The 45,448-nt window shown below is 47.4% G+C and carries 49 protein-coding genes, 1 pseudogene and 1 CRISPR repeat array; of the genes and pseudogenes, 33 read left to right on the top strand and 17 right to left on the bottom strand.

Features of this window, described 5'->3' with window-relative positions; translation table 11 throughout:
* Positions 1-155 precede the first annotated feature (155 nt).
* Positions 156-422: a hypothetical protein gene (locus MJ769_RS01555; RefSeq protein ID WP_239234087.1), complete on the bottom strand. Its 267-nt coding sequence runs from the start codon at positions 420-422 to the stop codon at positions 156-158.
* Positions 423-779: 357 nt separating this feature from the next.
* A pseudogene (locus tag MJ769_RS01550) lies at positions 780-1,114 on the bottom strand (transposase); the annotation flags it as partial.
* Positions 1,115-1,765: 651 nt separating this feature from the next.
* Between MJ769_RS01550 and rpsB the strand changes: the two are divergent.
* The 15 genes from rpsB (at position 1,766) to rnhB (ending at position 15,848) form a co-directional block, all read left to right on the top strand.
* On the top strand, positions 1,766-2,491 hold the full coding sequence (rpsB, locus tag MJ769_RS01540; protein ID WP_239234086.1) for a 30S ribosomal protein S2: 726 nt from the start codon (positions 1,766-1,768) through the stop codon (positions 2,489-2,491).
* A 68-nt stretch (positions 2,492-2,559) separates the two neighbouring features.
* Positions 2,560-3,438 (top strand): translation elongation factor Ts, encoded by an 879-nt coding sequence (gene tsf, locus MJ769_RS01535; protein WP_239234085.1) that lies wholly within the window; start codon positions 2,560-2,562, stop codon positions 3,436-3,438.
* A 3-nt stretch (positions 3,439-3,441) separates the two neighbouring features.
* Entirely contained in the window at positions 3,442-4,164 is a 723-nt protein-coding gene (gene pyrH / locus MJ769_RS01530; RefSeq protein ID WP_239234084.1) for a UMP kinase, read from the top strand.
* A 15-nt stretch (positions 4,165-4,179) separates the two neighbouring features.
* Entirely contained in the window at positions 4,180-4,737 is a 558-nt protein-coding gene (frr, locus tag MJ769_RS01525; protein WP_239234083.1) for a ribosome recycling factor, read from the top strand.
* A gap of 103 nt (positions 4,738-4,840) precedes the next feature.
* Positions 4,841-5,620: a polyprenyl diphosphate synthase gene (uppS, locus tag MJ769_RS01520; protein WP_239234091.1), complete on the top strand. Its 780-nt coding sequence runs from the start codon at positions 4,841-4,843 to the stop codon at positions 5,618-5,620.
* Positions 5,613-6,434 (top strand): phosphatidate cytidylyltransferase, encoded by an 822-nt coding sequence (locus tag MJ769_RS01515; RefSeq protein WP_239234082.1) that lies wholly within the window; start codon positions 5,613-5,615, stop codon positions 6,432-6,434. Before uppS ends, MJ769_RS01515 begins: the two co-directional genes overlap by 8 nt.
* Positions 6,431-7,633 carry a 1-deoxy-D-xylulose-5-phosphate reductoisomerase gene (gene ispC, locus MJ769_RS01510; protein WP_239234081.1) on the top strand — a complete coding sequence of 401 codons (1,203 nt, stop codon included), beginning with the start codon at positions 6,431-6,433 and terminating at the stop codon, positions 7,631-7,633. Before MJ769_RS01515 ends, ispC begins: the two co-directional genes overlap by 4 nt.
* Positions 7,634-7,635: 2 nt before the next feature.
* The gene (gene rseP / locus MJ769_RS01505; RefSeq protein ID WP_239234080.1) at positions 7,636-8,988 is read left to right on the top strand and encodes an RIP metalloprotease RseP; all 1,353 of its coding nucleotides are present in this window, start codon (positions 7,636-7,638) and stop codon (positions 8,986-8,988) included.
* A gap of 13 nt (positions 8,989-9,001) precedes the next feature.
* The gene (gene bamA, locus MJ769_RS01500; protein WP_239234079.1) at positions 9,002-11,278 is read left to right on the top strand and encodes an outer membrane protein assembly factor BamA; all 2,277 of its coding nucleotides are present in this window, start codon (positions 9,002-9,004) and stop codon (positions 11,276-11,278) included.
* Between the two features lie 19 nt (positions 11,279-11,297).
* Positions 11,298-11,801: an OmpH family outer membrane protein gene (locus MJ769_RS01495; protein ID WP_239234078.1), complete on the top strand. Its 504-nt coding sequence runs from the start codon at positions 11,298-11,300 to the stop codon at positions 11,799-11,801.
* Between the two features lie 24 nt (positions 11,802-11,825).
* Positions 11,826-12,866 carry a UDP-3-O-(3-hydroxymyristoyl)glucosamine N-acyltransferase gene (gene lpxD / locus MJ769_RS01490; RefSeq protein WP_239234077.1) on the top strand — a complete coding sequence of 347 codons (1,041 nt, stop codon included), beginning with the start codon at positions 11,826-11,828 and terminating at the stop codon, positions 12,864-12,866.
* Positions 12,866-13,318 carry a 3-hydroxyacyl-ACP dehydratase FabZ gene (gene fabZ / locus MJ769_RS01485; RefSeq protein WP_239234076.1) on the top strand — a complete coding sequence of 151 codons (453 nt, stop codon included), beginning with the start codon at positions 12,866-12,868 and terminating at the stop codon, positions 13,316-13,318. The genes lpxD and fabZ overlap by 1 nt, the downstream gene beginning before the upstream one ends.
* Positions 13,312-14,088: an acyl-ACP--UDP-N-acetylglucosamine O-acyltransferase gene (lpxA, locus tag MJ769_RS01480; RefSeq protein ID WP_239234090.1), complete on the top strand. Its 777-nt coding sequence runs from the start codon at positions 13,312-13,314 to the stop codon at positions 14,086-14,088. The genes fabZ and lpxA overlap by 7 nt, the downstream gene beginning before the upstream one ends.
* 9 nt (positions 14,089-14,097) lie before the next feature.
* Positions 14,098-15,267 (top strand): lipid-A-disaccharide synthase, encoded by a 1,170-nt coding sequence (gene lpxB, locus MJ769_RS01475; RefSeq protein WP_239234075.1) that lies wholly within the window; start codon positions 14,098-14,100, stop codon positions 15,265-15,267.
* On the top strand, positions 15,264-15,848 hold the full coding sequence (rnhB, locus tag MJ769_RS01470; RefSeq protein WP_239234074.1) for a ribonuclease HII: 585 nt from the start codon (positions 15,264-15,266) through the stop codon (positions 15,846-15,848). Before lpxB ends, rnhB begins: the two co-directional genes overlap by 4 nt.
* Positions 15,849-16,292: 444 nt before the next feature.
* Positions 16,293-17,023: direct repeats of the CRISPR family, unit length 36 nt; unit sequence GTCTTAATCCCGTTGTGAAATCCGGTCAGAAAATAC.
* Positions 17,024-17,236: 213 nt separating this feature from the next.
* On the opposite strand, the gene cas2 (MJ769_RS01465) is transcribed toward rnhB, so the two are convergent.
* The 9 genes from cas2 (MJ769_RS01465) to cas10 form a co-directional block, all read right to left on the bottom strand.
* Positions 17,237-17,512: a CRISPR-associated endonuclease Cas2 gene (cas2, locus tag MJ769_RS01465; protein ID WP_239234073.1), complete on the bottom strand. Its 276-nt coding sequence runs from the start codon at positions 17,510-17,512 to the stop codon at positions 17,237-17,239.
* Positions 17,513-17,526: 14 nt separating this feature from the next.
* Positions 17,527-17,808 carry a CRISPR-associated endonuclease Cas2 gene (cas2, locus tag MJ769_RS01460; protein ID WP_239234072.1) on the bottom strand — a complete coding sequence of 94 codons (282 nt, stop codon included), beginning with the start codon at positions 17,806-17,808 and terminating at the stop codon, positions 17,527-17,529.
* Between the two features lie 522 nt (positions 17,809-18,330).
* Positions 18,331-19,614 carry a TIR domain-containing protein gene (locus MJ769_RS01455; RefSeq protein WP_239234071.1) on the bottom strand — a complete coding sequence of 428 codons (1,284 nt, stop codon included), beginning with the start codon at positions 19,612-19,614 and terminating at the stop codon, positions 18,331-18,333.
* An 82-nt stretch (positions 19,615-19,696) separates the two neighbouring features.
* Positions 19,697-20,023 (bottom strand): hypothetical protein, encoded by a 327-nt coding sequence (locus MJ769_RS01450; protein WP_239234070.1) that lies wholly within the window; start codon positions 20,021-20,023, stop codon positions 19,697-19,699.
* Between the two features lie 147 nt (positions 20,024-20,170).
* Positions 20,171-21,895 carry an RAMP superfamily CRISPR-associated protein gene (locus MJ769_RS01445; protein ID WP_239234069.1) on the bottom strand — a complete coding sequence of 575 codons (1,725 nt, stop codon included), beginning with the start codon at positions 21,893-21,895 and terminating at the stop codon, positions 20,171-20,173.
* Positions 21,892-22,866 (bottom strand): type III-A CRISPR-associated RAMP protein Csm4, encoded by a 975-nt coding sequence (csm4, locus tag MJ769_RS01440; RefSeq protein WP_239234068.1) that lies wholly within the window; start codon positions 22,864-22,866, stop codon positions 21,892-21,894. The genes MJ769_RS01445 and csm4 overlap by 4 nt, the downstream gene beginning before the upstream one ends.
* Before the next feature lie 11 nt (positions 22,867-22,877).
* The gene (csm3, locus tag MJ769_RS01435) at positions 22,878-23,621 is read right to left on the bottom strand and encodes a type III-A CRISPR-associated RAMP protein Csm3 (protein WP_239234067.1); all 744 of its coding nucleotides are present in this window, start codon (positions 23,619-23,621) and stop codon (positions 22,878-22,880) included.
* Positions 23,622-23,640: 19 nt separating this feature from the next.
* A complete protein-coding gene (csm2, locus tag MJ769_RS01430) occupies positions 23,641-24,054 on the bottom strand; it encodes a type III-A CRISPR-associated protein Csm2 (RefSeq protein WP_239234066.1) in 414 nt (137 codons plus the stop codon).
* Between the two features lie 11 nt (positions 24,055-24,065).
* Entirely contained in the window at positions 24,066-26,786 is a 2,721-nt protein-coding gene (gene cas10 / locus MJ769_RS01425; RefSeq protein ID WP_239234065.1) for a type III-A CRISPR-associated protein Cas10/Csm1, read from the bottom strand.
* A gap of 198 nt (positions 26,787-26,984) precedes the next feature.
* Between cas10 and cas6 the strand changes: the two genes are divergently transcribed.
* Complete coding sequence (cas6, locus tag MJ769_RS01420) at positions 26,985-27,998, top strand: CRISPR system precrRNA processing endoribonuclease RAMP protein Cas6 (protein WP_239234064.1); 1,014 nt, start codon at positions 26,985-26,987, stop codon at positions 27,996-27,998.
* A 432-nt stretch (positions 27,999-28,430) separates the two neighbouring features.
* Here cas6 and MJ769_RS01415 read toward each other — a convergent pair whose 3' ends face one another.
* The 5 genes from MJ769_RS01415 to rpoE all read right to left on the bottom strand — a co-directional run bounded on the left by MJ769_RS01415 (position 28,431) and on the right by rpoE (position 32,486).
* The gene (locus tag MJ769_RS01415; RefSeq protein ID WP_239234063.1) at positions 28,431-29,201 is read right to left on the bottom strand and encodes a TatD family hydrolase; all 771 of its coding nucleotides are present in this window, start codon (positions 29,199-29,201) and stop codon (positions 28,431-28,433) included.
* A 52-nt stretch (positions 29,202-29,253) separates the two neighbouring features.
* On the bottom strand, positions 29,254-30,339 hold the full coding sequence (gene holB, locus MJ769_RS01410) for a DNA polymerase III subunit delta' (RefSeq protein ID WP_239234062.1): 1,086 nt from the start codon (positions 30,337-30,339) through the stop codon (positions 29,254-29,256).
* Between the two features lie 73 nt (positions 30,340-30,412).
* On the bottom strand, positions 30,413-31,390 hold the full coding sequence (locus MJ769_RS01405; RefSeq protein ID WP_239234061.1) for a MucB/RseB C-terminal domain-containing protein: 978 nt from the start codon (positions 31,388-31,390) through the stop codon (positions 30,413-30,415).
* Positions 31,391-31,392: 2 nt separating this feature from the next.
* A complete protein-coding gene (locus MJ769_RS01400) occupies positions 31,393-31,884 on the bottom strand; it encodes a sigma-E factor negative regulatory protein (RefSeq protein WP_239234060.1) in 492 nt (163 codons plus the stop codon).
* Between the two features lie 2 nt (positions 31,885-31,886).
* Complete coding sequence (rpoE, locus tag MJ769_RS01395) at positions 31,887-32,486, bottom strand: RNA polymerase sigma factor RpoE (protein ID WP_239234059.1); 600 nt, start codon at positions 32,484-32,486, stop codon at positions 31,887-31,889.
* Positions 32,487-32,803: 317 nt separating this feature from the next.
* Between rpoE and MJ769_RS01390 the strand changes: the two genes are divergently transcribed.
* Positions 32,804-33,532: a ribulose-phosphate 3-epimerase gene (locus MJ769_RS01390; RefSeq protein WP_239234058.1), complete on the top strand. Its 729-nt coding sequence runs from the start codon at positions 32,804-32,806 to the stop codon at positions 33,530-33,532.
* Positions 33,533-33,731: 199 nt separating this feature from the next.
* On the opposite strand, the gene smpB is transcribed toward MJ769_RS01390, so the two are convergent.
* Positions 33,732-34,181 (bottom strand): SsrA-binding protein SmpB, encoded by a 450-nt coding sequence (smpB, locus tag MJ769_RS01385; RefSeq protein ID WP_239234057.1) that lies wholly within the window; start codon positions 34,179-34,181, stop codon positions 33,732-33,734.
* A 42-nt stretch (positions 34,182-34,223) separates the two neighbouring features.
* On the opposite strand from smpB, the gene MJ769_RS01380 reads away from it, so the two are divergent.
* From MJ769_RS01380 to MJ769_RS01305, 16 genes are all read left to right on the top strand, one after another.
* On the top strand, positions 34,224-34,673 hold the full coding sequence (locus MJ769_RS01380) for a type II toxin-antitoxin system RatA family toxin (RefSeq protein ID WP_239234056.1): 450 nt from the start codon (positions 34,224-34,226) through the stop codon (positions 34,671-34,673).
* A 75-nt stretch (positions 34,674-34,748) separates the two neighbouring features.
* A complete protein-coding gene (locus MJ769_RS01375; RefSeq protein ID WP_239234055.1) occupies positions 34,749-35,663 on the top strand; it encodes a 3',5'-nucleoside bisphosphate phosphatase in 915 nt (304 codons plus the stop codon).
* Positions 35,664-35,665: 2 nt separating this feature from the next.
* Positions 35,666-36,295: an L-threonylcarbamoyladenylate synthase gene (locus tag MJ769_RS01370; RefSeq protein ID WP_239234054.1), complete on the top strand. Its 630-nt coding sequence runs from the start codon at positions 35,666-35,668 to the stop codon at positions 36,293-36,295.
* A gap of 7 nt (positions 36,296-36,302) precedes the next feature.
* Positions 36,303-36,950, top strand: coding sequence for a site-2 protease family protein (locus MJ769_RS01365; RefSeq protein ID WP_239234053.1), 648 nt, complete (start codon positions 36,303-36,305; stop codon positions 36,948-36,950).
* Between the two features lie 9 nt (positions 36,951-36,959).
* Positions 36,960-38,162 (top strand): tryptophan--tRNA ligase, encoded by a 1,203-nt coding sequence (locus tag MJ769_RS01360; protein ID WP_239234052.1) that lies wholly within the window; start codon positions 36,960-36,962, stop codon positions 38,160-38,162.
* A 107-nt stretch (positions 38,163-38,269) separates the two neighbouring features.
* On the top strand, positions 38,270-39,019 hold the full coding sequence (locus MJ769_RS01355; protein ID WP_239234089.1) for a segregation and condensation protein A: 750 nt from the start codon (positions 38,270-38,272) through the stop codon (positions 39,017-39,019).
* On the top strand, positions 38,985-39,575 hold the full coding sequence (gene scpB, locus MJ769_RS01350; RefSeq protein WP_239234051.1) for an SMC-Scp complex subunit ScpB: 591 nt from the start codon (positions 38,985-38,987) through the stop codon (positions 39,573-39,575). Before MJ769_RS01355 ends, scpB begins: the two co-directional genes overlap by 35 nt.
* Before the next feature lie 21 nt (positions 39,576-39,596).
* Positions 39,597-40,376 (top strand): TrmH family RNA methyltransferase, encoded by a 780-nt coding sequence (locus tag MJ769_RS01345; RefSeq protein ID WP_239234050.1) that lies wholly within the window; start codon positions 39,597-39,599, stop codon positions 40,374-40,376.
* A 188-nt stretch (positions 40,377-40,564) separates the two neighbouring features.
* Entirely contained in the window at positions 40,565-40,894 is a 330-nt protein-coding gene (locus MJ769_RS01340; protein ID WP_239234049.1) for a DUF883 family protein, read from the top strand.
* A gap of 8 nt (positions 40,895-40,902) precedes the next feature.
* Entirely contained in the window at positions 40,903-41,310 is a 408-nt protein-coding gene (locus MJ769_RS01335; protein WP_239234048.1) for a phage holin family protein, read from the top strand.
* Positions 41,307-41,597, top strand: coding sequence for a YqjK-like family protein (locus tag MJ769_RS01330; protein ID WP_239234047.1), 291 nt, complete (start codon positions 41,307-41,309; stop codon positions 41,595-41,597). The genes MJ769_RS01335 and MJ769_RS01330 overlap by 4 nt, the downstream gene beginning before the upstream one ends.
* Positions 41,598-42,284: 687 nt before the next feature.
* Positions 42,285-42,971, top strand: a complete 687-nt coding sequence (ispD, locus tag MJ769_RS01325; RefSeq protein ID WP_239234046.1) for a 2-C-methyl-D-erythritol 4-phosphate cytidylyltransferase — start codon at positions 42,285-42,287, stop codon at positions 42,969-42,971.
* Positions 42,968-43,438, top strand: a complete 471-nt coding sequence (ispF, locus tag MJ769_RS01320; protein ID WP_239234045.1) for a 2-C-methyl-D-erythritol 2,4-cyclodiphosphate synthase — start codon at positions 42,968-42,970, stop codon at positions 43,436-43,438. The genes ispD and ispF overlap by 4 nt, the downstream gene beginning before the upstream one ends.
* Before the next feature lie 64 nt (positions 43,439-43,502).
* Positions 43,503-44,174, top strand: a complete 672-nt coding sequence (tsaB, locus tag MJ769_RS01315; RefSeq protein ID WP_239234088.1) for a tRNA (adenosine(37)-N6)-threonylcarbamoyltransferase complex dimerization subunit type 1 TsaB — start codon at positions 43,503-43,505, stop codon at positions 44,172-44,174.
* Positions 44,171-44,635, top strand: a complete 465-nt coding sequence (gene rimI / locus MJ769_RS01310) for a ribosomal protein S18-alanine N-acetyltransferase (protein ID WP_239234044.1) — start codon at positions 44,171-44,173, stop codon at positions 44,633-44,635. Before tsaB ends, rimI begins: the two co-directional genes overlap by 4 nt.
* A complete protein-coding gene (locus MJ769_RS01305; RefSeq protein WP_239234043.1) occupies positions 44,632-45,381 on the top strand; it encodes a uracil-DNA glycosylase in 750 nt (249 codons plus the stop codon). The genes rimI and MJ769_RS01305 overlap by 4 nt, the downstream gene beginning before the upstream one ends.
* Positions 45,382-45,448: the final 67 nt, after the last annotated feature.

Below are 45,448 nucleotides of genomic sequence, written 5' to 3'. Positions count from 1 at the left end.
ATCTCGCCCCATCATTCTGTTAGAAAAAGTTGCACTTCGTTGTTGAATCCGCGGGTTAAATCTTTCCTCAGCAATGCAAAAAATAAACTGAACAAAATTTCCTTAAGAGATACGAAAATTCGGTTTTTGTATCTTTTTAATTTCCCCCTCTTATTTTATTGACTGATTCGTGCACCTTGTTTTGCTTTGGTTTGTTCGTCATTTAGGAGACTTAGATCGAGGATCTCTTTAGCTGCATCCGGCGGGAAGCCTTCCCGCGGCACAGCACGCGTGTGTAACATCAGATCAATGAAATATTGATCAATTGCCGGCAAACCCCATAACTCCATGATTTTGGTAAAAACATGTGGAAATTTCTGTTCCAGAGCATGCGGATATTTATCTTCAGCACCATCCAATAGCTGCAAAAGTTTTATATTCATATTGGGATTCCTAAATAACAATCAGCGGCGTATTTTGATCTAATTAACTAGAAAACACAATTCAGGGCACCTCTAAAAACCATAGTTTTCAAACTTTCCGGCCTGAACTTTATGACCGCGAGCAAACCCGGTTCAGATGCTTCGATGGATTGCATATTGTTGCGCAGTTCCACTCCATTTTGTATCTAGAATCGCTCATTTTTTAAGCAATTCGGACTGTTGTGAACGTCTATAGGCCTCAATTCCAGCCCGCTTAAGTTAAACCAGACGCTTAAAGTTGTAGCTGGCCGCTATCATGGTCATGACAAAATTCGCCTGTGCCGAAAGGGGAAGGTTGCGCGCACCCTTGAGCTGTTTCTTGTCGTCCCGGGTGAAGTGCTGCTTCGGAGCCGGAGCCAGAGTAGCGTCGATGATCTGACCACCGCGGGCGATGTAGCCTTGCTTGAGCAGTTGTTGCTCCATACCATCGATAAAGCCTGGGCACCCACTTCGCTAATTCGGTTTTCAAAAGTCCAGACGGTGGTTCGATCCGGAATGCTCGCTGAATCAGTCAGACCGCAGAAGCGCTGGTAGCTCAGCCGGTCAAGCAGTTGATACTCCATCTGTTCATCCGAGAGGTTGTTGCACCGCTTCAGAAACAGAATGCGCACCATCGTCTCGGTGGGGAACGGTGGACGATCACCTTGCTCGCTCTTCTCAATATTACAAAGCTATGTCTCGTTAGATGTTGATTTCCATCATTAGATAACCGATTTTTTGTGCTGACTGATACGAGCCGTACCAATGAAAATCAATGATTCTGACGGATAACGGGAATCACTTTACCAGCATGAATGAACGCCTACAGGCAGGCTTGTGTTGATGTCAGTTGTACCGAGATGGGCCTAGAGTATCGTCCGTCTGCCACCTCATCATCCTCAAGCCAATGGCATGGTGGAGCGCTTCAACGGGTGCATCAGCAGCGTGGTGATGCACCCCTGCTTTTGACTCATCTGACTCCCATTCAGTCATTGAAAAAATGGTACACAAACCCCTCAGATTTATTTGTTGAGTGCGTTAATAAACAGTTGAGCTTTAACAGCTAAAATCAGCCCCTTTCTTCAATTCGACTTCAATTTGTTCGCTTTAGGCTCATTCTTCGTTGAAATAATGCGTTCAACCAATCGCTACTACATTGGGCAAGACTCGCGTTTGAGTTGATTGGGCGCTTAGGTTACAATGTGCGCCCTGCTTATTCTGCATAGGCTTAAATATCAGGAAATTCACACACTCGTTCATGTTGGGGTGCCTGTAAAGGTCGATCTGGCGAGTGGAAGACTTAACCCTTAACACATGGAGTAATTATGGCTGTAATCATGCGTCAAATGCTGGAGGCGGGCGTCCATTTTGGACATCAAACTCGTTATTGGAATCCGAAAATGGCTCCTTTTATTTTCGGCCATCGTAACAAAATTCATATTATCAATCTGGAAAAAACCGTTGTTATGTATAACGACGCGTTGAAGTTTGTACGCAAAATTGCTGCTAATAAGGGCACGATATTGTTTGTTGCGACTAAACGTCAAGCGCGCGAAATCCTCAAAGAAGAGGCACTTCGTTGTGGCAGTCCTTTTGTTGATCACCGCTGGCTGGGCGGTATGCTCACTAATTTTAAGACTGTACAGCAATCCGTAAAGCGTCTGCATGAGCTGGAAGCTTTGATGCTGGATAGCGTAGCTATGGAAAAAATTTCCAAAAAGGAAGGTCTTATGATGCAACGCGAGCTGGAAAAATTGGATCGCAGCCTCGGTGGCATCAAGAACATGCAGAGTCTGCCTACCGCGATTTTTGTGATCGATGTTGGTTACCAAAAGGGTACCATCGTGGAAGCACAGAAATTGAATATTCCAGTGATAGGCGTAGTGGATACCAACCATTCTCCATTAGGTGTGGATTATGTCATTCCGGGTAACGATGATTCCAGTCAGGCTATACGCTTGTATGCGCGTGGAATGGCCGATGCAGTGCTGGAAGGTCGCGAACAGGCGCTTAACGAAGTCGTGGCGCAGGTCGAAGAGCAGGCGGTATAAGCTTCTTTTCGATTGGATAAAAGGGGCGAGAGCCCCTTTTTTTAGGTTGTTTTTTCAAGGAGTTTGGGATGGCGGAAATTACCGCAGGTATGGTTAAGGATCTGCGTGAGGCAACTGGTCTCGGCATGATGGATTGCAAAAAGGCGCTAGTTGAAACCAATGGCGATCTCAAGGCAGCTGAAGAGCTATTGCGCATTAAAAGTGGTGCCAAGGCAAGTAAGGCGGCTTCGCGTATAGCGGCTGAGGGCTTGGTGAGTGCTTTTATCAGTACTGATGGTAAGGTTGGTGCGCTGGTGGAAGTGAACTGTGAAACGGATTTCATGGCAAAGAATGATGATTTCATGGCATTTGCGAGTAATGTGGCGCAAGCCATTGCACAAAATAACCCAAGTGATATTGTGGCTCTGTCTTCCGCTGTATTGGGGGGTGGTGACAGTGTGGAAGATGCACGCAAGGCGCTGATCATGAAGGTGGGTGAGAATGTCAGTGTGCGTCGTTTCGTGCGTTATAGTACAGCGGGCAAGTTGGTGACTTATTTGCACGGCAGTAAGATAGGTGTGCTTTTAGATATCAGCGGTGGTGATGACGCATTGGGTAAAGATTTGGCGATGCACATCGCTGCGAGCAAGCCGATTTGTGTTTCTAAAGAGCAAGTGTCTCAGGAGTTGCTTGATACAGAACGGAAGGTTTATACCGCACAAGCTGCAGAAAGCGGAAAGCCGGCTAACATTGTGGAAAAAATGGTGGATGGACGTATTGCCAAGTACTTGGCTGAAGTTACTCTGTTGGGCCAACCATTTGTGAAAGATCCTGACATTTTGGTAGAAAAGTTATTGTCTACCCATGGCGTTAAGGTCAATGCGTTCCAGATGTTCGTGGTGGGTGAGGGTATAGAAAAGGCGGTAGTAGATTACGCTGCCGAAGTTGCTGCAGCCGCGAAGGTATAATAGATGTCAGTTGCTCCAGCATATAAGCGCATTCTGCTCAAGCTTTCCGGGGAAGCCTTGATGGGCGATGATAGCTACGGCATTAACCGTGCTGTGATTGAGCGTATCGTGAGTGAAATTGGCGAGGTAGTTAGGCTGGGAGTGCAAGTGGCGGTGGTGGTCGGCGGCGGAAATATTTTTCGCGGAGTTGCTCCGGCCGCTGCCGGAATGGATCGTGCCAACGCCGATTATATGGGAATGTTGGCCACCGTAATGAATGCAATGGCCTTGCAGGATGCTATGAAACGTTTCGGTTTGGATTGCCGGGTGCAGTCAGCTCTCAACCTGGAGCAAGTGGCTGAGCCATTTATACGAGGCAAGGCATTGCGCTACCTGGAAGATGGCAAAGTTGTGATCTTTGCTGCTGGTACGGGTAATCCATTTTTCACCACTGATACCGCCGCTGCCTTGCGTGGCGTTGAAATGGATGCAGATGTTGTCATTAAGGCAACCAAGGTGGAGGGGGTGTATACCGCCGACCCGAAACTGGATTCCGCCGCTACTCGTTATCAGAAATTGAGTTTTGATGAAGCGATTAACAAAAATCTTAAGGTGATGGATGCCACTGCATTGACCCTGTGCCGTGATCAGAGCTTGCCAATCATTGTATTCAGTATCTTCAAGCATGGCGCGCTTAAGCGCGTAGTGATGGGCCAGGATGAAGGGACGCTGGTGCACTGTAACTGATGGAGAGTAAATGTAATGATTTCTGATATCAAAAAAAATTCTGAACAGAAGATGAATAAGACGCTGGAAACGCTTAAAGTGGATTTCGGCAAAATTCGTACTGGTAGGGCACACACGGGTATTCTGGATCATGTGACTGTGGATTATTATGGTAGTCCCACGTTGATTAGCCAGATTGCTAATGTGACTTTGATTGATTCGCGCACCATTGGGGTACAGCCATGGGAAAAAAATATGATAGTGCCGGTGGAAAAGGCGATACGCGATGCTGATCTGGGGCTGAATCCAGCAACCAATGGGGATTTAATCCGGGTGCCCATGCCGATGCTGACCGAAGAACGTCGCCGTGACTTGATTAAGGTTGTGCGTAGTGAGTCGGAGAGCGCTAAGGTGGCTATACGCAACATACGTCGCGATGCCAATGAGCACCTTAAGAAATTGCTTAAGGATAAAGAAATTGGCGAGGATGATGAGCGCCGTGGGCAAGATGAGATACAGAAACTTACTGACCATTTCGTAGTAGACGTAGACAAGTTGCTGCAAAAAAAAGAAATTGACCTGATGGCGGTTTAACTGCACACCATATGGGGTGGTATATCATGAGAAAGCGAGTGCATTGCTCGCTTGAGCGACCCAAATGGTCGTTGTCCTCGCGAGATTGCTTCAGGGGTTCATGATGGCGTTATTTCAAAGTTCCACTCGCACCGATCCGGCAACACCTCAAGTGCCACGTCATATTGCCATCATTATGGATGGTAATGGTCGCTGGGCTAAGCAGCGCTTTCTGCCACGTGTTGCTGGACATCAACGCGGCGTGGCAACGGTACGCGAGATCGTGAAAGTCTGCCGCGAACTGGGGGTCGAATACCTGACCCTGTTTGCCTTTAGTAGCGAGAACTGGCGTCGCCCAGCAGACGAAGTTTCCTTTCTGATGCAGTTATTCTTGAAGATGCTTGACCGTGAAGTATCCAAGTTGCATGAAAATAATATTAGGCTAAAAATAATCGGTGATCGTAGCCGTTTCGATGCCAATCTTAATCAATGCATTTTGGACGCGGAACAATTGACTGCAGGCAATGCTAGCTTGACGCTTACCGTTGCCGCCGACTACGGTGGACGCTGGGATATTATGCAAGCCATGCAGTCGATGCTGCAAGCGCGACCTGATCTGGCTGGCGGTTTTAAAGATAAAGACCTGGAAGTGTATCTTTCCATGCATTATGCGCCTGAGCCGGATTTATTTATCCGTACTGGCGGCGAACAACGCATCAGCAATTTCCTGCTCTGGCAATTGGCTTATACCGAGTTATATTTCACCGATACGCTGTGGCCAGCCTTTGATGGCGAAGCATTGAAATTGGCTATTCAGTCTTACTACGCGCGAGAGCGTCGCTTCGGCCGAACCAGTGACCAAGTACAGAGCGAGCGAATGCAGGATGGAAAAACCAATGCTTAAGCAGCGAGTGATCACGGCCGTTATTCTGCTGTCACTGTTCCTGTTAGCACTTTTTTTATTGCCCACTTTGGGGTGGGCTGCGCTGGTAATGATCCTTGTGATGCAAGGATCATTGGAATGGGCGCACTTATCCAAACTGTCCAAAAAGTCGGTTCATGCTTATTTATGGCTGACTTTGGCTGTGATGTTGGGCATCGTTTTTCTTGATACGCAATACCCTGGACAGCTTGAGTCATTGCATATGCTGATATACGGTATGTCGGCGTTGTTATGGCTAATTTTGGTGCCACTTTGGCTGATCGCTCATTGGCAAGTGCGCCAACCGCTGTTAATGATGCCAATTGGTTGGATGCTATTGATTCCGACTGGCGTGGCGATGATGGACTTGCGTATGCAAAATCCTTGGTGGTTATTGGGAGTGATGGGGCTAGTATGGATGGCAGATATAGCGGCTTATTTCAGTGGACGTAAATTTGGCAAGCACAAGCTTGCGCCCAATATTAGTCCCGGTAAAACTTGGGAAGGCGTGTTCGGCGCGTTGCTCGGCGTTACTGTGTATGTGCTGCTGATTGTTTGTACAAATGACCTTTTCACTAACTATGCAGCACTGTCTGGCATGCTTTTAGCATCTTGGGGATGGGTGGGACTGGCGGTGATCGGAGATTTGTTTGAGTCGGCCATTAAGCGTCAAGCTGGGGTCAAAGACAGCGGCGCATTGCTTCCCGGTCATGGTGGCCTGCTGGATCGCATTGATGCTCTGACATCTACTTTGCCATTGGCTGCACTAGGGATTCTACTTCAAAGGGTGGCATGAAAAGTATAAGCCATCTCACCATACTTGGTTCTACGGGTAGCATAGGGACAAGCACATTGGATGTGGTGGCGCGCCACCCTGGGCGCTACCGTATCACTGCACTCACCGCGCAGTGTCAAGACAACACTCTATTTGAGCAATGTATTCGTTTTGCACCACGCTATGCTGTATTGATGGATGAAGGGGCAGCTATGCGTCTGGAGCAGCGCATCGCTGGAGCTGGCATGGATGTTGAGGTTTTATGTGGAGCATCAGCGCTGGAGCGGGTTGCGTCATTACCGGAAGTGGATACGGTAATGGCCGCTATTGTCGGTGCAGCAGGGTTACGGCCGACGTTAGCTGCTGCACGCGCTGGCAAGAAAATTTTGCTGGCGAACAAGGAAGCACTGGTAATGGCAGGGCGAGTGTTTATGGATGTGATACAAAAGCATGGCGCTACGTTGTTGCCCATTGACAGTGAACATAACGCCATCTTTCAGGCTTTGCCTCATGACTATTCTCGTCATCGCACGGATAGTTTAGCTGCCAGTGGGGTAAGTAAAATTTTGCTCACTGCATCTGGTGGACCTTTTCTTAATGCCACTTTATCTGAATTACAACATGTCACGCCAGAACAAGCGTGCGCGCACCCTAATTGGATAATGGGACGCAAGATTTCGGTAGATTCCGCCACCATGATAAACAAGGGGCTGGAAGTCATTGAGGCACACTGGTTGTTTAACGCGCCAGCCGATGCGATTCAGGTCGTGGTGCATCCGCAAAGCATTATTCATTCGCTTGTGCAGTATGTAGACGGCTCGGTGCTGGCACAGTTGGGTAACCCGGACATGCGCATCCCGATTGCTTATGCGTTGGCTTACCCGGAACGGATTGAAGCGGGTGCAGAGCCGCTGGATCTGCTTAAGGTAGCGACACTTGATTTTGTCGCGCCGGATTTTGCACGTTTCCCAGGTTTGGCACTGGCCTATCAAGCTTTACGAGCCGGCGGTACAGCACCTGCCATGCTAAATGCGGCCAATGAAGTAGCCGTGGCCGCATTCCTAAATAAACAACTTCCTTTTCTTGCCATTCCACGACTGATAGAAAATGTGCTAGCTGATGTGCGGATAACTACGGTTAACACGCTGGAGGATGTGTTAGAGGCGGATGAAGCTGCGCGTGTAGTGGCAAATGATTTAATTAAAAATACGATTTGCTAATCATGATTACTCTACTGGCTTTCATAGTTGCTATAGCAATATTAGTAGTGATCCACGAGCTGGGTCACTACTCGGTAGCACGATGGTGCGGTGTGAAAGTGTTGCGTTTTTCAGTCGGTTTCGGCAAGGAAATTTACAGTAAACGCTTCAAAAATAGCGAGACAGATTGGGTGATCTCCGCTATTCCCTTAGGCGGTTACGTGAAGATGCTGGATGAGCGTGAAGGTAAAGTGGCAGCGCATGAGCTACATTCTGCATTCAATCGTCAGCCCGTTTTACAGCGCATAGCAATCGTGGTGGCGGGGCCGGTGGCCAACCTACTGCTGGCTATTTTACTGTTCTGGGCGTTATTCATCTATGGTGTGCCGAGCCTTAAGCCTGTGCTGGGCGAAATATTACCAAATACCGCTGCAGAAGCCGCATCCATGCAAGCGCAGGAAACTATCGTCAGCATTAATGGGCAAGTCATTCCGAGCTGGGAGCAAATGAGCTGGGTATTATTGGATCTCGCTCTGCAAGGTGCTACCGAAGCACGGATAGAAGCGCTTACTACGCAAGGAGATATAGTCCAGCATGTGCTCAGTCTGAAAGCGCTCACATCTGATGATATGGATGAAAATTTTTTGCGCGTTCTCGGTTTGCAACCTTATCAGCCGCTGGTGCGTCCTATCATCGGAAAGTTGGAAGAGGGCGGGATTGCTCAGCGTGCTGGGCTACTCCAGGACGATAAAATCCTGAGTGTGGATGGGCAGAGTATCAAATCCTGGAAAGGCTTGGTGGAGGTAGTGCGCAGTCATCCGGGACAGTTAATGCGGCTGGAGATTGAACGAAGTGGCATGCTACGAATCCTTGATCTAACACCTGAGGCAACCAACGAAGGGAATATTACGGTAGGCAAAATTGGAGCTGCACCGCACATAGATCAGCGTGAGTTCGACGCTTTGTTGACTAATGTGCAATATGCGCCGTTTGCAGCATTCGGCAATGCCTTACGCAAAACTTGGGAAATTAGCAAGGTGAGTTTGAAGGCGCTGGGCAAAATGGTGACAGGCGATATGTCGTTGAAAAACTTGAGCGGGCCAATTACCATTGCCGATTATGCTGGACAGTCTGCACAGATGGGTATGATCTCGTACCTAAATTTTCTGGCGCTTATCAGTATTAGTCTCGGAGTATTGAATTTACTGCCCATACCCTTATTAGATGGGGGTCATTTGCTGTATTATATAGTCGAGTTAATCAAAGGTAGTCCGATGCCCGAGAAGATTTGGGAGGTCGGGCAAAAAATTGGTATTGCGCTACTCGTTACGTTGATGGCACTTGCGTTGTTTAACGATTTTAGCCGTCTGTTTTAGGTTGAAACAATACATGAAATTAAAAATTCTAGCGGGGCTTATCCCGCTGTTGTATGCCGCGTCCGCCATAGCTATCGAACCCTTCGTGGTAAAGGATATTCGTGTAGAAGGCATACAGCGTACTGAGGCAGGGACTGTATTCAGCTATTTGCCGGTTAAGGTTGGTGACAAGCTGGATGATGAGCATGCTGCTGCGGCAATCCGTGCACTGTTTGCCACTGGCTTTTTTAAAGACGTGCGCCTTGAAATGCAACAGGGAGTCTTAATTGTAATGGTGCGCGAACGTCCGTCTATCGCCAGCATTGAAATTAATGGTGTAAAGGACATTCCGAAAGACACGCTTCGCGACAATCTTAAATTGGTGGGGCTGGCAGATGGTCGTATTTTCGACAAATCTGCAATGGACAAAGCGGAGCAAGAGCTCAAGCGTCAGTATGTTGCGCGCGGCAAATACGGAGTGAACGTCAACACCACTGTCACCGAGTTAGAACGCAACCGAGTCGCTATCGTCTTTAATGTGGTAGAGGGTGAGACTTCTAAAATAAAGCAAATTAGCATTATCGGTAACCAAGCTTTCAGCGAAAAGGAATTGAAGGGTTTGATGCAGCTTGATACTCCAAATTGGCTAAGCTGGTTTACCAAAAATGATCAATATTCTAAGCAAAAACTGTCTGCCGATTTGGAAATTTTGCGTTCACGTTACCTTGACGCAGGCTATCTGGAGTTTTCCATAGATTCTACCCAAGTTTCTATCACACCGGACAAGGAACACATTTACATTACCATTAATATTAGTGAAGGAGCCAAGTACACAGTTTCCGATATTAAGGTATCTGGGCCTGAGAATATCTTGTCTCATGCAGAGACACGAAAATTGATTAAAGCACAAACGGGTGATGTGTTTTCTCGCAAGGTACTGACCGAGTCCACCACGAAAATAGGCGACCGCCTTGGTGAGGATGGTTATGCCTTTGCCAATGTCAATGCGGTACCGGATGTAGATAAAGAAAAGCATCAAGTGGGATTTACCTTTGTGGTTGACCCTGGTTCGCGAGCCTATGTACGACACATCGACATTACAGGTAACACTAAAACCCGAGACGAAGTGATCCGACGCGAATTTCGTCAGATGGAGGGTGCGTGGTATTCCGCATCTAAAATTAAGACCTCCAAACAAAAAGTTGATCGCTTGGATTTCTTTAGTGAAGTAAATATTGAGACTATTCCAGTGCAAGGTAAAAATGACCAGATAGATGTGAGTTTGGCTGTTAAGGAAAAATCCACTGGGAATTTCTCGATCGGTGCCGGAATATCCAGTAACGTTGGGCTAGTGTTTACTGCTTCTGTCACACAGCGAAATTTGTTCGGTACCGGCAACAACCTGTCTACACAGATCAATACCGGTAAGGTTAATAAAGTGTATTCAGTGTCTTATACCAATCCCTATTACACTGATAATGGGGTAAGCCGAGGTTTTGATGTATATAAACGCAACGTGAATACCGCCTCCACGGCGATCAGCTCATTCAGCTCTTCAACCATTGGTGGAGGAGTGCGTTTTGGTATACCAATAAGCGACTTCGAGAGTACAAATTATGGCTTGTCGGCGGAACAGACTACTCTGACACTGACCGACACCAGCTCGTTACAACTAAAAGAGTTCGTCAATATATTTGGAGCCACCACGAGTAACGTGTTGGGCTCTGTAGGCTGGAACCGAGATAATCGCGACAGCGCTATTTACACTACGGAGGGGACGGTGCAGCGTGCGTTCTTGGAAGTCGCTATGCCGATCAACAGCCAGCAGTTTTACAAGCTTACATATCAGCATCAGTGGTTCTATCCGATCAGTAAAAATCTCACCTTCTTTCTGAATGGTGAAATGGGCGGTGCGCAGGGCTATGGTGGTAAGCCAGTGCCATTCTTCAAGAACTTCTATGCCGGCGGGCCAGGCTCGGTGCGTGGTTATAGTCCGTTTTCAATCGGGCCACGGGACGTTAACAATCAAGCCCTGGGGAGTACCAGACGTATAATCGGAAATGCTGAAGTGTTATTCCCTATGCCTGGAATGAGCAAGGACAGATCAGTGCGCTTGAGTGCTTTTGTGGACGCGGGCTCAGTGTTTGGTCAAGGTTTGTCAGCATCTGACAGCTTACGTTATTCTACTGGTGTCGCTGTTACTTGGGTCTCACCAGTTGGTCCACTTAAAGTTAGTATGGGTGTGCCGCTAAACAAGCAGTCTGGTGACAGGGTGCAACAATTTCAGTTTACCTTGGGTTCGTTATTTTAAATTAGGTCGGGAGGAAAAAATGAAAATTTTGATTATGAAGTTTATGCAGCTATTGCTAATGGTCAGTTGTACTCAAGCATTGGCGGCGGATTTTCGGGTTGGCATAGTAAATACCGAACGCATTTTGCGTGAATCGTCTTCTGCTGTGCAGGCCGAGAAAAAAATTGAGAAGGAGTTTTCTGGACGCAACCAGGAAATGAAGAAGATCGTCAAGCAGGTAAAAGATATCCAAATCCTCATGGAAAAGGAAGGTCTGACTCTGTCAGATGCTAAAAAACGCGACAAGGAACGTGAACTGGCCAATCTGAACATGAACCTGCAACGCATGCAGCGTGGTTTCAGCGAAGATTTGAATCTGCGCAAAAATGAGGAAATGTCAATTGTTCTAGAACAAGCTAATAAGGCCATTCAAGCGCTTGCAGAAAAAGAAAAGTATGACTTGATATTACAGGAGGCAGTGTATCGCAACCCAAAAATTGATATTACCGAAAAAGTATTGAAATATATGGACAATGATAAATAAAGCGCCAGGTTCAGTTCAAATTGTATGAAGCGGACAGACTATAGTCTTAAAGAAATCACAGCACGTTTCGGTGGTCAGTTGCTGGGTAATGCCGAGATAACTGTCAATCAAATAGCTACACTGGAAAATGCGCAAGTCGGGCATCTTACTTTTTTGGCGAGCGTAAAATATCGCTCGTTGCTTGCCGTTACGCGTGCCAGTGCAATAATTGTAAGCACGGCAGACGCTGAGACAACACCACTCCCCCGCATCGTATGCGACAACCCTTATGTTTATTTTGCCAAGGTTTCTGCATTTCTGAATCCTCCAACTTTCGTTGTTCCCGGAATACACCCCAGTGCCGTGATTGAGGAAGGTGCTCAAATTGATCCAGCCGCATATATTGGTCCACATGTAGTGATTGGTGCAGATACCAGGATAGGAGCTGGCTGTGTGATTATGGCAGGTTGCTGTATTGGTGCCGGGGTAACTATAGGCATAGACGCACGCTTATACCCACATGTCGTGGTCTATCACAATTGCATTTTGGGAGACAGACTGATAGTGCATACCGGCGCAGTGATCGGCGCGGATGGTTTCGGCATAGCGATGGATGAAGGCCGCTGGCTGAAAATTCCGCAGATCGGCCGTGTGGTCATTGGCAATGATGTGGAAATCGGCGCGAATACCACTATAGATCGTGGTGCGCTGGATGACACCGTGATTGAGGAAGGCGTCAAGTTAGATAATCTGATTCAGATTGCGCATAATGTACGCATTGGTGCACATACTGCTATTGCTGGATGTGTGGGCATTGCAGGTAGCGCGATTATTGGGCGCCATTGTCGAATCGGTGGCGGAACCGGTATTTTAGGACATACACAAATATCGGATCATGTGGAGATATCTTCTTATACGATGATCGGAAAGTCTATTCGGGAGCCCGGAACCTATACTGGTATTTTTCCATTCAGTACGCACGAAGTGTGGCGAAAAAATGCTGCCCAGCTGCGTCATCTGGATGAATTGGCAAATAAAATAAAAATGCTGCAACAAGAGATTGAGACTATAAGGAAAGAAGGTTGATGAGCACTGATACCCAAATGGACATCTATGAGGTTCTGGAATATTTGCCGCACCGTTATCCATTTCTACTAATCGACCGTGTGCTGTCATACGATCCCGGCAAGAATATAGTGGCACTGAAAAATGTCAGTATCAATGAACCTTTCTTTGGCGGTCATTTTCCGCATCATCCGGTCATGCCCGGTGTACTGATCATTGAAGCCATGGCGCAGGCTGCGGCCATCCTGACATTTAAAACTTTGGGTACCAAGCCAGACGATAAATCAGTATATTATTTTGTTGGCATTGATGGCGCGCGTTTCAAGAAACCGGTGAGCGCGGGTGACCAACTCACCTTAAAGGTAGCTATTCTTCGTAATTCGCGCGGCCTATGGAAATTTTCTGCAACTGCTGAAGTAGACGGACAAGTTGTGACAGAAGCTGAATTGATGTGTACCGTTAGGGCATTATAGTGCGTCACCCGACGGCTATCATCCACCCCAATGCTAAATTGGCAGCTAACGTTGAGGTGGGTGCATATTCAATCATCGGTGAGCACGTTGAGATCGGCGAAAACACACATATCGGCCCACATGTAGTGATCAGCGGGCACACCAGTATCGGCCAGCATAACCGCATATTCCAGTTTTGTTCACTGGGTGAAATCCCGCAAGACAAGAAATATGCAGGTGAGCCGACGCGACTGGAAATTGGTGATAACAACACTATTCGTGAATTTTGCACCTTCAATTTAGGCACCTCACAAGATACTGGCGTGACGCGTGTTGGAAACCACAACTGGATTATGGCCTATGTACATTTGGCACACGACTGCCAAGTAGGTAGTCACACTGTTTTTGCCAACAACGCGCAACTGGCCGGGCATGTAAAGGTTGCTGATTATGCCATTCTCGGAGGATTTACCGTGGTGCACCAGTTCTGTCAAATTGGCACGCATGCGATAACTGGAATGGGGACTATATTGCTGCAAGATATTCCGCCTTATGTAACTGCTGCGGGCAATCCTGCCGCACCCTACGGTATCAATTCTGAAGGATTGAGACGGCATGGTTTTTCAAATAATGCGGTGCTGGCGATTAAGCGTGCCTACAAGACCTTGTACAAAGCCGGGCTGACGCTAGAGCAGGCTAAATTCGCCATAGATGAACAGGCTGTAACCTACCCAGAATTAAATGCACTGGTTGATTTTATCGGTGGTTCGCAACGCGGCGTTATTCGCTAATTTGCGGTCATGATAAAACCAGTAAAAGTGATCGGCATAATCGCCGGTGAAGCTTCTGGTGATCTACTGGGCAGCCATCTGATGGAAGCGCTCAAACGGGCAATGCCTGACGTGCGATTTATCGGAATCGGTGGTCATAAGATGCAGGCAGTGGGTATGCAAGTATTATTCCCGATGGAAAAACTCGCAGTGCGCGGTTATGTCGAAGTATTAAGACATTATTGTGAAATTGTCGGCATACGCCGCAAGCTGCAGGCGCATTTCTGTACTAATCCACCAGATTTATTCATTGGTGTTGATGCGCCAGATTTCAATCTTGATCTAGAACTTAAGCTCAAGGAACGCGGTATTCCCGTCATACATTACGTTAGCCCATCTATTTGGGCGTGGCGCGGCGAACGTATCCACAAAATTAAACGTGCGGTATCGCATATCCTGGCCCTATTCCCATTCGAAGCGCCACTGTATAAAAAAGCCGGCATCCCTGTAACCTATGTAGGACATCCGCTGGCTGACATGCTGCCAGCAGTGCCCAATCGAGCCGCCATGCGCGTACAAATGCGTTTGTCCATGCAAAACAAAGTGTTCGCCTTCCTGCCTGGTAGCCGACAAAGTGAAGTACGTTTTCTGGCTGCAACCTTTATCGAAACCGCAAGACTTATTTTACAGAAGCTACCTGAGGCAATATTTCTGGTACCGCTGGCCAGCAGTGAAACGCGCCGTATCTTTAAGGAGGCTTTGTGGCAATGCGATGGACATGATTTGCCTATTACGATCTTATTTGGCCATGCGCACGATGCGATTATAGCGGCAGATATTGTACTCGTTGCATCGGGTACCGCTACGTTGGAAACTGCGCTGTTAAAGCGCCCCATGGTGATTACTTACAAGATGCCAGCCTTATCATGGTGGCTAATGCAGCGTAAAAAATACCAACCCTATGTCGGTCTGCCCAACATACTTGCCGGGAAATTCGTAGTGCCGGAATTGTTGCAGAAAGATGCGACGCCAGAAAACCTTAGACAAGCATTGCTGAACTTGCTGTTCGACGATCAGGCAGTGGCTGAACTGGAAGCAATCTTCACCGATATGCATTCCACGCTTAGGCAAGGCAATGCTCACAAGGCGGCGCAGGCTATCCTGCCGTATTTAAGCGGTCAAAATTGTGCCATCAAGTGAACAATACCCTGCTTATTTGTTGTGTGGATGAGGCCGGGCGAGGCCCGTTAGCCGGGCCAGTTTATGCCGCTGCAGTAATATTGGACAACTGCCGACCAATCGAAGGGCTGAACGATTCCAAGAAGCTCAGTGAAAAGCGGCGCAATTATCTGGCATTGGAAATAAAGCAACATGCTTTGGCGTGGGCGATTGCAGAAGCTTCAGTCCAAGAGATCGATTCCATCAACATTTTGCGTGCCAGTCTATTGGCTATGCGCCGTGCAATTGAAATGCTGCAGATCCGACCGCATGAGGTGTTGGTCGACGGCCTGTATTGCCCGGATACGGGACTGCCGAGCCGTGCCATTGTGCGAGGAGATAGCACGGTTGCATCCATTTCGGCAGCCTCGATATTGGCTAAAACCGCGCGTGACTCAGCCATGCTGCTGTTGCATGATACCTATCCACAATATGGTTTTGCGGCGCACAAGGGCTACCCGACTAAGGCACATCTGCTGGCATTGAGCAAGCATGGCGTTACCCCCGAACACAGAAAAACCTTCCGCCCTGTACGAGATGCATTGCAACAGCAGAAGGGATGAAGCGAATCTGTTCAAGCTGATGCTGCACGCCCGTAGCAGTGATTTTGTCACCTTGATGTTGCGCCCTAAGCAAGGCAAGGCAAAAGTAAAAAATTTGAACGCGGCATAGAGTTGATATGTCAGCGATAATTTTTTCGAGTAACGCCGTACTGTGACGAAACGGGGTAAGCAGGCAAGCCGCAAAGCGGCGGCTTTCCAAATTGGATTTTTAGAGATGCCCTATTGGTAATACAAGCGATTATTAACTTGGATTTCCCGCATTGATTCACTGCCTCGTAATTTAGCCTCCCGCTCTGCTTCTAATTTCTGCAGCATCTCCTTGATCGACCTGACTTAATCCATCGCTTCCAGCGATGTTTCTATCTGGCCACGTTTTAAGAGATGTCAGGCCAAAAATATCCGGTCAGAAAATCCTCACAGGGTTGCTGAATTGAGAGTCCCGACATCTTAATCCCGTTGTGAAATCCGGTCAGAAAATACATTTTAACCTTGTGCGCCATTCCGGCTTTTGCAGTCTTAATCCCGTTGTGAAATCCGGTCAGAAGATACCGTGCGTAGCTGGTCTGTTGTGGAATACACAAACGTCTTAATCCCGTTGTGAAATCCGGTCAGAAAATTCTCAAATGAGACGCGTAACATTTACAGACGGTCGGTCTTAATCCCGTTGTGAAATCCGGTCAGAAAATACTAAAAATGCATGACGTAGAAATGGTAATTATTGAGTCTTAATCCCGTTGTGAAATCCGGTCAGAAAATACCTTTTGAAAATGGTTTTATTGGGCTGATTATGACTGTCTTAATCCCGTTGTGAAATCCGGTCAGAAAATACCGATAAAGAACTTTCACCATGGACCAAAAAGTAAGGTCTTAATCCCGTTGTGAAATCCGGTCAGAAAATACTTTAATCTGGATGGATGTGTAGTATTGACAAGTCTTAATCCCGTTGTGAAATCCGGTCAGAAAATACGGTTTTCACCACAGCCAGCGTACTGTACTCAAACGTCTTAATCCCGTTGTGAAATCCGGTCAGAAAATACAACGGATGGGATTGCAAAATACAATCTTGTCTAGTCTTAATCCCGTTGTGAAATCCGGTCAGAAAATACCATTTTTCACGGTGGATCACAATTGTTGAACGAGTCTTAATCCCGTTGTGAAATCCGGTCAGAAAATACACTCTGTCACTTCTATGCCCCGTCCCGCCTTGTGTTGCAGTCCATTTAGCGGCGCACACTACAGCAAGCGCACCTCTGAACTTCAGCAACATGGATATTATAGCGAATTCTTCAAATAAATCATCATGCTGCGCAAATTTTATTACCATAAACGCAACCCTTTGTTTTGCTTGCTTTCCGTATGTTAAAGAACAATAAGCCACTTCATCGCCGCTAACATAGCCAATAGGCAATATCCTGAGTTTCGCTTCCGTTCCCCAGCACTTGCAATTTGCCGCGATCCTTGCCGCAAAGCGCATAGTAGCGCACCTTATCTTGTTCGGCATCAATCAGAGACGCTATATCGCGGATGATCTGGCGTTGCTGACGCGCCGTTATATAGCATTCGAATAGACTTTCCTGCACGCGTTTCCCCCAGCCTTGCAACAGCCGCGCCACTTTGTTACGGCGGCGATCATCAGCGATGTCATAGCAAATCATGATTAGCATGGTATAGGGGCATTTTAAAATAGGTAGTAATCAACATCTTCTGCACGGCGACCTTTTCCCTGGCTTTTGATAGCACCTTCGCACCAGTGACACAATGTATACAGACGGATATGGTCATGAACCGTATCCATTTCAGCGTGCAACTCACGTTTGAGCTGGCGCAGCCTGGAATGGCTGATCCAGCCTTCAAAGACGCTTTCTTGCACGCGCACTGCATAATTCTTCAACACACGGTCTATGCGCGCCCGGCGGCGGTTGTCGGCGATGTCGTAGGCGATGATCCAGAATGCCTGCATGGTTGTTTAGCGCATTACGCACGGCCGATAGGTTTCGTAGGGTGGGCACGCTTCTGTGCCCACGCGGTAAGAGGTATTTCTCTTGGGTACACACCGACACCCATGGGGAAGCAAGAACCTCTACGAGGCAGAGTGGTACTCACCCTGTTGTTTCAGTTACGGCCTTAGCTGGAATAGCGACATCGGAAAATGAAATGAATTGCGGAAAAATATTTGATGGACAGCTGACATTAATAGTACGCAGTTCCCTTCGGTCGATCGTGCGAAAAATAAACAGAATCTATCTGGGATCGAAATAATCTGTCCAGGTTTGGAAAGCGCACCTTTCCGGTTGTATTTCAGACTTGGATTCCAATGATCGTTTCAGGCGGACGATAGTAAACCTCGACATGCTTATTCATATCGACGGCAGCTATCGTTAATGGCGGTAAAACAGCTTGCCTTCAGGCAAGCGCTGAATACCATCTGGTCAACCGACAGGCCGAAAATTCTTCCGTCAGGTCTAAGGTCAGAGGCATGGGATTATTTTTCATCAGTAAGCGGAACATACATCTCCCCGACACCAGAGTCTTTACTCTGCAAATCGCGTCGATATTCCATGAAAACGATATTCTCCATCACATGAAGTAGATTCGCTCCCAGCAAAGGCAATACATGAAATGGGAGAGTGGTGAATAGGTAAACGGTACGCACACCATGTTCTCTTTTTATTCGCAACAACAATGCAACGATGTCTGCAACATAATTCATGACCTGTTCATTGGTGGAGAATAGATCATGTTGCACCCAATAGCTATTCGACGGATATGTGGAGGCGTTAGCCTGCAAATAATCAACGATTGGTTGCACATAATTTGCGCTCACTAACAGGAGAGATATAGCTTCCAGCTTATGCCCAGAGGGGGCGGAAATAACCTCAGGGTGATTGGCCTCACAACTGGCATTGCCCCCCTCTAGTGGTGCGTGCCGATCCTGATCCTTATTGTTGAAAATATCGCCCCGGTGGTTATAACAGTAAAGATGGGCAGCAGTGCTCCTGTTGAAATATCGGCCCAGGAAGAACGCAAATCCCAATTGGGCATTGCCAAGAATCCTGATTTTTTTGGGATCGTGCCACCTCATGCTCCCGATTGAGCGACCAAGGGCGCACTCCATGTCACGCCACATCTTCTTCCACGCATCGCCATATAGCACTTCATCCTGTCGACGTTCTTCAATGTCAGGACGAAAAACCAGAGCGGGAGCATCCAACTTTGTCACGTTTGCAGGAATGTCTAGAAGTTCACCACAGCGCCTGCCGTTGCCGCGTTGGTCCACGTAAAGAATGATGTCGTTCTGGGTCGCAATCGTCAACTCAGCATAAATACCCCTCGCAATCTCATCCGCAATTTCACAGACTTGGGTTGCGGTATCCGTTTCTGGTTTTAGGCGAATTCCAAGCTGTGTGACCCTGTCTCCATCCGCGTGCAGCCAGCGGCTTTTCAATAGAGGATGGGATTTGACCAGCTTAAGCGGTTCGCTAAGGTAGACGGGAATAATCCTGTCAGATTTTTCCACGTTAGCGAGAGCGATGGCAAGTTCATCTTTAATCCATTCCGATTTTACGGCCTGTTCAGATAAAAAGATGCAAATCGTGGCCTGCCGTTGAATCGCCTCTTTGAGCGCGTTACAAAGATCGAGGCCGGGGGTCAGATCATTTTCATCCAGCCAGGCAATAATTCCACGACGCCCCAATTCATTTGCTACAGCTTTAACGAGGGATTTATCGGAAAAGCTATGAGACAGAAAGGTGGAGGCGTATATCATGATTATTCTCGATCGCTAAAAAGTTTTATGTTACGGTTATTCTTGTATTGATCTGGTGAAGCTTTTCTCAAGTGAGCCGGATTTATTTTGAAAAATTAATTTTTGCAGCCTTCGCACTATTTCCGACTGGGTTATTCCAATCAATCCCAAGCTCTTTCCATTTTTCTTGGACTAGCGGTAATGATTCTTTTTTTATCTCAGCGCTGGCCAACAAATATTTTTCAGAAAGTGCTTTTTTCCATAATGTCTCTTCCGGTTGTCCTTTAAAATCTTTGTCATTTCTAAGCTCGTCCATGATCTTGTCAAGCCATTTTTGAGCCGTGTTTGTCGGGTTGACCATACGCCCGTAGCCCACAGCCGTCTTGGCACCCGCACCCAGCCATTCGAGCGCGCTTGCCAGTGCTGCCATTACGTTGGTTAATTCCCCATTCGTTTTCCCGTCGCGCGGCGCAACGGCGAACATTAACTTTGGCTTGTCGGCCACCAGAAAAGGGACGGGAACAGGATTATGCCAATCGGCGGGTGTGCCCTCCGAGTTAATGACATATTGCGTTGTTTACGCATTGTCGTAAAGCACATTCAGATTGAGTTTCTTAAGTTGATCCTTGTCAATCCCAGTGACAACCCTAGGTAACCAACCGGAGATGGCACTTGCTACAGCGTATTTTTCCTCCACATTCCAATCCCCGCTTCCCAGTGCATCTTTGGCGAGTGACCGTGCGGCTGTATGAAATGCAGCGTTAAGATTTTCTTTTTTTCCAAGCAGTTGCTCAGTTCGTTGTTTTGCGAGGTTGATAAATTGCTCCACACGCTGCATATTTTTTGACAGAGTAGCAAGTCGTGCCTTGTACTCTTCTTCTTCCTGTATTTTGCGTGCAGCTTCAGCAGCAACCAGCCTGGTTTTGTCTTCTTCTTCGCGATGCCTGGCTTCCTCTAACATGCGTGCATGTTTCAGTACAGCCTGCTGTTTAGAAATTTTTTCGGCAAACTCGCGAATGGTGGAAAGATGGGGTTCGCAAGTTGTTTTGAGCTGCATCCATTCTTCCGCTGGTGCAGCCAGCGGAAGAATTTCCACCAGTAACCAACCGAAGGGCAAAAGGTTTTGCAATTGATCTTTTTCGTCAGCGGCAAGCCAAAAGGTTTTGGCTGTTGCTTCACGTTCAGCTGGCTGTCCTTTCCCCTTCATGATATTAATGCTTCGTACACCGCGTAAGGTTACAGATTCTGCGCCAGAGTGCCGCCCCACTCTCAGCAAGAATACTTCGCCATTTTGCATTTTTGATTTTGCCGCCGTCAGGAATTGCTGTATGGAATTTCTCCATGTTTCATTCAAATAACCACGCACTTGCATAAGCTGGTTTTCAGCCTCCATGATGGGGATGTAGAAGTCGTTGCACGCCTTGGCAACACAAGTCATATCAAGGCGTAATTCTTTGACTGGCAATTTTAGGTTAGCACCGTGAAGGTTGCTGAAACTGTCAACCAACTGAAAATTCAATTGTGCAGAAAATGCCCGATAACGCCAGCCCGCTACACATTCGAGAATTTGATAAAGTCCTTCGGATTCAGCCTGCGATTTGCGCTCCTTGCCCTGTTCATTCAGTACCACCGATTTTTTGCGGTTGACTGCCAAATGAACTTGGGTGGCTGGCAAACCATCGTCACCTTGCCAAGCAGCATCAGAGAGTTGTACAAGGCGCATTGGATCTAGTTCAAATTTCCCCGCCCGATATTGAAATAGTCGTTGTTGCAGCTCTTCGTTATTTTCCTTACGCTTCTTGGCTGTCAAATCGAGAAGTGGTTTAGCGTCATTGATACTATCCAGCAGCGCGGTGCGTATTGCTCCCTTCATGGACGAACCAAACAGTACTGGCTGTCGAGTAATGGAATTAAAACTGGTGCGATCGATTTCCAATCGGTTAACCACGTTCCTACCGTCAGCTTCTTGGTTGGCCGTCTGTCCAACACGCTTGTCATAGAGGTTAGCAACACCGCGCAGCACAGGGGTGCATTGAATAGCATGCTCCATAAAAAGTGTGCGCCGTTCATAGAAAAATCGCTGCACAGCCTTAATCATTTCGGCATTGGGTTTACCGTTGGAAATGTCAAACAATTTTGCCCTGTCGACCTCTGATAACACTTTCATCACTGTACTGGTATCGAACTCATGCAACAAGTCATCCTGAATGACGTAATTGGTTGGCTCGTAACTTTCACCAGTGCCAATGTGGGTAGGTGACAGTGGTGTGATAAGCAAGCGGTAGCTGTCTAAGATTTTCATGCACAAACCTTTCTGTCCGGCAAATAAATCCCCACTACAGGTGCATATCCCTGATGTACGGTGGCTTCAATAGTTCTAGATAGCTTGCCGCTGCCGCCTAATCCCTGCCCGATATAGCCAAGCTTTGATACATCCAGCTGCGGTGTGAGTACCGCACCGCTGACAGTCAACAGTAAAGGTGTTTTGAATGGATTTTTACCATGCACTGCGACATCGCCATGTCTACCAAATCGAGTAAAGGTTTGGTAGAAGCAGCGTGCACTGTTCCAGCATAAATCTTGTGGTGCGGAGGGGGCAAGGGTCATCCATGAGTTGGTGTTTATTTGACTGGGCAGTTCAAATATCGTCCAATCTTGCACTGCATATTTACCCAGCCCGATGCTGGCATCGCGACCAAAACCGATGTTGCCTATGTCTTCGAACAGTTGGCGCAACTCGTCGGCAGTGATGCGCGTCTCATCAAAAATAAGATAAATATCCAGTACAATCAAATCGTTGTAATCTTTCTCGCCGAACCACGACTGGCTCATGACATAAGGCACAAACTGTCCCGTACCTGTAGTACCAGTGATACGATCGAGAGTATTGTGTGGTTGTGGATGTTCATCGGGTGTACTGCCAAATAATTCTGCTGCAGGTTGACAGAAGTTGAGCCATTGCGCCACGGGCTGATGAAATTTACTGATCGGTAGCCAGGTTAACCTTTTGACCGCTTTGCGATCTTCACCTTGAATTTCGTCAAACCAACTACTAGGCAATGCCGGGCGTGGCAAGAATCCAGATGGGAATGCATCGGAAACCACCACAAATGGATTGCTGATTGTGTTCGTATAACCGTCAAGCAATTCGTCCAGCCTTTGCTCGCCATAACGGTTACGAATCGCCCAACACAATTGGCCAAACAGCGTGTCACCCAACAATAGTGTTCCAAATGCTGACAAGGGTGTAATACTGGCGCGATAAGTGCGCATGGTCACTCCTATTAAGCTACAGTTTTACTGTCGGCGTGAGGGTTATTCACCTTATGCAACTCCGGCAATTTGTCCACACCATTCATTTTTAAACTAGTGAATTTAACCTTCCCATAACCGCGTGAGCCGGAGCCACCCAACCCGGTAAGCTCCAACAGTGTCAACCCACGCCACACTACGTCCATTAATTCCTCAGCATCGTGCTGGCGAATCGTTAGATTAAAATCAAAACGCGCACCCGCCGGCACTCTCTCAGTATTGCGCGGATGCTTCGCTACGCCCTCAATTCGATCTATCACGTTTTCCATCTTGGTCTCGGTGAGCAGCAGGTTGCGGCTGTTCATTTCTTCAACCCAAGCCTTCTCAAGCGAGCAATCCCAGAATGCCAGTCGTGTGGGCCCGACTTCTTTGATTAGGGCTTCGTCAGTTTTAATATCCGGCGCACCACCGAACAGGCGTAGCAAATCAATTGCCTGTGTGCGGATAGTTGCCCGTTTAGATTCTATAGATTTGATATGATTTAAACCCAATGGACTTCCCTCTGTAATATCCACTACACCCATCTCCCATTCCAGAAGGCTGCGAACTTTGCCTTTGATGCTTGATCCCGGAATGTAAGGCTCCAAAGTGCGCGGGTGTTTAATGACCGGATTGTCAGTCCCGCCAATATGCATGTCGGTGTTGCCGCTGCCGATATGCAAGCCTGTGACCAATTCTAATATGCCTGTAAGTTTCTGAATAGAAGTCAATTTCATACTGATTACCCCTTTTTAATTAGTCTTGGCGTAGTTGTTTGTAAAAACCTACGAAGGCTTCCCAAAACAATTTGCAGGCAGTGAGCGTTTCTGGATTCTTCACTTCAGCAAGTGTTTGCTGCAACAGGTTGACGAAGGTTCTATCTACCAACTTACGACCTTCGGCATATGCAGCCTTGGCATTTATCATACGAATAAAGGGCAAATACTCGTCGAACTTAGCAGGCTGTTGATTGGCTCGTGTTTCCCATAACACTAATTCATCATAAAAGCGGCGCAACTGGGTAGATTTATTTCTATTTTTATCGCTATTTGAAACTGCCTCGGCTGCTTTTCTTGCTGTGCCATTGAATAACTCAGGATCAAGCGGCTTGGCCAACTTAATTGTGAATCTAGGTGGTGCCGGTCGGTGTTGCCGATGATCTTGTGCCATAGATTTACTCCTCAATCACGTTGTTGATACAAATAGGTAAACAGGGCAATTTTGTATGCTGCCTGATGTTTCTCAATACCCAACTCTACAATTTCTTTACCAAGGTCATATTGCAATTTATAGCGTTTTTCTTCGGTTTGTTTTCCGCTGATTTTAATACAGGCTTCTGCCAATCGTCGTGTGCGATAAGCGAAGTGGGAATACCACAGCGCGTTTTCAGGCTTATCTTTAATATTCCCAGCCATATCTGCATAACGTAACAAGCCATAAAGGTAACCAGAGGTAAGCGCGTAATCGTCAGCCACCCGCGCTAATCCAGCTTCCCTCTCCATAAGAGTGTCATAATCTGTCCATGACACGGTATGCCCGAAGCAAGTGACAGCATTCTTTGGTGCGGGGTGTATGTTCTCAGGATTGTGTACCTTGGCGGCATCCAGCGCAGCATCAGCAAGCCCAGCCAGCTGCATGATCGGCAACCCTGGCTTTGTCATAGATAGACCCGCCGAAAAGTGAATATCTGGGTTGTGCGCAACATAACGCTCAAATTCGGTTTTCATCTGGCTAGCCAATTTTTGCGTGGAGTGCCACGGTCCGATGAGAAAAAAATCATCACCGCCTGCGAACACCGTATAGATGTTTTGGAATTTGCTTTCGCTTTGGCACAGCCAAGGCAGATAGACGGCAAAAAAGGCGTTTACCTGCCGGGATAAAGCGGTCATCTTGGCGAAGGTTGGTTGCTCCAAACCCTTTTGGAAAATACTGCCCAAATTATCCACATCGCCCTTAAGTATCATCAAGGCTTCAACACCGACTAAGCGCTCCTCGCCGCTATCATCCTTACGAATTTTCCTGTCATCTCGTGCCAAGTGATTTAGGGTCTTTATTTCATTAGGATGAGGATCGAAACTCCCCTCATTTTCGATGCCCTGATAGCGATCAGCTTCCCATGCATTCACCTCGCCAAATCGCGGCACATAGGCGTTGATATGGCGGCGGGCGTAACCATTCCAGAGCGGCAAAGAAAATTCATTTGGTAGCGAAAAATCCCACGCGCGGAGGATCTGCCCGGTGCGCGCTTCGTTACCAAATTTCTCAGTATCTCCAATGCCTTCAGTAAAGTTTACCCAAAAGCCGAAGATGGGTAGTCGCAAGGTGCGATAATTTAGATCGTCTTGCGTAATCAGTATGTGCTTCATGCTGGCTAGCCACTTGCCTGTATTGATTTGGTCGGCAGCCAGTTCGCTCATCCAGATATTATCGACTTTGACGCTTGCAGGTGACTGACCATCAATTTTGCATTCGCCATGTTTAAAGCTATCGAGGAAACCATCAAACATAGCAGGTGCGGGTGCTACGCCGCATAACCCAAATCGAGAAAGTTTGCATTCTTCCAGTTTCTCGAGTAGATGTTTTGTCAATTCACGAAACGGGCTGACATCTCCTTGCCCGTGAACTAAATCACTGCTGGCAGCAGGTAGCCACGCTAGTCCAATGCCAGATTGACAATAGGTGTGTCTGATAAACCAACTGTCCAGTTCGGCCTGAACAGCACGCAGTTTTCTCACTGTTTCAGCGGTATTGGGTGCAACGATGAGAAATTTTCCCGCTGCATTTACCACTTGGCTTGAAGCGGGAAGAGCTAGAATTTCCAGCACCTTTAGCGCGGCTAATTCTGACAATAGCGAAACATAGAACGAGCGTCCGCGCAACAGCTTGGCTGCACGCTTTTGTGTTTCACCACCTGATGCAAAGATGAAATTTTGGATGCCAAAAAAGTCACCCTGAATAAGCAGGAATTTTTTAGCCTCCCAAGCTTGCTTTGCTTCTGGTGTGTTGGCACGCTTTTTGTCCCATAACAGACAAAGTTGTTGGCGCGCGTTTTCAGTATTAGACCCCTGTGCTAAATGGTACTGCCACAGGGCAACCGCCAGCGCTGCCGTGGTTTTGGAGTGATCAAAGAGTGAAACATCAAGCTGAGTGTTGCCAGCTGTTGCGGAAGGAATAGCGTGAGTATATGCCAGCCAAAGACTATCGAAGTGATCGAGCCACAGCGACAGACTCTCGCGATGACTGGATGGAATGCCTTGCAGTCCAGCGATAAACGCATTCCATAGTTGAAGATATTTCTCCTTTGCGGCGGAATCAGTGTCCTTTTCACATTCCGTTGCCAGTACGGGAAAAATAGAGTCCGGCGAGAGCGGTTTGAGGGGATATCTCCATGCTTGAGTCTCGGCACGGTCGTTGAGCCTGATATTTTCTAACAGGGTATGATGCCGTGCCGTGTAGTGATTAAGCTTGTTTCCTTGAACACCATCGTAGGCTGCGATGTGGCTCTCATATGTTTCTCGATCAAACCCGGATGCCAGTCGATCCGCACTAGCTATAATCCATTGCAAAAAAGTGTCGGGTTTATGATATCTTGCAGACGCGTTGACAATGGAATCTTCTGCTTGTTTATCATGCCAAGGCGCGAATGGCGTCATGTCATTACCTACTAATTCCGGTAGCTGCTTGGCCAATAAATCCATCGCAAATTCCGTATAAGCGGTATGCGTGTGCGTAAGGCGATCAATGATCTGAGGGTGACACAGCTCTTCGTTGTCCGATTCTAGAGTATTGCCGTTTGTATCTTTTTCTATTGCATCGGCAAACCCAGCAAATTTACCTAGACCATGCAGCATTGCTGCAATCGCTATGCGACAGGATGCATTAATTTCAAATTTGCTACCCATATATTTCCTCCTGTGGTGCCCTCAGTTGGCAAATAGTACATCAAACTTGCTGTTCAATCTGGTTTTGCGAATGCGATAATCCATCACATTTAAATTGCCAGCCACATCGTAAGACCATGCCGTCAGGCTTGGTTTTTAGTGTAGGTAGTTCGACCGGCTCACTATGATCGGCTTAATGAACAATCGAGAAAAATAGCTATGACACCGACAATAAATACTGTTGCTTTGCGCCTTGTGCGCTTGCGTTTTTCGGCTCGTTTGTTGGGCGAGGCGGTTATGCCTACCCATAAGGGTTCGCTTTTTCATGGCGTTTTTGGCCGCGTGTTGCATCGGGATTTTCCGTATCTTTACTCAGAACTTTTTGGCAGTGAACAGGCTGATGGTGATGCTGCGCCTACCATTCATCCTTACATTTTGCTTGCGCCGCTGGATGAGTTGCGTACTTGGGAGGCCGGGCATGAGTTTGATTTTGAGTTGACGTTGTTTGGCAAGGCGGTGCGCCATGCGCAGGCGTGTAGCGATGCATTGCGTTTGGTGGGGCGTGATGGTCTGGGTGAGCAGCGTGCGAAGTTCCTCGTTTATCAAGTGGATCATTTTATTAACGTGTATGACAAAGATGCCGCCCCCGATGATAAAGCTCGCCATACCGGCTTCCCTCACCCCAACCCTCTCGCGGTGGGAGAGGGAGCAAATGAATCGCTGCGCGAGCTTCGCGTTAATGACGGCTGGTTAAATGTCTGGCGCGATGGAATGGATACTGCATGGATTACGCCTGTCGATTTATGCCTTGATGAAGCGGGCGCTTTTTGCGCCAAGCTGACACTGGATTTACAAACTCCGCTGCGTTTGAAGCATGAGAACCGTCTGGTGCGCAGGCCGCCCGATTTTTCTTTGCTTTTTTCCAAGCTGCTGGCACGTTTGAATATGCTGTCGCAAGCGCAGGGTAATCAGCCTTTGGTTGAGGGTGAGGTCAAAACAAGGCTGTTGCAACTTGCAAGAGGTATTGAGCTTAACCAGAGTGACGTGCGCTGGGTAGACTGGAATCGCTATTCGTCAAGTCAGAAAGCCAGTATGCAGTTTGGTGGATTGATGGGAACATTGGAGTACAGCGGAGACCTTGCGCCGTTTTTGCCTTTCTTGCGGATGGCGGAGTTAACGCACTTGGGCGGGAAGTCTACGTTTGGTCTGGGAAAGGTGATCTGTCAAATCTAGCTAGCTTGCTTGAGTTATCACTGCTGTCCGGTTAAACGAGAGGGCGAACCGCTGAAAGCTATGACTGACGCAGGATTTAAAGCAATGAGTATTGAAAGTTGAGAATGAGCAATTCAGACGTGAGTTAATCCGCAAAGAGCATGCGTTGGTGGAGGCAGCATCATTGCATGCGGCCAGGCGACATGCGCCATGCTCAAGGCCATCATCGCCAGTCGCACCCAATCCGTATTTCACTCGCAAGAAAACCGTGGGCTTTCACATTAAATATTCTACGCGGTTGAGCTGGATAAATTAAAGCCCAACCTCGCAGGAGACAGTTGAAAAGATGCGTTACCGACGTGCCAATACAGAGAGAGGCATATACTTTGTCACTGTGATTTTTGCTGAACGGGACGGCGCTTGCTACCGGGTAATACTGACTATCTCTTTGCTCTATACTCTGGAATTCAAAAATAATCGACGGAAATTTTCCGTAGTTGCATGCCCCACCTCAGAAAGAGAAATGCCGCGCAATTTAGCTATTTCTTCTGCTACATGCTTAACATAGGCGGGCTGGTTGAGTTTACCGCGATATGGTACCGGGGCAAGATAAGGTGAGTCAGTTTCAATCAATATGCGTTCAAGTGGAATATTCTGCGCTACTTCTTTCAGCATAATGGCATTCTTGAAAGTGACGATGCCGGAAAAAGAAATGTAGAAGTTCATCTCAATAGCTGCTTGGGCGACTTCCAGGCTTTCGGTAAAACAGTGCATTACGCCGCCAATCTCGGCGGCACCTTCTTCAGCCATAATACGCAGGGTGTCTTGTGCCGCCTCACGGGTGTGGATAATGAGCGGTTTTCGGCACTCGCGTGCAGCACGAATATGTGTGCGGAAGCGCGTGCGCTGCCATTCCAGCTCTCCTTTTAAACGATAATAATCGAGACCGGTTTCCCCGATAGCAATGACTTTAGGGTGTTGTGCCAGCTTTACTAGCAGCGCTTGGGTTGGCTCGGTATCTGATTCGTGGTCTGGGTGAACGCCGACAGAGGCATAGATGTGGTCATATTGCTCCGCGAGAAGTTGAATTTGAGGAAAGTCTTCTAAATTGACCGAAACGCACAGCGCGTGAGAAATTTCGTTGTGGCGCATGTTTGCCAGAACTTCATCAAAGATTTTGCTTAGTTCCGGGAAATTGATGTGGCAATGCGAGTCTATAAACATACAGTGCTATTGAGTAATAAATGATTATGGCGTTCTTGGTGATCATCCAGCGTCATATGTTGGCGTCCAACATCATGTGCCGATAAGATAACAGAATGGATTCAAATAATAACTTGGGATTCAACGGATGCAACGCTTCGCGTTTCGCGATTGTTAACTCACTCTGGTAGCGTAGCAGATTGAATATTGCAATATTATTTGATAAATTTTTTATTAAATCAGTAAGATCGGGGTGGTATCTAACCTTTCCTGTGAGCTTTGCACTGCCTAGATCGTAGCACCATTGCTGCAGCCAATGGATGACATGAAACGGTTCTGTGCGTTGCAACTGTTCGGCCAATGCGAACACATCGAACTTGGCGGGCTGTCTAATTTCCTGCAAGAAAAGATTGTATTCCGCTTCCCCTATAGCTTCCTCAGCCAAGCGCGCCGCTAGTAACGGAGCAAAGCTGGCTCTTGCTAACATCGCTACTGGATTGGCATGTTTCTGCTGTTGTAGCCAAGTCGAACTGGCCTCTACTGATGGCATTGGAGCCGCTAGCGCCAAGCAACGGCTTACGATGGTAGATAGCAATTGTTGGGGTTTATGGCTAACCAAAATTAACAGCATCCGCTCGGGTGGCTCTTCCAGCGTTTTGAGCAACGCGTTCGCTGCATTGGTATTCATGGATTCTGCGGGATGAATCAGCACAACACGATGACCACCCTGATGAGTGGATAGACTGGTGAAATTGGTAAGTGAGCGTACTTGATGAACAGAAATTTCTTTGCTCGGTTTTTTCCCTTTTTTCTGTTGTTCGTCAAGTACTTCTTCAGCGATTCTCTTTGTCCAGTTTTTCAATGTCAAAGACGTTTGAGTTGTACTGGATTCTTGCATTTCTATTGATTGTGCGCCCGATAGCAGCAAACGAAAATCAGGGTGAGTACCTTGATCAAACCAGTGACAGGAAGTACAGCCCAGGCAAGCCAACTCGCTACCCTGTGATTGTTTGCATAGCAAAGAGCGAGCGAGATTCATGGCAAAATCTAATTTGCCTATTCCTTGCGGCCCTTTCAATAAGATTGCATGTGGCAAACGTGTACGCAATCCGATCCAACGCTGCCAAAGTTCATCTTGCCATGCGTACAGTTCATTCATTGATGAATTATTTATTCCAGAATAAATTAAATTAGAGCAACTTAGTTACTGCATACATTCTGTTCCAGCATGTTTACTGCCCATTATGGCGGACTGAATCGGCGATTTGTATCACTGAAAGTGGAGGAATTTCGCCAACTACCGTTACCAAGTAATCGTCCTTTATTTTACTGTAAACATGGATTGCACCTCGGCTGGAGAGGCCTAGTCTTTTTTCAAAATTAGTCCCTGATGTTTCGATAAAGACTGAGATACCAGCCAATCCGTCGGAGTATACAAAATGGATTACGTCTCTATTTTTACCGTGAAGTGAGCGACGTTTTTCCATGATTTTCTTAAAACCGGTGGGCACAGCAGCCACCTTCCATTCACTCGTTGCAGCTTGTTCGCTGATTTCTGCCGGCAAGTCAAAATTAGATTGTTGTTCTGAGGAAGTAGTGGATTGACCTGGCATCATATGCGTACGCTCAATTTCGCCGCCTATATTCAACTGGATAAATGTATATTGCTCCACTATCTCTTTACGTTCGTTCAGTACAGCAGCTTTCAACAGCAAGCCGGAATCCATGTGTGCCCACATTTTATGTGTATAGCGTAGAGTATCTTTAGGTTGGAATACGATGGCTTGAGTGTCAAAACCAGAGATGCGTGCCTGCTCGGCGGTATAAATCAGGTAATTTTCGTTAAGCGCGGACAGCAGTTCTGGCTGCAGAGCAGGGAAGCGCTTACTGTTGTACCGCCTTTCCACCTGTACAGCTTTCCTGTCACCCGAATACCACCATACTTTATCGTTATTGCGGATGAAGGCACGACGTGGGCCATCCATACTTTCAAGCTTTTCATGCTCACCGCTCTGATCGGAAATGTGAGTAATGCGCGCGCTCTCCATGTGACCGTTATACTGATATACAAAAGTACCGCTGTAATTGGTTTTGTGTGTTGCAAAAGCAATAATTTGTGGCCAATCCAAGCCAACCTGCCTGCCAATATCGGCGAAAGCTGGAACGGCAGTAAAATACAAAACTAGGGTCAGCACAAATCTGGCCTTCATACTTACTTATCCTCCTGCTGACTTGCCACTGTATGAACATAGGCAGTCATACCATGTACGTCTAAGCCGGGTGAGAACTCTTGATGTGCCATCAGATAATCGTCCAATCCGCGCGCGGGTAGGTTAGCTGGTTGCGCATTTTGTGACTGCCTCATGGCGAGTTGCGGAACGGTTTCCGACCCAACTTGCACCGATAGCCATGCAACTAGTGTTAATGCCATGACCGATGCAGCAGCAGAAAGCGCGAGCCATCTGGCATTATGGCTGTCACGTTGGTGAGGTGAAAGAACGGTGGGTTCGGCCTGTAAACGCTTATGTATGGCAATACTGATATTGGCATGAACGTTATCAGACTGGCGCAGTACGTCGCCAATCAGATGGTAGCTTCGCCACTCTTCCTGCATGTCAGGATTTTGCTTCAGTTTGTCGAGAATTGTTTCCGCATCGTCATCGAACAATTCACCATCCATCAATGCTGAAATTTTCTGCTTCATGCTCACCACCTCTTATTTTTACTCGTTCCCAATAATGGGCGTAAATTCGTTGCAATCGCTTCACGCGCTCGAAAAATACGAGAACGCACGGTGCCGACCGGGCAATTCATCGCAGCTGCGATTTCCTCATAACTCAACTCTTCGATTTCACGCAAAGTGAGTGCGGTACGTAGATCATCAGGCAGCTCTTGCAAAGATGAGTTCACTACATCGACAACTTGTTTACTCATTAATTCATTTTCAGGTGTACTAACTTCATGTAACAAGCTCGCGTCTTCGAAGCCTTCCGACTCTTCAGCATCGAATAGGGTAGTGGTCGGAGCCCGTCTCTTGAGCGCCTGCAGATGGTTTTTGGCGGTATTAATGCCAATGCGATATAGCCAAGTGTAGAACGCACTTTCTCCGCGAAACGTAGGCAATGCGCGATAAGCTTTTATAAACGCTTCTTGAGTTACGTCCTCGACAGCAACTGAATCGCGAACGAAACGCGAAATTAATCGTGCCAGACGACGCTGGTACTTGGTGACCAGCAATTCGAAGGCGTGCTTATCCCCGTGCTGCGCGCGATCAACCAATAGTTGATCGACCTCCCTTTCACCCATTCTGTTACCCTAAATTTTATTGGCCGCCCCAGCGGCGGTTCGTCAGTATAACCGGACAGGCGAAAGGAGTCAGGCCTACCGTACTAAGGTAAGCGGAAACAGCCAATTTCTCATTTGGATGCGCTGAAGAGTGCATTGCATCGCGTCGTTGATTTTCGCTAGTTGTGCCACACTTCACTCAAAACGCTTGGCAGTCTGTCGGTCATAAAGGGAATAAGGAATCGGTTGCAATCCTCATGACATCTGTTGTTAAAATTATTTAACATGAGTTTCGGGTAGAATGAACGTTTTTTAAAATTTATTTAAAGGCATTTTCAATGTACAAAATTGCATCCAGTATTATTTCCGCCAATTTCGCCAAGCTTGGAGAAGAGATTGTCACTGTCATTGCTTCGGGCGCAGACATTGTTCACATAGAGGTGATGAATAAGCATTTTGTGCCAACATACAGAAATGGTTCGAAGGCATGTGCGGCTATCCGACCTATTACTCAAGCGCCGATCGAGATACATCTTACGGGCGGGTACAATGCAGATCTCTCATTGAATGACCTTGTGCCGGAGTACGCGAAGGCTGGTGCGAGCATTATAACTTTTCATCCGCAAGCAGCTGATCGAGATGCGTACAATCTGCCATCGTTCGAAAATATCGAGCGTACCATTGATTTAATTCACGAACTTGGCTGCAAAGCTGGGTTAGCATTCAATGCTGGCACGCCTTTTAGCTATCTTGACCATGTTATAAGTAAGATCGACGTTGTCTTGATCATGTCTAAACAGACTGGCTTAATTGTTGGCCAGAAATTTATTCCCGAGTCGCTCAATAAGATTCGCACGGCACGCAAAAAAATCAATGATAGTGGGCGCAATATTGCCCTGGAAGTACACGGTGATCTGAATTTAAGCAACATCGCACAAATTGCTATGGCCGGTGCCGACACTTTTGTGATCGGCTCAGCTTTATTCGAAGCAGGCAATGAAAATGACCCAAATCACTATGATTCCGTTATCGCTGCTCTGCGTGCGGAGATTGAAAAGGCTGGATAACAAACGCTGTAAGTGCATCTACGCCGCTGTCCATGACAGCGTAACTGTTAGGCTCTGTCGTTTGTTGCGCGACATGTGACGGCTTGCTGTGTTAAAAGCTTGTTGTAGGGTTACATCGATTTGGTATTGGTTGCTGTGTAATCCGAGGTGGGCGGTGATCCTCACGTTGAAGCAGTTATACGACACAGAGTGGTTGCAGTTAACAGCGCGCTTTTTTCATTGCTTGCTGAACTTCGCGAGTGGCATCGCGTTCACGCTCGGAGTCACGTTTGTCGTGCTGCTTTTTCCCCTTCGCAAGGCCAATATCCAGTTTGACAAGGCTGCCTTTGAAGTGCATGTTTAATGGCATAAGTGTGTACCCGGCACGTTGTACTTTACTGATCAACTTATTGATTTCATTTGCATGTAGCAGTAGTTTGCGAGTGCGAACAGGGTCAGGATATATATGCGTGGAAGCGGTAGTCAATGGGCTGATATGGGAGCCGAATAGATACAGGGCGCCATCTTTCACCGTAATATAGGCTTCCTTGAGATTTGCTCGTCCGGCGCGGATCGCTTTGACTTCCCAGCCTTCTAGCATGATGCCCGCCTCATAGCGATCCTCAATGAAGTAGTCGTGGTATGCTTTTTTATTTTGGACTATGCTCATAATTTGTATATTCTACCAGCTTTGCATGAGCGTACTGCTAGAATGGCTTTAGTCGAGAAATCAGTTCTGGTTCCCTACAGCGCGAAACAGATGTTCGTTCTGGTGGATAATGTGGCGGATTATCCACAGTTTTTGCCGTGGTGTGACGGAGCCAGCGTAGTCTCGATGGACGGTGATACCGTGCATGCGACAGTACACATTAATTATCACCATGTTAAACAGAGTTTTACCACTGAGAATGTGCGTCAGTTCCCTCATCACATTGATATCAGGCTGAAAGATGGTCCGTTCAAGCATCTTGACGGGGATTGGCATTTTATACCTCTTTCGGAATCTGCCTGTAAAATAGAATTTAAATTGCATTATGAATTTTCCAATAAGTTTTTGGAAAAAGTGTTCGGCCCCATTTTTCATTTCATTACCAACAGTTTTGTGGATGCCTTTGTTCATCGTGCAGATAAGATTTATATAGAAAATGAGAGGCCAGATTAGTATTGCAATTTGTCTGTTAGCTTGTTAAACAGATATTCATTTGTGCGGCAACACGAAATTATTTAGGGTTACCAAATGTTAGATTACGACCTGCATTGTCATTCAACTGTTTCAGACGGATTGTTATCGCCCACAGATCTGGTTGCTCGTGCCGCTGAGCGAGGGGTGAAAGTTCTTGCGTTGACTGACCATGACGATATTTCTGGCTTGGCTGAGGCATCAGCTGCCGCTACTCAGCACGGTATGCAATTTATCAATGGAGTGGAAATTTCTGCAACTTGGCGCAACTACACTCTGCATATTATTGGATTACATATTGATCCGGCATACAAACCACTGGCGGAAGGTCTACACAATATTCGTAGTGGGCGTGGAGCACGTGCGCAACTGATGGCAGATTCACTAGCCAAGAGCGGTATTAGTGGGGCACTGGAAGGTGCTTATCAGTATGCAGATAACCAAGGCATTATTGGACGCACACACTTCGCACGATTTTTGGTTGAAAAAGGCTACTGTAAAGATGTGCGTAGCGTTTTCAAGAATTATTTGGTTAAGGATAAACCTGGATATGTGGCACACCAATGGGCCTCGTTACCGGACGCGGTCAGTTGGATATGCGGCAGCGGTGGTGTCGCCGTGCTGGCGCATCCGGGTCGTTATACCTTAGCGCGCAAAGGTATGGGGCAAAAGACCTTGCGTGAATTACTGCGTGAATTTATCGATATTGGCGGGCAGGGGATCGAAGTGGTATGTGGTAGCCACACGCCAGAGCAATATGCCGAGTTTGCCCGCTACGCTAATGAGTTTAATTTATTGGCTTCGTGTGGTTCGGATTTTCATGGGCCGGGTGAGAGCTATAGGGATTTGGGGCGTTTGCCTGACTTCCCATTGGATTGCCGTCCCGTGTGGCTGGCGTGGGAAGCTGACCCATCTATGTCTTCAGAAACTAAGCCCATTAAACAAAGAGAAGCTGAGAGAGTTAACCGCTGATCATGTCACAATTTTTCACTATTCATCCAACGAATCCACAGTCGCGCCTGATTAAACAGGCCGCCGATTTAGTGCGCAATGGCGCGGTAATTGCTTATCCTACAGATTCCTGCTACGCCTTGGGTTGTCATCTGGGTGATAAAGATGCCGTGGCACGCATCCGCCAAATACGCGGCGTGGATGACAAGCACCATATGACTATGGTTTGCCGTGACTTGTCCGAGCTAGCCCGCTATGCGCGGGTGGATAATGTGCAATTCCGACTGCTTAAAAACAATACACCGGGTAGTTATACGTTTATTCTTGAGGCCACCAAGGAAGTCCCCAAGCGTCTGCAACACCCCAAACGCAGCACGATTGGGGTGCGTATACCCGATCATCCGGTAGCGTTGGCATTGCTGGAAGAGCTGGGTGAGCCGTTGATAAGTTCAACTTTGATTTTGCCAAATGAGGAATTTGCATTGAATGATGCCGAACAGATTCGCGATCTGTTACAGCATCAAATTGATCTGGTGGTGGATGGTGGCGCGGTGGGATTGGATTCGACGACGGTAATTGATTTAACCAAGGATACGCCTGTAGTGGTACGGCTTGGCAAAGGTGATGTTTCACCTTTTTTAATTGAGAAATAGATAATAAATGCAGATTGAGCAATTAATACAAACCATTGCCATTGCAGCCATTCCGATTTTATTTGCAATTACCTTGCATGAGGCGGCGCATGGCTATGTGGCACGACATTTCGGGGATATGACTGCTTATCAGCAGGGGCGTATCAGTTTGAATCCCATTCGCCACATTGATCCTGTCGGTACTATATTGTTACCGATACTGACGCTAACGATGGGCGGAATCTTATTTGGTTGGGCCAAGCCCGTGCCTGTGAACTTTGCCGCTCTACGCCGTCCCAAGCAAGATATGCTTTGGGTGGCGCTAGCTGGTCCGCTTGCCAACTTGTTCATGGCCCTACTATGGGCGATGATGGCCAAACTCGCATTGATGTTACCAACAAATTATTTTGCCTCGCCATTGCTGGAAATGGCACAGATCGGCATTAAAATAAATATTATTTTAATGGTGCTGAATTTGCTGCCATTACCACCTTTGGATGGTGGGCGTGTGGCCGTTAGCCTGCTGCCACATCGGCAGGCCACCATTCTGGAGAGAGTTGAGCCCTATGGTATATTCATACTGATCGCTCTTGCGATTTCGCCTGTTCTCGGCTGGATATTGGGGCCGCCTGTAGTCGGGCTTATCCTGTTAATTAATTCTATTATTGGACTGTAATATAAAGCTATGCTGGTTGATCGAGTGTTATCTGGAATGAGGCCCACGGGTAGTTTGCACCTTGGGCATTACCATGGCGTGTTGAAAAATTGGGTGGAGATGCAGCAAAAATATGAATGCTTTTTTTTTGTTGCCGACTGGCATGCGCTGACCACGCATTACGATACCCCTCAGATTATTGAGCAAAGTGTATGGGATATGGTTATTGACTGGCTGGCTGTAGGAGTTGACCCAGCTCGAGCCACGTTGTTCATCCAATCCAAGGTGCCAGAGCACGCTGAGTTACATTTGTTGCTGTCTATGATCACGCCGCGGGGTTGGCTGGAACGTGTGCCGACGTATAAAGATCAGCAGGAAAAACTGTCAGAGAAAGATTTAGGTACATACGGTTTTCTCGGCTATCCGCTATTACAAAGTGCAGATATTCTTATTTACCGTGCCACCCAAGTGCCAGTAGGTGAAGATCAGGTGCCACACATTGAGTTCACGCGCGAAATTGCGCGTCGTTTCAACCATATTTATGGGCGCGAATCGGGTTTCGAAGATAAAGCCAAAGCTGCCGTCAAAAAGCTGGGAAGCAAGAAAGCAAAGTCGTATAACGAGTTGCGTACTCGCTATCAGGAGCAAGGTGACGATGAGGCGCTGCAATCTGCCAAATCATTACTCGACGAACCGCAAAGTCTAAGCATAGACGAGCGCGAACGCCTGTTAGGCTATCTTGAAGGCGGTGGAAAAATAATTTTGTTGGAGCCGCAGGCCATGCTAACTGCGGCTTCTAAAATGCCCGGGCTAGACGGACAGAAAATGTCAAAATCCTACAACAACACAATCAGTCTGCGCGAGGACGAAGCGAGTGTAACCAAGAAAATTCGCACCATGCCGACCGATCCGGCGCGGATACGTCGTACCGATGTGGGAAATCCAGATAAGTGCCCAGTGTGGCAGTTACATCAGGTGTATTCCAATAAAGATACCAAGCACTGGGTGCAACAAGGCTGTACGAGCGCGCACATAGGTTGTATCGAATGCAAACAACCAGTGATAGATGCAGTGCTGGCTGAACAAACCCCCATGCGCGAGCGGGTTCAGCTCTATCTGGACGATCCTGTACTGGTGCGCGACATTATCTCTGATGGTTGTGAGAAAGCGCGCAAGCTGGCGACCGAGACAATGCGTGATGTGCGTGAGGCGATGGGTCTGGGTTACAGCTAAACAAGACGAAAGATAGACCTGACTGATCGATACTGGCATAACAGGTAAATATTTTGGAGCAGTCTCTGGTTAACTCGCACGATGTTCATATCCATGGCCAACCGCTGATGGAGATGCCACATGACCTGTACATTCCGCCTGATGCATTGGAAATTGTTCTTGAGACTTTTCAGGGGCCGCTGGACTTGTTGCTGTACCTGATTCGCAAGCACAATTTGAATGTGCTCGATATACCGATGGCACAGTTGACGCAACAATACATGGTCTATATTGAGATCATGCAGCGCAACCGCTTAGAATTGGCCGCCGAGTATTTGCTAATGGCAGCGGTACTGATTGAGATTAAATCACGCATGTTGCTGCCGCAGTCGACCAAGCCTCTGGATGCGGGAGAGGAAGATCCGCGAGTCGAGCTGATGCGCCGCTTGCTGGAATACGAGCAGATGAAGCTTGCCGCGCAGAAACTGAACGAATTGCCGCAAGCTGGGCGTGATTTTGAGTTGGTTCAAGTCCTGATCGAACGTGTTGAAGAGCAGCGATTGCCAAATATTACTGTGGAAGATTTGCGCCAAGCCTGGCTGCTGCTGCTGGCGCGTGCAAAAGTGAATACTCACCACAGGGTGCGGCGTGAGGAGCTTTCGGTACGCGAACAAATGACGCGTGTATTGCGCCAGTTGCGGCACGGCGAGTTTGAAGTATTTGAGAATCTGTTTGAAGCGAGCGCTGGTATTGCGCCACTAGTAGTCGCTTTTATTGCAATTCTGGAATTGGCCAAGGAGACATTGGTCGAAATTACGCAAACTGAAACATTGGGAAACATTTATGTCCGGGCAAGCCGAAGCTTTACCGCTGAATAAAAAAGCCGCTGCACAAATTAATGCGCTGCAACTCAAGAAAATAATAGAAGTTGCACTGTTGACTACTCCAGAACCACTGTTACTAACGGAGCTGAAAAAACTTAGTGATGCGCCGGTAGAAAACCATATTATAGAAAATATACTGGAACAATTAGCACAGGAGTACGCAACCAGCGGTGTGGAGCTCAATCGAGTGGCTAATGGCTGGCGGTTTCGCGCATGTCCAGAAATGCAACCCTATTTAGATCGCCTCAGTCCGCAGAAACCACCGCGCTATTCGCGCGCAGTTATGGAAACACTCGCAATTATTGTCTATCGTCAACCAGTAACGCGTGGTGATATCGAAGAGATTCGCGGTGTAGCAGTCTCCTCGCAAATTCTGAAGACCTTGGAAGCGCGCAGTTGGATAGATGTAGTCGGCACGCGCGATACTCCCGGTAAACCAGAATTGTTCGCTACCACTAAACAATTGCTAGACGATCTTAATTTGCGTTCGTTGCAAGAACTACCACCGCTAGAAGAAATGAGTAACTTGCTGGAGCACGATGAAGCATGAATTTTGAGTGCAAGCTGAACAATGAAATACATCAGTTCGCATAGTAACCCTTTCTTTAAAGAGCTGCTCAAGGTGGCCAGTTCGGCACGTCAACGCCGCAAGGCTCAGCAAACGTTATTAGAAGGGGCGCATCTACTTCAAGCTTATCATTCGTCCGGTAATCAGCAACCCCAGCACTTGTTGGTGACGGAAGCGGCAGTGAAAAACCGCGAAGTGGGGGAGTTACTGAACAAATTTCCTGATGTGCCGATATCGCAATTGGACGATAGTTTGTTTGCTGAACTGTCAGAGCTCAAAACACCCAGTTGTATTCTCGCCCTGATTAAAATACCTCAAATTCCAAGCTCATCAGTGCATGCCAGCTTTTGTTTGTTGCTGGAAGACATTCAGGATCCTGGCAATCTTGGCTCCATTTTGCGTTCCGCTGCTGCAGCGGGTTGCGATGCAGTATTTTTGTCGAAGAGCTGCACCGATGTATGGTCACCCAAAGTGCTGCGTGCTGGGATGGGTGGACATTTTGTGTTGAGTATTTATGAATCAATTGATTTGCTCGCCATGGTTACAGGATTCCAAGGAAAGGCGTTTGCTACTGTCGTTAGTGCAAACAGCAGCCTGTATGACTGCGATCTGCGTGGCAATATTGCTTTTGTTCTTGGGAATGAGGGAGCCGGGATGTCTGAAGGCTTGTTGGCAGTGATCAACCGACACATCAGCATCCCTATGCCTGGGTGCAGTGAATCATTAAATGTTGCTGTGGCCACTGCTGTATGTCTGTTCGAGGCAGTGCGGCAACGCAGGTAATTATTGATCTCAAAATTAACAGAAAATATCAAGCAAGATGTCGATTCAAATATACTCTAATTGAAATTGGATAGATGTGTTTTTTCAGTCTGCATTGTATGGGGTTCAAAGGTGTGGCTTGATTTGCTCAGCTTAGATTGTTATAGTAAAACAAGTAAATGGTGCTTCTTAACGAAAGGAACTTTATAATGGGCAAGCTAGGAGCAACAACATCAACAGTGGATATTTCAAAGGAGAAACTAATGGACGACGTGAAAACAGTGGTGGCAGATGCTGAAGAACTGCTGAAAGCAACTGCAAATCAGACGGGGGAACGCATTACGGCTGCTCGCGCCAAGATTGGTGAGTCATTGCAAGCAGCCAAGGTTCGGATGGCCGATGCTCAAGTGGCGGTGATGGAAAAAACTCGAGCTGTCGCTACAGCCACGGATGACTACGTACATGTTAATCCATGGCAGGCCATAGGAGTTGCAGCAGCAGTTGGTATTCTTCTTGGCGCACTGATTTCACGTCGCTGAGTCCGCATATGAATCCTGAATCGCGGGATTCTGTCTCAGGCCAACAAACTGGGCTGTTTGGTTCACTGAAAACATTGGCCGCCACATTGCTGGGGATCGGTCGCACGAGATTAGAGCTCCTATCCAACGAGATCGAGGAACAACGGATATGGCTAAGTTCCATCCTGTTGTGGGCTCTGATCGCGTTATTTTGTGCCGCTATGAGTATCGGATTAATTACGATATTTGTAGTAGTGGTTTTTTGGGATACTCACCGTTTGTTGGCCTTGTGCATATTGGCGTTCTTGTTTCTGCTGGTAGCGATATTTTCTTCGCGGGTAGCACTTGGCAAAGCTCAGGCTAAACCAAAATTGTTTTCGACCAGCCTTGCGGAATTGTCAAAAGACCGTGAACAGTTGGCTCCTCCACCGAGATGAACGCGAAATTGATTAGATTGGAGGAAAGGAAAGCCTCGCTGGTAGCCAAAATAGAGCGTCAACGCACAGAGTTGGCACAGGCTTCGGCACCTTGGCGAGGACCTTTGGCGGTAGTAGACAAAGGTTTGCTGGTCACACATTATCTAAAACGTCATCCGGCATTACTAGCGGGATTAGTATTATTTTCTGTTGTGTTTCGTCCAAAATTTGCGATTAGATGGTTCCAGCGTGGGTGGTTGGCATGGAAAATGGCGCTTACAGTAAGGCGCAAGTTGTATGGTTTGTGAGCAATTATTCTTGGCAATTTTAGGCAAGTTCAAAATCGGTTTTGGTTTTACCCATTGATTTTTTGTTCGAGTTTAATACGGATCAAGACTATCACTTTGTTTTAAAATTTGATTCTTTAAGTCGGATGGCTGCTATCCGCTAGCAACAGTTTCTTTCGACTGGCAAAATCGCAGTTATAGTTATTCTTGTTGTTAGTACACTTCTTTTTTTGTCGGATCAAAAATCGTCAAATCATTGCCAATAAAATTGGCTAGGAAAAGGACGAAAGGTTGATTTCGGCGAAGTCAATATTATCCTCTTTACTCTATCAGCAACGATACGTAACATCGCCATCTGCGAAGCGGGTTGACAACAAAAGCAAGACTTTGGTGATAGATGAACTTTATAAGGATGTCTCACTGGCTAGCGTTAGCCATTTTACCTTCAAGTACTAGCGCAGATTAAAGAGACTGGCAGGATTTTGAGTTTATGACGCAATGCGGCTTCCATTATTCAATTACGAATCTGGTGTATGTGCAACAGCCATATGTCAAAAAATAAACACGTACATCGAGAAATGAAGAGGATAAAATGTTCCGAATAGGTGGTAACCAGTTGATGCTTACTTTCGTTGAAATAGATCAAAACGCAGTTCGTATTGGTCATGAGTCTGTCTGAGTGAACATATCCGTTTTTCCCTTCAAGTAATGTCTAAAATTTTCGCACTTGTTCCCGCCGCTGGCTGTGGTTCTCGCATGGTTAGTGAGTTACCAAAACAATACCTGCCGCTGGCTGGACATCCGATGATTTATCATACGCTTGCAACTTTGTGTGCCAACCCGGAGGTCGATATCGTTTTTGTAGTACTCGCGTCTGATGACACGCACTGGCATAGTTATGACTGGTCACTTTTCGGCGATAAGTTGCAGCAACTATTTTGTGGTGGAGCAACGCGCGCAGAGAGTGTGCTGAATGGATTAATGGCTGCGGAACTTGAACTCGATGACTGGCTGCTGGTACATGATGCTGCACGGCCTTGTTTGAGCCATAAGCAGCTTGCACGTTTGATTGAAGCATTGCGTGACGATGAGGTTGGCGGCATTCTTGCTGTGCCGGTGGCGGATACTTTGAAGCGTGCTGATGGTGAATGCCGAATTGCGCATACTGAGAGTCGTGAGGGAGTCTGGCAGGCGCAGACTCCACAAATGTTTCGCGCTGGACTATTGCTGCAGGCGCTACAAATTGCCCCGAATGTAACGGATGACGCCTCTGCAGTCGAAGCGCTGGGGTTCCATCCCAAGCTCGTGACAAGCAGCTTCAGCAATTTTAAAGTAACTTATCCGCAGGATATTGAGTTGGCGGAATTGCTGTTAACTCAAGGAAAAAAAATATGAGAATCGGACAAGGTTTTGACGCTCATCAATTGGTCGAGGGGCGTAAGTTAATTATTGGTGGCGTAGAGATATTCTATGACAAGGGGTTGCTTGGCCATTCCGATGCGGACGTTTTGTTGCACGCCATCTGTGATGCGTTGCTGGGTGCAGCAGCATTAGGCGATATCGGGCGTCACTTTTCAGATAACGATGCCAAGTTTAAAAATATTGATAGCCGCATTTTATTGCGCGAAGTCGCACGTATGGTGACCAATGCTGGTTTCCGTATTGGCAATTTGGATGCCACTATCATTGCACAAGCACCCAAGATGGCACCGCACATTCCGCGCATGGTAGAAAATATTGCCGCTGATTTGGGCGTAGCGGTGAATGCTGTGAATGTGAAAGCGACCACCACTGAAAAGATGGGCTTTAGCGGGCGCGGGGAAGGTATTGCGGCGCAGGCTGTCGCGCTACTGTTAGTTTGAATCATTTCCACTTAAACGGGAATAATTAAGTACATATTATTCAATAAGGTAATGCTTGATAATGATGCGTATATTGGCGTTGGAAACTTCCACTGAATATTGTTCCATCGCACTATGGCAAGACGGTGTTGTCGTCAATCGCTGCGAGCGGGTTGGGCAGCGCCATTCCGAATTGTTAATAGGCATACTGGATAATTTATTGCATGAAGCGGGGGTTAAACTCACAGAATTAGATGGCATTGCTTTTGGTGCAGGGCCGGGTTCCTTCACTGGCGTGCGCATCGCCTGTGGCGTGACGCAAGGATTGGCGCTGGGGGCGGATTTACCGGTGGTGGGAGTGTGTACGCTGCAGGCATTGGCGCAAGCCACAGGCCACGATAAAGTGATTGCTGCACTGGATGCGCGCATGAATGAGATTTATTATGCCGTATATGAGAAAAGGGCTGGGTCATGGGTGACGATTTGTGAACCGAATTTGTGTTTGCCGCAACAGGCACCGCAAGTTCAGGACTCTGGGTGGTTTGGTACAGGGAGTGGTTTTGCCATGTATGGGGCTGTATTAGACAATCGCTACGCTGGGCAAATTGCTGACAGCGATGCCCAAGCGGTGCCACAGGCCATTGCTATTGCAGAACTTGCTGCGCCACTATTTGCCGCTGGTCAAGGCATGGATGCGGCGCAAGCCATGCCGTTTTATCTGCGCGACAAGGTGGCGCTGAAAACCAGCGAACGATGAGTTTGCCCCAATTGCTTGATCACACCGTTTTACGCGATATGAATCCAGCAGACCTGGCCGGGATAGTATGCATTGAGCAACGCGTGCATCCTTATCCGTGGTCTTGCGGGAATTTTACTGATGCGCTTAAAAGCAATTATGTATGTAAGGTGTATGAAGCAGAGGGTGAAATATTAGGTTATGTTGTGCTTATGCTTGCAGTGGATGAAGCAGATTTGCTTAATATCAGCATCGTCGCCGAATATCAACGCAAGGGGCTGGGCCGTCAGTTATTGGGTGCAATAATGGAAGTTGCGCGCGGTTGTAACATGCGGCGCATGTTACTGGAAGTGCGTTCTTCCAACGCAGCGGCGCTGGGACTGTATCGTGATGTCGGGTTTCGCAAAATTGGCATGCGCCATGGCTATTATTCAGCAGGCAATGGGCGCGAAGATGCAATCGTGATGGAATATTTACTGTGAATCGAGAAGAAGCAATACTACGCGAACTCAATCTCTATCCACAGTGGAAACGGCGCGGACTAGCCAAACCTGTACTTGAGCAAGTGGCTGTAGCGGCTCCATCTATAACAGAGCAAGTGGCAAGCAAGTCTGTTGTGGAAAAAGAAGTCATGCAGACTTTGGACAGTTACAGCTTGTCCGAGTTAAAAGCATTGGTGAAAAATTGCACGGCTTGCAAACTGCGTGCGAGCTGCACGCAGACGATTTTTGGTATGGGAGATGTGTTGGCAGACTGGTTGTTTGTGGGCGATTGGCCGGGTGCGGACGAAGATGTTCAAGGTGAGCCGTTCGTGGGGCAATCCGGCAAGTTGCTCGATAATATGCTGGCTGCAATTAAGTTGAAACGAGGCCACAATGTTTACATTACCAACGTTCTTAAATGCTACCCACTTGATAATCGCACGCCAGAAGCCAATGAGATTGCTCAATGCAGACCTTACCTGGAGCGCCAGATACAACTCATCCAGCCCAAGCTAATCGTGGCTCTGGGCGAAACAGCCGCCTTCTTGTTGGGGTATGACGTAACCTTGTCTGACTTGCGCGGCAAGCTACTCGATTATCGCGGCTCATCCTCTCAAGGTTTGGTGAAAGGCATTCCACTCATCATCACTTACCACCCGACCTCTCTGCTACACACCCCGTTGCAAAAAGCAGAAGCGTGGGATGATCTGTGCTTGGCAGTTGCTACAATGCGGAAATTAATTTAAAAATAAAAAGACTGGTGGCGTTGTCAATAGGAGACCTGAAATAATGCACTCCGTTATGTTGTCACTT

The organism is Candidatus Nitrotoga sp. BS (genome assembly GCF_927797785.1).
Lineage (GTDB): Bacteria > Pseudomonadota > Gammaproteobacteria > Burkholderiales > Gallionellaceae > Nitrotoga.
Note: the sequence above shows the minus strand (reverse complement) of the source record. Positions and strands in the feature narration are given on the sequence as shown.

Coding starts and splice junctions, on each gene's coding strand:
- MJ769_RS01495 (WP_239234078.1), top strand. CDS start 11,298: ATGAAAATTTTGATTATGAAGTTTATGCAGCTATTGCTAATGGTCAGT.
- MJ769_RS01555 (WP_239234087.1), bottom strand. CDS start 422: ATGAATATAAAACTTTTGCAGCTATTGGATGGTGCTGAAGATAAATAT.
- MJ769_RS01355 (WP_239234089.1), top strand. CDS start 38,270: ATGGAGATGCCACATGACCTGTACATTCCGCCTGATGCATTGGAAATT.
- rseP (WP_239234080.1), top strand. CDS start 7,636: ATGATTACTCTACTGGCTTTCATAGTTGCTATAGCAATATTAGTAGTG.
- cas2 (WP_239234072.1), bottom strand. CDS start 17,808: ATGCAGGCATTCTGGATCATCGCCTACGACATCGCCGACAACCGCCGC.
- MJ769_RS01405 (WP_239234061.1), bottom strand. CDS start 31,390: ATGAAGGCCAGATTTGTGCTGACCCTAGTTTTGTATTTTACTGCCGTT.
- ispC (WP_239234081.1), top strand. CDS start 6,431: ATGAAAAGTATAAGCCATCTCACCATACTTGGTTCTACGGGTAGCATA.
- rpoE (WP_239234059.1), bottom strand. CDS start 32,486: ATGGGTGAAAGGGAGGTCGATCAACTATTGGTTGATCGCGCGCAGCAC.
- smpB (WP_239234057.1), bottom strand. CDS start 34,181: ATGAGCATAGTCCAAAATAAAAAAGCATACCACGACTACTTCATTGAG.
- MJ769_RS01445 (WP_239234069.1), bottom strand. CDS start 21,895: ATGAAAATCTTAGACAGCTACCGCTTGCTTATCACACCACTGTCACCT.
- MJ769_RS01400 (WP_239234060.1), bottom strand. CDS start 31,884: ATGAAGCAGAAAATTTCAGCATTGATGGATGGTGAATTGTTCGATGAC.
- MJ769_RS01380 (WP_239234056.1), top strand. CDS start 34,224: ATGGCTTTAGTCGAGAAATCAGTTCTGGTTCCCTACAGCGCGAAACAG.
- MJ769_RS01345 (WP_239234050.1), top strand. CDS start 39,597: ATGAAATACATCAGTTCGCATAGTAACCCTTTCTTTAAAGAGCTGCTC.
- MJ769_RS01370 (WP_239234054.1), top strand. CDS start 35,666: ATGTCACAATTTTTCACTATTCATCCAACGAATCCACAGTCGCGCCTG.
- ispD (WP_239234046.1), top strand. CDS start 42,285: ATGTCTAAAATTTTCGCACTTGTTCCCGCCGCTGGCTGTGGTTCTCGC.
- MJ769_RS01450 (WP_239234070.1), bottom strand. CDS start 20,023: ATGGCAGCACTGGCAAGCGCGCTCGAATGGCTGGGTGCGGGTGCCAAG.
- scpB (WP_239234051.1), top strand. CDS start 38,985: ATGTCCGGGCAAGCCGAAGCTTTACCGCTGAATAAAAAAGCCGCTGCA.
- lpxB (WP_239234075.1), top strand. CDS start 14,098: ATGATAAAACCAGTAAAAGTGATCGGCATAATCGCCGGTGAAGCTTCT.
- rimI (WP_239234044.1), top strand. CDS start 44,171: ATGAGTTTGCCCCAATTGCTTGATCACACCGTTTTACGCGATATGAAT.
- fabZ (WP_239234076.1), top strand. CDS start 12,866: ATGAGCACTGATACCCAAATGGACATCTATGAGGTTCTGGAATATTTG.
- holB (WP_239234062.1), bottom strand. CDS start 30,339: ATGAATGAACTGTACGCATGGCAAGATGAACTTTGGCAGCGTTGGATC.
- bamA (WP_239234079.1), top strand. CDS start 9,002: ATGAAATTAAAAATTCTAGCGGGGCTTATCCCGCTGTTGTATGCCGCG.
- lpxD (WP_239234077.1), top strand. CDS start 11,826: ATGAAGCGGACAGACTATAGTCTTAAAGAAATCACAGCACGTTTCGGT.
- MJ769_RS01330 (WP_239234047.1), top strand. CDS start 41,307: ATGAACGCGAAATTGATTAGATTGGAGGAAAGGAAAGCCTCGCTGGTA.
- rpsB (WP_239234086.1), top strand. CDS start 1,766: ATGGCTGTAATCATGCGTCAAATGCTGGAGGCGGGCGTCCATTTTGGA.
- MJ769_RS01340 (WP_239234049.1), top strand. CDS start 40,565: ATGGGCAAGCTAGGAGCAACAACATCAACAGTGGATATTTCAAAGGAG.
- cas2 (WP_239234073.1), bottom strand. CDS start 17,512: ATGCTAATCATGATTTGCTATGACATCGCTGATGATCGCCGCCGTAAC.
- uppS (WP_239234091.1), top strand. CDS start 4,841: ATGGCGTTATTTCAAAGTTCCACTCGCACCGATCCGGCAACACCTCAA.
- MJ769_RS01365 (WP_239234053.1), top strand. CDS start 36,303: ATGCAGATTGAGCAATTAATACAAACCATTGCCATTGCAGCCATTCCG.
- MJ769_RS01360 (WP_239234052.1), top strand. CDS start 36,960: ATGCTGGTTGATCGAGTGTTATCTGGAATGAGGCCCACGGGTAGTTTG.
- MJ769_RS01455 (WP_239234071.1), bottom strand. CDS start 19,614: ATGATATACGCCTCCACCTTTCTGTCTCATAGCTTTTCCGATAAATCC.
- csm3 (WP_239234067.1), bottom strand. CDS start 23,621: ATGAAATTGACTTCTATTCAGAAACTTACAGGCATATTAGAATTGGTC.
- tsf (WP_239234085.1), top strand. CDS start 2,560: ATGGCGGAAATTACCGCAGGTATGGTTAAGGATCTGCGTGAGGCAACT.
- MJ769_RS01390 (WP_239234058.1), top strand. CDS start 32,804: ATGTACAAAATTGCATCCAGTATTATTTCCGCCAATTTCGCCAAGCTT.
- csm2 (WP_239234066.1), bottom strand. CDS start 24,054: ATGGCACAAGATCATCGGCAACACCGACCGGCACCACCTAGATTCACA.
- pyrH (WP_239234084.1), top strand. CDS start 3,442: ATGTCAGTTGCTCCAGCATATAAGCGCATTCTGCTCAAGCTTTCCGGG.
- MJ769_RS01515 (WP_239234082.1), top strand. CDS start 5,613: ATGCTTAAGCAGCGAGTGATCACGGCCGTTATTCTGCTGTCACTGTTC.
- MJ769_RS01335 (WP_239234048.1), top strand. CDS start 40,903: ATGAATCCTGAATCGCGGGATTCTGTCTCAGGCCAACAAACTGGGCTG.
- csm4 (WP_239234068.1), bottom strand. CDS start 22,866: ATGCGCACTTATCGCGCCAGTATTACACCCTTGTCAGCATTTGGAACA.
- MJ769_RS01415 (WP_239234063.1), bottom strand. CDS start 29,201: ATGTTTATAGACTCGCATTGCCACATCAATTTCCCGGAACTAAGCAAA.
- MJ769_RS01375 (WP_239234055.1), top strand. CDS start 34,749: ATGTTAGATTACGACCTGCATTGTCATTCAACTGTTTCAGACGGATTG.
- cas10 (WP_239234065.1), bottom strand. CDS start 26,786: ATGGGTAGCAAATTTGAAATTAATGCATCCTGTCGCATAGCGATTGCA.
- tsaB (WP_239234088.1), top strand. CDS start 43,503: ATGCGTATATTGGCGTTGGAAACTTCCACTGAATATTGTTCCATCGCA.
- frr (WP_239234083.1), top strand. CDS start 4,180: ATGATTTCTGATATCAAAAAAAATTCTGAACAGAAGATGAATAAGACG.
- ispF (WP_239234045.1), top strand. CDS start 42,968: ATGAGAATCGGACAAGGTTTTGACGCTCATCAATTGGTCGAGGGGCGT.
- cas6 (WP_239234064.1), top strand. CDS start 26,985: ATGACACCGACAATAAATACTGTTGCTTTGCGCCTTGTGCGCTTGCGT.